Annotated in this window: 47 protein-coding genes; 22 read left to right on the top strand and 25 right to left on the bottom strand. The window is 45.4% G+C overall.

The features are described from left to right. Nucleotides 1-129: 129 nt before the first annotated feature. The 3 genes from QUA71_RS09110 to QUA71_RS09100 all read right to left on the bottom strand — a co-directional run bounded on the left by QUA71_RS09110 (nt 130) and on the right by QUA71_RS09100 (nt 4,309). Nucleotides 130-1,500, bottom strand: a complete 1,371-nt coding sequence (locus QUA71_RS09110) for an O-antigen ligase domain-containing protein (protein ID WP_333284222.1) — start codon at nt 1,498-1,500, stop codon at nt 130-132. A 105-nt stretch (nt 1,501-1,605) separates the two neighbouring features. Further along, the gene (locus QUA71_RS09105; protein WP_333284220.1) at nt 1,606-2,730 is read right to left on the bottom strand and encodes a glycosyltransferase family 4 protein; all 1,125 of its coding nucleotides are present in this window, start codon (nt 2,728-2,730) and stop codon (nt 1,606-1,608) included. 439 nt (nt 2,731-3,169) lie between these two features. Beyond that, the gene (locus QUA71_RS09100) at nt 3,170-4,309 is read right to left on the bottom strand and encodes a glycosyltransferase family 4 protein (RefSeq protein WP_333284218.1); all 1,140 of its coding nucleotides are present in this window, start codon (nt 4,307-4,309) and stop codon (nt 3,170-3,172) included. Nucleotides 4,310-5,606: 1,297 nt separating this feature from the next. Here QUA71_RS09100 and QUA71_RS09095 point away from each other — a divergent pair. From QUA71_RS09095 to QUA71_RS09080, 4 genes are all read left to right on the top strand, one after another. After that, a complete protein-coding gene (locus tag QUA71_RS09095; protein WP_333284216.1) occupies nt 5,607-6,380 on the top strand; it encodes a peptidoglycan-binding protein in 774 nt (257 codons plus the stop codon). A gap of 95 nt (nt 6,381-6,475) precedes the next feature. Further along, nucleotides 6,476-6,922: a HAMP domain-containing protein gene (locus QUA71_RS09090; RefSeq protein ID WP_333284214.1), complete on the top strand. Its 447-nt coding sequence runs from the start codon at nt 6,476-6,478 to the stop codon at nt 6,920-6,922. 144 nt (nt 6,923-7,066) lie between these two features. After that, on the top strand, nt 7,067-7,285 hold the full coding sequence (locus tag QUA71_RS09085; RefSeq protein ID WP_333284212.1) for a hypothetical protein: 219 nt from the start codon (nt 7,067-7,069) through the stop codon (nt 7,283-7,285). A gap of 12 nt (nt 7,286-7,297) precedes the next feature. Next, on the top strand, nt 7,298-7,654 hold the full coding sequence (locus QUA71_RS09080) for an ATP-binding protein (RefSeq protein WP_333284307.1): 357 nt from the start codon (nt 7,298-7,300) through the stop codon (nt 7,652-7,654). Here QUA71_RS09080 and QUA71_RS09075 read toward each other — a convergent pair. Further along, nucleotides 7,647-8,336, bottom strand: coding sequence for a CPBP family intramembrane glutamic endopeptidase (locus QUA71_RS09075; RefSeq protein ID WP_333284210.1), 690 nt, complete (start codon nt 8,334-8,336; stop codon nt 7,647-7,649). The two genes, QUA71_RS09080 and QUA71_RS09075, sit on opposite strands and share 8 nt — an antisense overlap. 364 nt (nt 8,337-8,700) lie before the next feature. Between QUA71_RS09075 and QUA71_RS09070 the strand changes: the two genes are divergently transcribed. From QUA71_RS09070 to QUA71_RS09055, 4 genes are all read left to right on the top strand, one after another. Further along, a complete protein-coding gene (locus QUA71_RS09070; RefSeq protein ID WP_333284208.1) occupies nt 8,701-10,290 on the top strand; it encodes an Hsp70 family protein in 1,590 nt (529 codons plus the stop codon). A 411-nt stretch (nt 10,291-10,701) separates the two neighbouring features. Then, a complete protein-coding gene (locus QUA71_RS09065) occupies nt 10,702-11,358 on the top strand; it encodes an ester cyclase (protein WP_190733234.1) in 657 nt (218 codons plus the stop codon). A gap of 118 nt (nt 11,359-11,476) precedes the next feature. Further along, nucleotides 11,477-11,620, top strand: a complete 144-nt coding sequence (locus tag QUA71_RS09060; protein ID WP_190663755.1) for a hypothetical protein — start codon at nt 11,477-11,479, stop codon at nt 11,618-11,620. 73 nt (nt 11,621-11,693) lie between these two features. Next, nucleotides 11,694-12,521: a DUF1963 domain-containing protein gene (locus QUA71_RS09055; RefSeq protein WP_333284206.1), complete on the top strand. Its 828-nt coding sequence runs from the start codon at nt 11,694-11,696 to the stop codon at nt 12,519-12,521. 124 nt (nt 12,522-12,645) lie between these two features. Here the strand turns inward: QUA71_RS09055 and QUA71_RS09050 are convergent, their stop codons facing one another. Further along, the gene (locus QUA71_RS09050) at nt 12,646-13,167 is read right to left on the bottom strand and encodes a L,D-transpeptidase (protein ID WP_333284204.1); all 522 of its coding nucleotides are present in this window, start codon (nt 13,165-13,167) and stop codon (nt 12,646-12,648) included. A gap of 101 nt (nt 13,168-13,268) precedes the next feature. Beyond that, nucleotides 13,269-13,907, bottom strand: a complete 639-nt coding sequence (locus QUA71_RS09045) for a bifunctional 4-hydroxy-2-oxoglutarate aldolase/2-dehydro-3-deoxy-phosphogluconate aldolase (protein WP_190663758.1) — start codon at nt 13,905-13,907, stop codon at nt 13,269-13,271. Between the two features lie 193 nt (nt 13,908-14,100). On the opposite strand from QUA71_RS09045, the gene QUA71_RS09040 reads away from it, so the two are divergent. Both QUA71_RS09040 and QUA71_RS09035 read left to right on the top strand, forming a co-directional pair. Then, entirely contained in the window at nt 14,101-14,265 is a 165-nt protein-coding gene (locus QUA71_RS09040; RefSeq protein WP_333284202.1) for a hypothetical protein, read from the top strand. Between the two features lie 9 nt (nt 14,266-14,274). Continuing rightward, nucleotides 14,275-14,418: a hypothetical protein gene (locus QUA71_RS09035; protein WP_333284201.1), complete on the top strand. Its 144-nt coding sequence runs from the start codon at nt 14,275-14,277 to the stop codon at nt 14,416-14,418. A gap of 13 nt (nt 14,419-14,431) precedes the next feature. On the opposite strand, the gene QUA71_RS09030 is transcribed toward QUA71_RS09035, so the two are convergent. The 3 genes from QUA71_RS09030 to ftsH3 all read right to left on the bottom strand — a co-directional run bounded on the left by QUA71_RS09030 (nt 14,432) and on the right by ftsH3 (nt 17,594). Next, nucleotides 14,432-14,953, bottom strand: a complete 522-nt coding sequence (locus tag QUA71_RS09030) for an IS630 family transposase (protein ID WP_333284199.1) — start codon at nt 14,951-14,953, stop codon at nt 14,432-14,434. A gap of 50 nt (nt 14,954-15,003) precedes the next feature. Further along, a complete protein-coding gene (locus tag QUA71_RS09025; RefSeq protein ID WP_333284197.1) occupies nt 15,004-15,501 on the bottom strand; it encodes a helix-turn-helix domain-containing protein in 498 nt (165 codons plus the stop codon). A gap of 254 nt (nt 15,502-15,755) precedes the next feature. Then, the gene (gene ftsH3, locus QUA71_RS09020) at nt 15,756-17,594 is read right to left on the bottom strand and encodes an ATP-dependent zinc metalloprotease FtsH3 (protein ID WP_006633639.1); all 1,839 of its coding nucleotides are present in this window, start codon (nt 17,592-17,594) and stop codon (nt 15,756-15,758) included. Nucleotides 17,595-18,087: 493 nt separating this feature from the next. On the opposite strand from ftsH3, the gene QUA71_RS09015 reads away from it, so the two are divergent. Beyond that, complete coding sequence (locus QUA71_RS09015) at nt 18,088-24,834, top strand: glycosyltransferase (protein ID WP_333284195.1); 6,747 nt, start codon at nt 18,088-18,090, stop codon at nt 24,832-24,834. Between the two features lie 49 nt (nt 24,835-24,883). Here the strand turns inward: QUA71_RS09015 and QUA71_RS09010 are convergent, their stop codons facing one another. From QUA71_RS09010 to QUA71_RS08995, 4 genes are all read right to left on the bottom strand, one after another. Next, entirely contained in the window at nt 24,884-25,504 is a 621-nt protein-coding gene (locus QUA71_RS09010; protein ID WP_333284193.1) for a hypothetical protein, read from the bottom strand. Nucleotides 25,505-25,658: 154 nt separating this feature from the next. Further along, complete coding sequence (locus tag QUA71_RS09005; RefSeq protein ID WP_333284191.1) at nt 25,659-25,856, bottom strand: hypothetical protein; 198 nt, start codon at nt 25,854-25,856, stop codon at nt 25,659-25,661. A gap of 118 nt (nt 25,857-25,974) precedes the next feature. Next, on the bottom strand, nt 25,975-26,868 hold the full coding sequence (locus tag QUA71_RS09000; RefSeq protein ID WP_333284189.1) for a CNNM domain-containing protein: 894 nt from the start codon (nt 26,866-26,868) through the stop codon (nt 25,975-25,977). 367 nt (nt 26,869-27,235) lie between these two features. After that, a complete protein-coding gene (locus QUA71_RS08995; RefSeq protein WP_333284187.1) occupies nt 27,236-28,321 on the bottom strand; it encodes a hypothetical protein in 1,086 nt (361 codons plus the stop codon). A gap of 111 nt (nt 28,322-28,432) precedes the next feature. Here QUA71_RS08995 and QUA71_RS08990 point away from each other — a divergent pair, with 111 nt between their 5' ends. From QUA71_RS08990 to QUA71_RS08980, 3 genes are all read left to right on the top strand, one after another. Beyond that, nucleotides 28,433-29,350 (top strand): YihY/virulence factor BrkB family protein, encoded by a 918-nt coding sequence (locus QUA71_RS08990; RefSeq protein WP_333284185.1) that lies wholly within the window; start codon nt 28,433-28,435, stop codon nt 29,348-29,350. Nucleotides 29,351-29,905: 555 nt separating this feature from the next. Then, nucleotides 29,906-31,171: a glycosyltransferase family 1 protein gene (locus tag QUA71_RS08985; RefSeq protein ID WP_333284183.1), complete on the top strand. Its 1,266-nt coding sequence runs from the start codon at nt 29,906-29,908 to the stop codon at nt 31,169-31,171. A gap of 103 nt (nt 31,172-31,274) precedes the next feature. Beyond that, nucleotides 31,275-32,333 carry a glycoside hydrolase family 104 protein gene (locus tag QUA71_RS08980; protein WP_333284181.1) on the top strand — a complete coding sequence of 353 codons (1,059 nt, stop codon included), beginning with the start codon at nt 31,275-31,277 and terminating at the stop codon, nt 32,331-32,333. A gap of 116 nt (nt 32,334-32,449) precedes the next feature. On the opposite strand, the gene QUA71_RS08975 is transcribed toward QUA71_RS08980, so the two are convergent. The 3 genes from QUA71_RS08975 to QUA71_RS08965 all read right to left on the bottom strand — a co-directional run bounded on the left by QUA71_RS08975 (nt 32,450) and on the right by QUA71_RS08965 (nt 36,271). After that, a complete protein-coding gene (locus QUA71_RS08975) occupies nt 32,450-33,166 on the bottom strand; it encodes a DevA family ABC transporter ATP-binding protein (RefSeq protein WP_333284179.1) in 717 nt (238 codons plus the stop codon). Nucleotides 33,167-33,385: 219 nt separating this feature from the next. Then, the gene (devC, locus tag QUA71_RS08970; protein ID WP_333284177.1) at nt 33,386-34,570 is read right to left on the bottom strand and encodes an ABC transporter permease DevC; all 1,185 of its coding nucleotides are present in this window, start codon (nt 34,568-34,570) and stop codon (nt 33,386-33,388) included. 273 nt (nt 34,571-34,843) lie between these two features. After that, nucleotides 34,844-36,271 carry an HlyD family efflux transporter periplasmic adaptor subunit gene (locus tag QUA71_RS08965; RefSeq protein ID WP_333284175.1) on the bottom strand — a complete coding sequence of 476 codons (1,428 nt, stop codon included), beginning with the start codon at nt 36,269-36,271 and terminating at the stop codon, nt 34,844-34,846. A 113-nt stretch (nt 36,272-36,384) separates the two neighbouring features. Between QUA71_RS08965 and QUA71_RS08960 the strand changes: the two genes are divergently transcribed. Beyond that, nucleotides 36,385-36,996 (top strand): TetR/AcrR family transcriptional regulator, encoded by a 612-nt coding sequence (locus QUA71_RS08960; protein WP_333284173.1) that lies wholly within the window; start codon nt 36,385-36,387, stop codon nt 36,994-36,996. Between the two features lie 86 nt (nt 36,997-37,082). On the opposite strand, the gene QUA71_RS08955 is transcribed toward QUA71_RS08960, so the two are convergent. Continuing rightward, entirely contained in the window at nt 37,083-38,219 is a 1,137-nt protein-coding gene (locus QUA71_RS08955; protein ID WP_333284172.1) for a flagellar assembly protein H, read from the bottom strand. A gap of 10 nt (nt 38,220-38,229) precedes the next feature. Continuing rightward, nucleotides 38,230-39,585, bottom strand: coding sequence for a mechanosensitive ion channel domain-containing protein (locus QUA71_RS08950; protein WP_333284170.1), 1,356 nt, complete (start codon nt 39,583-39,585; stop codon nt 38,230-38,232). A gap of 1,153 nt (nt 39,586-40,738) precedes the next feature. On the opposite strand from QUA71_RS08950, the gene QUA71_RS08945 reads away from it, so the two are divergent. Then, nucleotides 40,739-47,089: a PAS domain S-box protein gene (locus QUA71_RS08945; protein WP_333284168.1), complete on the top strand. Its 6,351-nt coding sequence runs from the start codon at nt 40,739-40,741 to the stop codon at nt 47,087-47,089. A 5-nt stretch (nt 47,090-47,094) separates the two neighbouring features. After that, complete coding sequence (locus QUA71_RS08940) at nt 47,095-48,423, top strand: response regulator (protein WP_333284166.1); 1,329 nt, start codon at nt 47,095-47,097, stop codon at nt 48,421-48,423. A 19-nt stretch (nt 48,424-48,442) separates the two neighbouring features. Here the strand turns inward: QUA71_RS08940 and hpsU are convergent, their stop codons facing one another. After that, nucleotides 48,443-49,120, bottom strand: coding sequence for a hormogonium polysaccharide biosynthesis acetyltransferase HpsU (gene hpsU / locus QUA71_RS08935; protein ID WP_333284164.1), 678 nt, complete (start codon nt 49,118-49,120; stop codon nt 48,443-48,445). Nucleotides 49,121-49,175: 55 nt separating this feature from the next. Between hpsU and QUA71_RS08930 the strand changes: the two genes are divergently transcribed. Next, a complete protein-coding gene (locus QUA71_RS08930) occupies nt 49,176-49,973 on the top strand; it encodes a cation diffusion facilitator family transporter (protein ID WP_333284162.1) in 798 nt (265 codons plus the stop codon). Between the two features lie 33 nt (nt 49,974-50,006). Here the strand turns inward: QUA71_RS08930 and QUA71_RS08925 are convergent, their stop codons facing one another. Together QUA71_RS08925 and QUA71_RS08920 are read right to left on the bottom strand one after the other, a co-directional pair. Next, nucleotides 50,007-50,963 (bottom strand): glycosyltransferase family 2 protein, encoded by a 957-nt coding sequence (locus tag QUA71_RS08925; protein ID WP_333284160.1) that lies wholly within the window; start codon nt 50,961-50,963, stop codon nt 50,007-50,009. A 101-nt stretch (nt 50,964-51,064) separates the two neighbouring features. Continuing rightward, entirely contained in the window at nt 51,065-52,036 is a 972-nt protein-coding gene (locus QUA71_RS08920) for a glycosyltransferase (RefSeq protein ID WP_333284158.1), read from the bottom strand. Nucleotides 52,037-52,243: 207 nt separating this feature from the next. On the opposite strand from QUA71_RS08920, the gene cobU reads away from it, so the two are divergent. From cobU to QUA71_RS08905, 3 genes are all read left to right on the top strand, one after another. Next, entirely contained in the window at nt 52,244-52,819 is a 576-nt protein-coding gene (gene cobU / locus QUA71_RS08915) for a bifunctional adenosylcobinamide kinase/adenosylcobinamide-phosphate guanylyltransferase (RefSeq protein ID WP_333284156.1), read from the top strand. A 277-nt stretch (nt 52,820-53,096) separates the two neighbouring features. Beyond that, nucleotides 53,097-53,519 carry a hypothetical protein gene (locus tag QUA71_RS08910; RefSeq protein ID WP_333284154.1) on the top strand — a complete coding sequence of 141 codons (423 nt, stop codon included), beginning with the start codon at nt 53,097-53,099 and terminating at the stop codon, nt 53,517-53,519. A 77-nt stretch (nt 53,520-53,596) separates the two neighbouring features. Further along, complete coding sequence (locus QUA71_RS08905) at nt 53,597-55,666, top strand: AarF/ABC1/UbiB kinase family protein (protein WP_333284153.1); 2,070 nt, start codon at nt 53,597-53,599, stop codon at nt 55,664-55,666. Nucleotides 55,667-55,749: 83 nt separating this feature from the next. On the opposite strand, the gene QUA71_RS08900 is transcribed toward QUA71_RS08905, so the two are convergent. From QUA71_RS08900 to QUA71_RS08885, 4 genes are all read right to left on the bottom strand, one after another. Then, a complete protein-coding gene (locus tag QUA71_RS08900) occupies nt 55,750-56,145 on the bottom strand; it encodes a hypothetical protein (protein WP_333284151.1) in 396 nt (131 codons plus the stop codon). Next, complete coding sequence (locus tag QUA71_RS08895; protein WP_190663068.1) at nt 56,142-56,348, bottom strand: hypothetical protein; 207 nt, start codon at nt 56,346-56,348, stop codon at nt 56,142-56,144. The genes QUA71_RS08900 and QUA71_RS08895 overlap by 4 nt, the downstream gene beginning before the upstream one ends. 22 nt (nt 56,349-56,370) lie before the next feature. After that, nucleotides 56,371-56,571, bottom strand: coding sequence for a hypothetical protein (locus QUA71_RS08890; RefSeq protein WP_190663069.1), 201 nt, complete (start codon nt 56,569-56,571; stop codon nt 56,371-56,373). A 252-nt stretch (nt 56,572-56,823) separates the two neighbouring features. After that, nucleotides 56,824-57,090 carry a hypothetical protein gene (locus QUA71_RS08885; protein WP_333284149.1) on the bottom strand — a complete coding sequence of 89 codons (267 nt, stop codon included), beginning with the start codon at nt 57,088-57,090 and terminating at the stop codon, nt 56,824-56,826. Between QUA71_RS08885 and QUA71_RS08880 the strand changes: the two genes are divergently transcribed. Beyond that, nucleotides 57,012-57,617, top strand: coding sequence for a DEAD/DEAH box helicase family protein (locus tag QUA71_RS08880; RefSeq protein ID WP_445243766.1), 606 nt, complete (start codon nt 57,012-57,014; stop codon nt 57,615-57,617). The two genes, QUA71_RS08885 and QUA71_RS08880, sit on opposite strands and share 79 nt — an antisense overlap. The last annotated feature ends 54 nt before the right edge of the window (nt 57,618-57,671 follow it).

The raw sequence follows: 57,671 nt of genomic DNA, 5'->3' as shown, positions 1-57,671 counted from the left end.
CTAGTGAAAAAGAGCTCGGCACTTCCGAAATTGATTTTATGCAAAAATGGTAGATTTTGTAGTTTTTGTCTCCAGGGAAGGCAAGATAGTTCCAAGCTTGAAGTGAAGCAGCGATCGCATTGCCGAAAATCATCCTGATTTTTGGTGAACCAGCGACTGTCTTCTTGGTGGCGAACTCGTTTTCTTTGCCTTAAGACTTTCTGGAGCTTTTAAGACCAAACCCGATATTCCTCCAGCAATCAGCGCAAAAATCGGGTTAGTCATAGCGTTCAAAACACAGTCAAACACGTACATAGTTAAGGCTACTCCTAGGACGGCAGCGGGCGCTACTTTGGGATTAGACCAGGTTCTGGCGGGATACTTAAACACGCAAAAGACGATAACAGGCAGTAACAATGAAGAAAATAAACTAACTAAACCGACTGCACCGTTGACTCCAAATGCAATAATCCACAAGCTGTCGGTGACCGAGATATCTTTACCCTGCTGGTTGTACACGCGGTTTCCGCCGGAATCGCCCCAGCCAAAAAGAAATCTTTGTCGCGCTTTTTCCCCCAAAATCTCTTCCATGTCAAATCTAAACTTCAGAGAGGCGGATCGTTCTTCGCCAAATATTGGAGTGATGAAGTCCATCACCTCTTTGCTCGAAAATTGACCCGCTGCAGCGACGTACAGATAAAACACTATATATCCAATTATGAATAGCAGGGGCAAAGAGGTGCGAAACCACTTGGCACAGAATAATACGAGCAACGCCATTCCAAATAAACTGTAGGCGCCAGTAGAACGGCAGAGGAAAAAAGCGATAGTTAATATAATTGCTAAAGTCTTGATGTTACGGCCCATAAACTTTTTGAGGGTGCCAGTTTGCCACAGCCAAACACCAATTAAGGCGGCTGTCATCATCCACAGACCCACCATCAAACCGTGCTGCATAAATACTACTGGTCTCCACCCCCCCAAACGCCTTGCTTGACCCCAGTCCTCAAAGGCATTGACGCCGTAAATCATTAGATGCAGAATTGGGCCCTTAACCCCTTCAATTAAAGTAAAAGGAATGTAGGCTAACCCACCTGCAAAAATCCCGATCGCCAATTGTCGCAGCCCCTCTAAACTACCCACATACAAGCGTCCTAAAAAATAAGGCAGACCCCAAGTAACGATTTGGTTGACAGTCGGAGAAATCGGGCTGCCGCCATTACTAACTTGTGAAACAATTGGACACAAACAGCAAATTACCATTGGCACGTCCAGCCAACCCGGCTTAAAAGTGGTGAGGCGCGCAGTATCGTAGATAAGAGTCCCCAGCAAAATGGCGTAGCAAGCTGCGGAGATTTTGGTATACGGTGGCAATGAGGGGATGGGATAAGAAGCTTGCGGCAAAAACAGCCACGCTGCAACAAAACTTATAATTACCGCCCGTAGAGGCGGAAACCTCACAAACAGGTAAAAAACGACTGGAATAAAGCCGAACATAGCAAGTGGGATTAATGCAACCATAGGTCTTTTTTGGCAGTAAAACTATAGAAAGACAACTCAAATTGCCGGATAAAAATTCTCGATTAAACGAGCGCCCAACCCCAATCTTTTAAATTAGCCTCACTTTTACGTCTTGTTCGTTAATTGTGCCTGACGTTCCACAGCCGTGTAGAATGCCGCCTCCAAGAGATTAGTTGCATCCTCCCAAGTATAATTTCTCACCGTCTCCAATGCAGTCTCGGACATTGCGCGCCATTCGGCATCAGACAACTGACAAATCTGCTCGATCGCTTTTGCCATATCCTCTGGGTCTTCTGGCTTGACAAGTATGCCACCCCCGCCAGCAAGTAGTTCCGGAGCCGCACCCGCAGGAGTGCCGATGACTGGAGTGCCACAAGCCATAGCTTCTAAAATTGGCAAGCCGAAGCCTTCGGATCTGCTGGAAAACAGCCAAGCATCGCATTTGCTGTAAAATTCTTTTAGTTGGTCTTGAGTAGGTTCCTTATTATACTCAGTACCCTCAGGCAGCAAATCGGCAAGAGGACCATCGTGGCCGCAACCAAATGCAACTAAACGAAGATTAGGAATTTTTTTAGCAGCTATAGAGAAAGCTTTCAGGGCAATATCGCAGCCTTTCCAAGGAGTTGTAGTATAGTACATCCCGACTGTAGGAACTAATTGCTTGCCTCGCGGCTGCTGCGCTCGCGACTGGGGGTCGTAAAACTGTTTGGTGTCCACCGTAGGAGGGACGAGAGATACAGACAAATCCCCGTATTCATTCCGAGCTATGTCGGCCAGCCACTGGGCCACAGCGATTTTGTGCATCGGCAGCCGCCAAGTTGCCTCTACCCGACCTTTTGGTACGTAGTCAAAAGCCTCGTAGTGTTGGAGAAAATATACTTTCGCTCCTTTGCTGGGAGAGAGTTTTGCCACCCACTCCGCAGTTTCCCACCAAGTAGCCATGACAATATCGGCATCAGGTACGTCAAGATCGGTAATTGGACGGTTGGTTTCGATAACTCGGCTTTCGACATCCACCTTGTCAAAGTGAGACTTTTGTGTTTTGGGAGCCGACAGCCAACCCCTACCCCTCAGCAGCGATCGCAATTGTTGGATTAAAGTCGGTTCCGGCAGGGGCAGAGAAACGATAAATATTTTGTGCCCTCGTTTTTGGAGAAGTTCTGTGTATATAGCTAACACCCTCATGCCACCTGTAAGACCAAGGGTAGGCAGGACAAAAGTAATTTTCATAAATAGATGCTGAAGATGGATACTGGTTAAAACTCCTCCTTAAAGCAAGTTGGCACTTACCAGCCTCTGGTTGGCTTTTCTGTGGGGTGCGGATCTGTGCTGGAGGCGATCGTAACTCGATAGTCGAGCCGATCTTACTTGGTCGCCCGGGACTTTTCCCAATTACCAATCGGGATATGTTTGAGGACAAGACAAGTTTAACCTGTAACGGAGCCAGCCTTAAAACCTGCGTTGCATTCTGGTTCAGATTTTTGCCGATCGCTTTACAACCAGCATTCGCTCGTCGGTGCGATCAGAATTCGTGTCGAGACTGCTGGGTAAAAAACAGGACAGATGCGATTTTAGTTGGGGCACAAGCACCCCACCAAATGATATTCAGTTTCTGCCCAGAAATCCGGCGCCGAAAACGCCCGTAGCGCCGAATTTCCAATTGCAGCAGTTAGCAAACCGGAATTTTTCCATAGGGAGAAAACGAAACTATCTTAACGTCGCGCTGTTTAGATTTGTCTATAGCAACTTCCAATGCAGCTTCAAAATGATCCGTGGCATCTTTCCACGTATAATTGTTCACCTTGGCATAGGCGGCTTCAGACATGGCTTGCCACTTAGAATTTGGCAACTGACACATATACTCTATGGCTTTTGCCATTTCTTCTGGATCTTCTGGTCTTACAAGTATGCCTGTACCGCCGCTCAAAATTTCAGGAGCAGCACCTACTGGGGTACTGATGACGGGAGTGCGGCACGCCATCGCTTCGATAATTGGCAAGCCGAAGCCTTCTGACCGGCTCGCCAGCAACCAGGCATCGCATTTGCTGTAATAGTCTTTGATTTTGTCTTGATCGGGTTGAATTACATACTCGGCATTGGCCGGTAGGGGCAATTCCGAGGATAGGGCCGCTGCACTGAAGGCAACCAAACGCAGGTTCGGGATCTTTTCGGCCGCTAGGGAAAAAGCTTTGAGGGCGATGTCAGTTCCTTTCCAGTAGACTGTAGAGTACATTAGACCAACTGTAGGAACCGATTGTTTGTTGCGAGGAGAGGCGTAAAATTGCTTGGTGTCCACGGTAGGAGGAGCTAAGGAAACTTGGCGATCGCCATATTTAGCCCGAGCTAGCTCAACTAACCACTCAGAGATCGTAATTTTGTGCATGGGCAGCATCCAGGTTGCTTCTACTCTTCCTTGAGGTAGATAGTCAAAAATTTCGTGGTGCTGGATAAAATAAGCTTTTGCTCCTTTGCTAGGAGAGAGTTTGGCTACCCACTCGGCCGTTTCCCACCAGGTGGCAACTACTACGTCAGCGTCAGGTACATCTTTGTCTTCTACGGGGCGGTAGCGATCGATAATTTTGTGTTCTACACCTAAGTTATCGAAAAATGAGGGTTCGTTTTCAGGTGGGGAAATCCAACCCCTTCCCCGCAGCAGCGACTTGACTTGCTGGCGCATACTCGGCTGGGGATGGGGTAAAGAGATGACGAACACGGAGTGTCCTCGCTTTCTCAAAAGTTCTGCGAAAATAGATATTACTCGTATTCCACCAGTCAGAGACAGAGTAGGAAGAACAAAGGTGATTTTCATTTTTAAGTCCCGCTGAAGACTTTGACTCTCATTCGGCACTGTTACCAGCGCTGATGTTAGAGCGCAAAAGGAAAGAGGGGCGGGTGAATATTAATTACCGCTTTCCTGGTGTTTACATAGAATCCAACCGACCGACTGTTCGCAACACCCCAGTATCTATCTGTCAAAACTTCACTGTCGTTGCATTGATAGTAACGATTGATGTGAGCGCCAAACAGTTCCCATAGGGATAATTTGCAGGTAATCGAAATTTCATCCTGAAGATAGATACCTCATAAAATAAAACCTTTTTTCGCTACAAACACCAAGCTAGACAACACCATCTGTTCAACATAACATCCTTTACTAACCCAGAGATAGGCATATACGGTAAACCGTATATCATCCAAGTTTGAATGGGGAGATAAAGGTAGCATTAGCAACAATATTCAGTAGAGTGACATAGCCTTTTGCAAAAAAATATACTCATTAAAGCAGGTAATTCTTACCTTAAAAATGTAGATTGCCCCTCCCTATAACAGACCTAAACATCGATCGGTGGCTTGGATTTTTTGATAACTGTCCTGTCGGTATGGCGGGACACAATATCTTATTTTGTCAAGATTATGAGATGGTGGTTTTCTCAGATACCTGCTGGGGCGCGATCGCGCGAATCAGTGTCGTGGACGTGCGAATGAGCAGAGAAAGCCGATTTTTTAAGCGATATCCCTTGCCATCAGTTGTCGTATGTTCCTAAAAAAAACCTGGTTGATGCGTCCACTATGTGAAAAAATAGGTTTCCCAATCGTGCTACAGAACATAGAGTTTCACCGATATAAATTTAATTAGCTGCGTGAGTTTTAAATTTGTTAATAAAAAGCGCTCGCATGAAAAAGTTCCCAAAAGAGACTGCCACTGCGGGGCAGAGTATATGTAGCGTTCCGCTCCAATTCCTGTCTAAGTAATTACCGTAACACAACTTCAGCAGCAAATTATCAAATGACCCTATAAAGATCAAAGGAATACTCAAGATTGAGCGGTCTATATCGTGCAAACCTTGACTCCTAAGCAGTAGCAGCAACTTCGTGGTATGTATCAAACGATTTCGCGTACAAAAAATTTCATGTTATGAAACCATTATTTTTCCTAACTTGGCAATTCCGGATGACAGTCTGTGTGCTCTTGGGGGTTGTGCCGCCGATGCTTGCAGCGATATTTTGGCCAGTTTTCATGCAGCTAAAATTATGCGATCGCAAGCAAAATAAAACCTAGAATTAAAGTCAGATGCCTGACAGAAAGCATCTGCCGGTAGGAAGATATGAACGTTCGATTATTGCACAGCATCAGTCAAGAACCCCGTACAATCAGCAGGAATGCCAGCAAACACTTGTGGCTGCTAGTTGGCATCAACCGCAGCTACAGCCACATATACCTTGCCGAAGCTGACAATTTAGAAAGGTACGTTGTCGCCCGCGGCAGCGGCACGCCGGCCGATCGCATCAACCGCAGCGATCGGTATTGCTTTAAAAGTACAGTTGCTGGCTGGGAAATTACCCGCGAAGCTTTGACATATCGCTTAACTGGAAAACCCGCAGTTATTTTCTCAGCACCCATTCGGGAATTTGCTATTTTAAGTTTGGGCGATCGAGGAAATTCAGTCCGCCAATTGCAGCCACACCTCAAACAACTCGGGTATTACAAAAACGAAATTACGGGAACTTACGGAAACCCCACCGCCGACGCCGTGGATCAATTTCCAAAAAAATATTTAGGCTTGCCGGTTGGTGGCAGCGTCGATTTTACAACCAAGCACCTTCTCGAACTAGCAACTAATTTTAAACAACAATTTTCTCACACACATCAATTAAATTCAACTGATAAATCTGCCGACCAAGTGAGAAAAATTCAAGGAGTAGCTATTATAGGTATATTATTAAGCGCCGTCCCTCGGTCGGAACAGTCCGCATCTGGAAAATTAGCTTCGCTTTTGGGGGAGAAAAAATGTCAATTAATCCGTCATCCCGCTCCCAACTTATTTGCTGGAAAGCAACTAATAAACCTCAGCAACTATCCGCAGTCAAAACTCTATTAGCAGGCAAAAGCGGTGCCTTTTTATTCGGCGATGAACGGGTAGTGAAATGGCTTCCATGTCTGAATTAATTAGACAGTCGCTGGGGCGTAATTATCTTGCATGAAGAAGCCGAGGCTTTAGAAAAAGAACAGTTGTTTTGGCAGTTTGCAATTATTATTACCGCCCTTGTCGTCTTGGGAGCCGGCGGTTTCAGGTGGATATTAACCAGCCGTTTGGTTCGGCCGATCGCGGACTTGACAGTTGCCGCTGCACTGCTTTGGGGCGGCGACTGGAATCAGAGAGTAAATATCTATCGCCCAGATGAATTGGGAACGTTAGCCAAAGCTTTCAATCGAATGGCTTTGCCATTGCAAAAGTTATTTCCTAGCTGGGAAGCCAAAAATCAGGAAGCAGAAAAAGTTCGCAACGAAGCGGAAAAAGCTAGCAATGCAAAAAGCTTCTTTCTGGCCAATATGAGCCACGAACTCCGCACACCTCTGAATGCGATTATCGGCTCCTGTGAAATGTTAGAAGAGGAAGCCTTCGACCTGAATTGTGAATAATTAATTCTGAGTTAACAAAAAATTAATAATGCAAGCCAACATTTGCTATCTGTCATTAATAAGATTTTTTAGATTTATAAAGTTGAAGAGGGAATAATAAACTTCTACTTATAAAGCTGGGAAACTTCGACGGAAATCCACCTGGTGGCTACGATTAAACCTTTGATTGACAAAAATGGCAATGTTTTAACACTCAAGTATCCGCCAGATATCTACCCGGTTTATACTAAAGTTACTAAGATTTATCAGTGTGTTTTAAACCTGCTGCTCAATGCCACCCAATTTACCGAATCTGGGAAAATTACTTTAAAAGTAAGCCGCTTTAGACGGAAGAAGGAAGAGGAAAGGGGGAAGTCAGAATAAAAATTTAGTTCTCTGGGAGAGGAACACGTAGAATCGGATGTTTTAGGTTTAGAAGCGAAGCGAGAAGGAGAAAAAAGGAAGAAAGAATCAGAATCGGATATTTCGGCTGGTGAAGAAGGGATTAGTTTCAAAGTCAGCGATACTGGAATTGGGATGAAGGCAGAGCAAATTGAGAGAGTATTTCAAGCTTTTACGCAAGCGGACGAGTCTACTACTCGCAGGTACGGCGGTACGGGTTTGGGCCTCGCAATCGCCCAGAAATTCTGCCAGATGATGGGGGGAGATATTAGTCAGGAGAGCGAGTTGGGAAAAGGGTCAATTTTTACTGTAGAATTGCCGGCGATAGTCGCTGAAACAGCAGCTAGTTAAAGAGGATTTGCCAACCAATAGTTGCTAGGGCTAAATCTGCGATCGCGTGGCTGATATAACTCGACCCAAGCGAACCGTAAGTCAGATAAGAGTGCGACCAAATTATCCCGGCGGCGAAGACAGCTAAGGCCCCTAAGATCACAGCCTGCCAGTCGCTGTAAGCGGCTATTACAAAAATGTGGTGGAGCGTGAAAAATAGCGAACTCAGAAATATTGCTTTTGTTCCCGGTATGAGAATCTGGCACTTGTTGCAGACAAACCACCGCCAAGTAAATTCTTCGATCAATGAGTTAACTAGCACAAAATATGCTTCAACAATCAAGTAAATATTAGCGCTGCTAACACCTAATTGGTACGATTTTTCTTTAGCAACTACAGGATCGAGCCAGTGCTGGCCAAAAAGGCTATAGATACCCATAATTACCGCAAACATGAATATTCCCCAAGTAGCTCCAGCCAGCAATTCTTGGCGCTTGGGCAGGGATAAACTGAGCTTTTTGCGATCGACAAAAACAGACCACGCGATCGGAAAAACCAGCAACCAAAGTTGACAAAAGACTGAGAGTATTTGTCCCCAGCGTCCCGGGGCAATATACAAGGCTGCTATGATACCAATACTAGCCGCAGGGACAAGCAGTGTTAGAGCCAATAGTGCTGATTTGCGATCGCCCATATCCAGCATTTTTCACGCTTCCTTTGAAAATAGGATTGATATCAAAGGTAAAAGCTTGGCGGCGGCGGACAGGTGAGAGCACTTTAAAAAAAAATGCAACTGTAGACCCGTACTCCAAACCCTTATGCAGTCACTTATTCCAAAGCTTTTAAGCTAAAATCTAAAATGGTATGAGTGTTGTGACTATTATAAAAGTGGCGCTTATTTGTTGCAACGAAAAATATGCAGTTGCACAAAATGGAAGACTCCGCTACTAAAGCAGTTTTGGTTGCAATAAAGTATTTATCCAAGCAGAATTTGATCATCTATTTGCATTTGGGCCTCCAAATACCATAATATGATTTAATCCCTCGTAGCTGTGTATTTTGGCTGAATGGCGATCGCAATTGATTTTGGAACTAGCAACACCGTCGTCGCTCGCTGGAATCAAGTCCTCCAGCAGCCCGAAACTTTGAAATTACCGGGATTGTCGGCAATCTCGACTCAAAACCCGCCCATAATTCCCAGTTTACTCTACGTTGAGGACGCTGTGGCCAATAAAGTAATACTCGGTCAGCAAGTCCGCGACAGAGGCCTTGATTTGAGTGGAGATTCTCGGTTTTTCCGCAATTTTAAGCGGGGAATTGGCACTTCTGTTCAGGGTTTTGTGCCGGAACTGGACGGGCAACTTATTACTTTTGAACAAGTAGGTGAGTGGTATTTGAGCCAAATTGTGAACTCAATTCGCGAACTGCCTTTGCCGATCGATTCTTTGATTTTTACTGTACCGGTAGATAGTTTTGAAGCTTACCGCCATTGGTTGGGCAAAGTGTCACAATATCTGCAAGTAGAACAGGTGCGGATGTTGGACGAACCTACGGCGGCTGCTTTGGGTTACGGTTTGGCCGATCGCGAAAATCTGTTAGTCATTGATTTCGGCGGCGGAACTCTAGACCTTTCTTTGGTGCGTTTGGACGCTTCCTCCGACAAAAAGCCCCTCGGTTTTATTCTGAAGTGGGGCGAAAAGCTATTAGCTGAATCTTCAGCGCAAAAAACAAAAGTTGCCCGGGTTTTGGCTAAAGCCGGACAAAATTTAGGCGGTTCTGATATTGATAATTGGCTGGTTGACTATTTTGTTCAAACAAAAGGGCTGGCCAAATCTCCGATTACAACGAGATTGGCAGAACGGTTAAAGATTCAGTTGTCTTTAGTGAATCAGGCAGTTGAGGTTTATTTTGATGACGAAAATTTTGAGAGTTACGAATTAGAATTAGGCCGAACTCGTTTTGAATCTATCCTCGCTGAACATAAGTTTTTTGACAAACTCGACGAGTGCATGAATCAAGTATTGCAGCAAGCGCGGCGTCAAGGCTTAGAAATTGGGGATATCGATGCAGTTTTGCTAGTTGGCGGTACTGTACAAATTCCCGCTGTCGGGCGTTGGGTGCAGCAATATTTCGATCCCGCAAAAATTCGCTGCGACAAACCCTTTGAGGCGATCGCCCAAGGTGCTCTGCAACTGAGTCAAGGGCTAGAAATCAAAGATTTTCTCTATCACAGTTACGGAATTCGCTACTGGAACCGCCGCGACAATTGCCACAGTTGGCACAGTTTAATTAAATCCGGCCAGCCCTATCCGATGAGCGAACCGGTAGAATTAGTCTTGGGAGCTTCTTTAGAAAATCAGCCGAGTATAGAATTAATTATCGGCGAATTGGGAGCGGAAACTGGCGGCACGGAGATATATTTTGACGGCGACAGGCTAATTACTCGCCAACTCGCGGGTCAAACATCGGTACAGCCCTTAAATGATAAAGAAGGAGCACGCAGCATCGCTCAATTGACGCCGCCTGGGTATCCGGGAAGCGATCGCATAAAAGTTTTGTTCCGCGTTGACGAACAGCGCTTTTTGCGAATTACCGTGGAAGATTTGCTGACAAATCAAACATTGTTAGAGGATAAACCCGTGGTGCAGTTAAGTTAAGGATAGACTTTAGATAATTTGGTAGATAATTCGGCTCTTGAAATCCCTGCATAGAGTCAAACTTTCCTCCGAGCAGAGGGGGACTAAGAAATTACTGGTTCCCAGGCTCTTCCTAGGAACCAGTTAGTTTTTGGACATATCTATTGGAGACCACAACCTATGCAGATATAGCAATCCTTGCAGGAGTCGTAAATTTTTGACCCCACCCCAACCCTCCCCTTATCAAGGGGAGGGAGTAAGAAATTCACAAATGATTTAGGATGCCTATAGTTAAGTTTATGTCTGCGGAGGCTTGACATGGCGACAATTTTCGTGTATATTATTTTTTGAAATTCACCCGCCTCAAAACCGCCAGTCTTTCATTGTAGTATCAAGATTTTTATTAACCCAAATCCTAGGAGATTAACAGGTATGAGTACAACTCCCGGCTTACCCCTCTGGGTGCAAGATAGAGAAGAAGTTCTGAAACAGGATGAGGGAGTAGAATGGCGGGACGGGAATCGTCCCAACTATTCTCGCACTAATGCTTTCTTGGAAAAGGAAAAGAAACACAATCATGCCGAAGGGTCTTTGAATGCGATCGCCTATAATTTGGTGAGAACATTTGAAATGGAAGCATCCTTCAAAACCAATCCCCAACAATGGCTCTCTGTAGTTACGGATAAATTCCGTATGAGCACTAATGGAGGAAAAGAATACACAGCCCAAGAAGTTGTAGATCAGGGAACCTATAATCTCTTTCTAGAAAACTCAGAGCACTACCGCGCCTCTGATGAAACATTTCAATCCTCCTACAACCTCTTTCACACAGCTTTTCCCGATGGCTTTCTCTGGGAATTAGTCGAAGTCGTTGCAGGGCCTCCTAACGTTGTGTTTAAGTGGAGACACTGGGGTACTTTTAGAGGATCTTACAAAGATCATCAAGGGACAGGAGAAACTATTGAAATTATTGGTCTTAGCATTGCTAAAGTCACAGAGGATTTAAAGATTGAGTCTGTAGAACATTTCTTTGACACCAATAATTTCTTAACAGGGTTAACGACCGGAGGATGTCCCGTAAGTCATTAATCAAAGGAAGAGGTCATATCGTTGCCGCTGGCATCGAATCATACATAACTGTTCGAGTTGCAGTGCAAGCGTCTCCCTCGCTATAAGTAGCGAAAGCGAGGGAGACGCTCGCTTTCGCTTGACGCCGCCTGGGTATCCGGGGAGCGATCGCATCAAAATTTTCTTCCGCGTTGACGAACAGCGCTTTTTGCGAATTACCGTGGAAGATTTGCTGACAAATCAAACATTGTTAGAGGATAAACCCGTGGTGCAGCTAAGTTAAGGATAGACTTTACAGGTAAGGTGCGCTTCGGCGCATCCTACGGATTGCCTTCAAAACAAATTGTTAAAAGCAGATGAAGTACAAACTAGAATTTCCACTCTCTCCCGAATTAGAAAAGTATCGCGACAGAATCGAAGCTACCATTAAACCTTACATCGAAATTCAAACCCAGAATAATGATGACGTTAATTGGTGGCAGAGTAAATTTGGGGGATTACCTTATTTACCTAAAGGCTTTGAATATCCCAAAACTTGTGACGGTAAATATTTATTTTTGCTAGCGCAACTCAACTTTGATGAAATACCGCCTTTAGATGGTTTTCCCGATCGCGGAATTTTGCAGTTTTATATAGCCGACGATGACCTATATGGTTTAGATTTAGGCACTTCCGCCGATTTATATAATCCCACAGCCGAAGACAGATTCAAAATAATCTATTTTCCTCCGCCAGACTTCCAAGTTGAAAACATCATTACCAATTATGATTTTTTGCCGGAACTAGAAAATTTTCCTGTTCATGGCTGTTGCAGCTTGCAATTTACTAAAAAATATGCGCCGATTAGTACCAATGACTACCAATTTATTGAACTATTAGGAGAAGAAATTAACGAGTTATTTATGAACCATGAAATTGAGGATGAGTACCGAGAAATATCGAATTCCTTTGGTCATAAAATAGGTGGTTATCCTGATTTTACACAAGACGACGTAAGAAAATATAGTAGTAACTCCGATCAAAAACAAAAGCCAGACATTCTTCTATTACAAATGGATACCGATTCCAATGAGACAGTAGATATCATGTGGGGAGACAGTGGTGTAGGTAACTTTTTTATTGATGAATCAGCACTCAGAGAATTAGATTTTAGTAAAGTTTTATACAATTGGGATTGTTGTTAAAAGCAGCAGTTAAGTAAGCACACCTAAAAAAACATAATACCCAGAACCCCGACTTCTTTAAGAAGTAGGGGTTCTAACAGATTGAATAGTGTTTGACTATGCCCAATGCCCAATGCCCAATGCCCTAAACCTGAGATTTGTGCACCACCACCGGCGTCCCCACCGAGGCCCATTCAAATAGCCATTTAGCGTGATTGACAGCTACATTTGTGCAGCCATGAGTAACGGGATTGCCAAACAAATTGTGCCAGTAAGCGCCGTGAATTGCCATGCCTCCGTCGTAATACATTGTATAGGGAACATCCGGCACATCGTAGTCATCCCCAGTCATTCTAGTAACGCGGTGTTTGGTTTGAACGGCAAAGGTTCCCGTGCGGGTGGGAGTCGATGATTTGCCGCTGGAAATAATCACCGCGTAAACGGGTGTATTTCCTTCCCAAGCTATTAACCTTTGTCTTGACAAATCTATTTCAATCCAGCGTTCGCTGGATTGCTGCAACAACATAATTCTATTGGCAATTATGTTGTGCTGTTCGCTGGCAAATGCGGTCATTGAACCGCCGCAGAATGTAGCAAAAGTGAGGGCGCAGGCGGCACAGAAAGTTCCAGCGGGGCGGAAGTAAGTTGAGTTGATAATGCTGTTCATTTCTCACACCTCGTACTATTTTAGATTTTAGATTTTAGATTTTAGATTGGCTTGTCCTATTTTAGATTGTAGATTTGAAATGTTGAATTGGGAAACAGGGCTTAACAAGTTGTTAAGTTTTGGGTAAGATCTCGTGCAATTTGGACGATCGCGCGCCAATCGCGATTTTCCACTAAGTGTTTAGGAAATAAGTCTCCGGCTAAACCAACCGCGATCGCCCCGGCGTCAATAAATACTTTCGCATTTTCCAGCGTCACCCCGCCAGTGGGAATTAAAGGAATGTTTCCCAGGGGGCCTTGCAGGCTTTTCAGGTAGGCGGCGCCTCCCAAAGCCGATATCGGAAACACTTTAACGCAGGTAGCGCCTGCTTGCCACGCGGTCACAATTTCCGTGGGAGAAAAAGCACCGGGGACGATCGGCACTGCGGCATCAACTGCTGTTTTAATCATAGTTAAATCAGTGTGGGGAGTAAACAGAAACTGAGCGCCGCAGTCTATTGCTTGTTGCAACTGTTCTAAGTTTAATAAAGTGCCAGTGCCAATACTAAAACTAGGGAATTCCGAGCGGAGTTCGGCAATTAATTCAGCGGCTTTGTGGGTATTCCAAGTAATTTCAATAAACTGAATTCCTCCGGCTGCTACCGATGATGCCATGTGCCGAGCGAGTTCTTTTTCGGAGGAGCGGATAACTGCGATCGCGCGGTGTTTTTTGAGTTGTGTCAACCAAGATTGATGATTCATACAATTTTAGATTTTAGGTTTTAGATTTTAGATTCTAGAATTGGGAACGCTCCCTGATTGGGAACTTGTATTATTGATTCATACAATTGAAAATTTTAGATTTTAGATTTTAGATTTGGGAAGGCTCCCGAATTGGGAACTCGTCTCATTCTGACTCGCATATAATTTTAATACAGGTTACTAACTTCGATATATGCCAAATTACAATATGCTCCACGTTCACTTTTTAACTAAAAGTCTAGGCAACAAAACGGCTGCAATTGTTGACCTCAAAGAACACAGCGAATTTTTGGCTGAGGTTCTGGCTGAATGCGGCGAACCGACAGACTTTCAGTTTTTAGTTGATTCTCAATGCTAAAAACTCGCGGTGCTGCTTGACTTCCAGTACCCAGACGAACTCTGGGAGGATGCTGAGGACTGTCGGATTATTCAATATAGAAAAGATGAAAGAAGATTTCCCTGGGAAGAAGTTAAGTCCCAGCTTCAGGAAAAAGGTAGGTTGAATGTCTGATTATACCAATTTCCTAAAGTCCTGCTACAGATATAGCTGCCAAAATAAATTCCCATCCCGTCAAAGAAGCAATGACTTCTTTAGTCAAATTTTTTAACTCTTTTTGCACCACTGCTCTCAACTCTTCTATTCGCTCGAATCTCAACCATTTCAATTGTTCTTTTACATATCCCCACAGTCTTTCTATGGGATTTACTTCCGGACTGTAGGCGGGTTGAAATAGTAAAATAATGTTCTCTGGTATACTGAGATTTAAAGAGTTATGAAACCCCCCATTATCTACTTGGATTAGATGTAAATCCTCCGGGTACTCACTAGCAAATAGCTCTAAAAATTTCTCAAAGCACACTGTATCTAAATGAGTAAACTCATAAAAAAAGCTGGCTCCTGTTAGAGGTTCTACTGCACCATACAACCACAAATAAGTAAAGTCCCCTTGTACTTTTCCTTGTGGTTTTATGCCGTAACCTGTTAGCTTTCTTCTTTGAATTGTATGCAACCCCATCCGACTTTCATCTTGACTCCAATACCGCACTTTTTTCCATTGTTTTAAAAAACTATCACTTTGACTCAGACTGGCTTTAATTAAAATTGGCAGTTTTTTTTAAACTCTTCGACTGCTCCTGGTTTCTGCTTTTCACTCACAGGACGTGGAACTTTTAATTTGCCTTTAAGGCGATATCTTGCCCATTGATGCACTGTCCGATATGCCACGGGAATGTCACAACAGCTTGTCAACCATTGATGTACTTCTTTGTAGCTACTGAACCCTTCTACTTGGTTTAAATCTTCTGATAATTTCTCTACAATTTCTGGCGTCATTATTCTGGGCCGACCCGCACGAGGTTTCTGGCATAATAATTCTTCTATTCCCCCAGTTCGGTAGCTAGACAACCATCTTTGTATTGTGGTACGATGCTTACCTAAACGCACCGCAGCAGACAATACACTATCCACTGTTTTGGTTTTGAGCCAATACAGAAGAAGCAGTTTTTCGTGGCGCACAGCATCTTTCTCTCGGCACAGCAAAGTTTTCAGTTCTGCTGCGGTTTCTCGAATTACAATCTTGACAACTCCTGACATTGTTTTCACCTCTATTTGGCTACTAAATTGCAAAAGGCACTTCTACTAACTGTAGCACTACTTTAGGAAATTGGTATTACTTGGTCATTCTTGAGATTAAAGCTAAAATGCCTAATTGAAAATCTAAAATCGATCGATCGCACTCATAAAAAAATTGGGGCGATTCCAGACATTCCCAGAATCACCCCAATTATTGATTTCAAACTTAGATTTCCTCGAAAATCCAATATCCAAAATCCAAAATCCCAAATTGATTAGGCGATGGTCGCCATTTTCACATCGCTATTAGCTAACAAATTTTGCAATTCATCCGCATCCACAGTTTCCTTTTCCACTAGCATATCTGCCAAAGCATTAAGGACGTGGCGGTTGCCAACGAGTACATCTTTAGCGCGGCGGTAAGCTTGCTCTACCAACAAACGCACTTCATCGTCGATCGTCGCTGCGGTTTCTTCCGAGAAATCCCGTTCAGCCATGATATCGCGACCCATGAACATATTGCCTTGTTGGCGACCGAGAGCTACAGGGCCTAGCCGATCGCTCATTCCGAAGCGAGTCACCATTTGGCGCGCTACTCTTGCCACTTGCTGCAAGTCGTTCGACGCACCGGTTGTTACTTCTTCTTCGCCGAAGACAATTTCTTCAGCAATGCGGCCGCCCAAAGCTACCGCCATTTGATTTTGCAAGTAAGACCGAGAATACAAGCCAGAATCCATCCGATCTTCGCTTGGTGTGAACCAAGTCAAACCGCCAGCGCGGCCGCGGGGGATAATGCTAATTTTCTGCACGGGGTCATAGTCGGGCATCAGCGCGCCGACTAAAGCGTGACCGGCTTCGTGGTAAGCTACCAAAGTTTTGCGCTTTTCGCTCATCACGCGGTCTTTCTTTTCCGGGCCTGCGAGCACGCGGTCGATCGCATCGTTGACTTCATCCATGGAGACTTCGGTCAAGTTGCGGCGCGCGGCTAAAATTGCTGCTTCGTTGAGTAGGTTGGACAAATCCGCACCGGTGAAACCGGGTGTCCGGCGGGCGATTTTTTCCAAGTCCACGTCTTTCGACAAAGTTTTGCCGCGGGCGTGAACGTTGAGAATTTCTAGGCGGCCTCCGAAGTCGGGGCGATCCACTACAACTTGGCGATCGAAGCGACCCGGACGCAGCAGCGCTGCATCAAGCACGTCGGGGCGGTTCGTGGCAGCAATCAAAATGATGCCAGTATTGCCCTCAAAGCCGTCCATTTCGGTCAGCAACTGGTTCAGGGTTTGTTCCCGTTCGTCGTTACCACCGCCCAAACCAGCGCCCCGCTGGCGGCCTACGGCGTCAATTTCATCGATAAATACGATACAAGGAGCGTTCGATTTAGCTTGTTCAAACAAGTCGCGGACGCGGGAAGCACCGACACCCACGAACATTTCCACAAATTCTGAACCGGAAATCGAGAAGAAGGGAACGCCTGCTTCTCCCGCCACTGCTTTTGCCAGCAGGGTTTTGCCTGTTCCGGGAGGGCCGACCAGCAGCACGCCTTTGGGGATTTTTGCTCCGACTGCCGTGAAGCGGTCTGCATTTTTCAGGAAGTCCACGACTTCTGCGAGCTCTAGCTTGGCTTGTTCGATGCCGGCCACGTCGCCGAAAGTCACCTGAGTTTGCGGCTCCATTTGGACTCTAGCTTTGGATTTGCCGAAGTTCATGGCTTGGTTGCCGGGCCCGTTTTGGGCGCGCCGCACCAGGAAAAACAGTCCGACCAAAAGCAGAATCGGGAAGAACAGGCTGCTGAGGGCTTTTACCCAGAAGCCTTCGTCGCTTTGGGGCAGAACTGAAATATCTACGTTATTTTTGGTCAGGATGTTGATCAGTTCGGGGTCGTTCGGCAGGTTAACGAGTACCTTGTTGCCGTCCTGGGCTGTGACCAGGGCTTTGCTGCGATCTGAACTGATATTTATTTTGTCTACTCTCTTGCCTTCGACTTCCTGAATGAATTGACTGTACTTCCAAACTTCGCGGCTTGGGGGCTGTTTGTCAAAAAAAGCCGTTGCTAAGGCAATGACTACAATAGCCAGCAGTGCGTACAGGCCAGCGTTTCTCCAGCGTTTATTCACCGAGGTCGATCCTCCTAATTTTTAGTCCCTGTGATTTGGGAATTTTTATTTATGTTCATCAATCTTAACGTAATTGTAACTTGTTTTTGTGTGGTGAGGAATCCCGGCCATGCTGTGGCGGTCTGAGGTCGCGGGAACGGAACAGCCCTGGGCTGCGTCAGAAGATTCGGGTGCTGTACTCAACAGTTACATATACTAGAAATAAAAAATTGTCAAGCCTTTAGTCACAGTAATCTTGAGGGGGCTGACTCCCGATCGGATATCTGAGTCTGGGCTGCATTGGTGTAGGATGTTTCTGTTGATTGACCAGTTGTATACATAACGGTAAACCCTTGAGGAACCGTCCGAAGAGTTCAATCGTCAGCATAAAAACAGTCTAGCCGATCGCACTGTAATCACTTAGGACTATTAGAAAATTAGTTAAGTCTCAGAAATATTCGGCATTCCAATACAGGCAGTTAGTTGAATAATTTTGTAAGTTTAAATAATCAAAATGAAGTGCAATATTTGTGATTTTCCAACAAACACCTTTGCTGTGGCTAGGCTCCTAAAAAAATATAACGTCGAGTATTTTCAATGCTCAAATTGCGGCTTTGTTCAAACTGAAGAACCCTACTGGCTTGATGAGGCTTATTCAGAAGCCATAGCTAGCAGCGACGTGGGAATGTTATCGAGAAGCACGATGTTCTCAAACGCCGCCAATAATATTATTTTTAATTTGTTCAATCACAGCGCTAAATTTTTAGACTACGGGGGCGGATACGGTGTATTTGTTCGGATGATGAGAGATTTTGGATGGGATTTTTTTTGGCACGATAAATATTGTAAGAATATATTTGCTCAAGGATTTGAGGCAGACGAAAACAGCAGCTACAGCTACGAATTAGTGACAGCTTTTGAAGTATTTGAGCATTTTGTTAATCCGCTGGAGGATATCCAAAAAATCTTCAAATTTTCCCGCAATATTTTATTCAGTACCAAACTGCTGCCAGCCAACAACCCCAAGCCCAACGACTGGTGGTACTATGCCCTAGATGAAGGTCAGCACATTTCTATTTATACCAGCAAAGCCCTCTCGATAATTGCCGACAAATTTAATTTAAACTTTTACTCTAACGGCGATTCATTGCATATTTTTTCAGACAAGGAAATTCAGCCTCAACTTTTTCAAAGCTTATCATCTTACAAAGAGCCGGAATTGAAAAAACCTTCATTACTCCAACAGGATTACGAGGAAGCCCTGAGAAAAATTGAAAACAGAGAGAACCGCAAATCAATGACAACTCCCGCTGTCATACCTCCTGAAAAAAGTAGAAAAATTGTAATAGACGGCGTATTTTATCAGCTCAACAGCACCGGCATTGGTCGCGTCTGGAAATCGCTGCTAGAAAACTGGGCAGAAAATGGTTTTGCCAAAAACATTATAGTTCTTGACAGAGCAGGGAGCGCCCCCAAAGTTCCCGGCATTCAGTACCGGAATGTAGCCCGCTACGACTACAGCAAAACCGATGCCGACCGCCAAATGCTCCAACAAATCTGCAATGAAGAAAAAGCCGATTTATTTATTTCTACTTATTATACAACGCCTTTGTCAACGCCATCGGTATTCATGGCCTATGACATGATTCCAGAGTTGAGGGGACAAAATATTGGTCATCCCGAGTGGAGAGAAAAGCATTGCGGTATCCGCCACGCCTCTGCTTACATCACCATTTCGGAAAATACAGCCCGCGATTTAATTAAGGTTTTTCCGCAGATTTCTTCAAATTCTATCGCTGTAGCGCACTGTGGCATTGATGCCAATTTTTCGCCAGCCGATAGAGAAGAAGTTTCAGGCTTTAAGTCAAAATACAGCATTACCAAGCCCTATTTTCTTTTGGTAGGCGAAAGGGTAGGCTGGCATGGTTACAAGAACGGGATATTATTCTTCAAAGCCTTTTCTCAACTTGCCAACAAGTTTGACTTTGATATAGTCTGTGCAGGTGGCAAACCTGTATTAGAACCAGAGTTGAAATTGTACTGTTCTGGGAATACTGTCCACACGCTGCAACTAAGCGACAGCGAACTGAGAGCTGCTTATTCTGGTGCTTCAGTGTTAGTTTATCCGTCGAAATATGAAGGCTTTGGGTTGCCAGTCCTTGAGGCAATGGCTTGCGGTTGTCCAGTCATCACCTGTCCAAACGGTTCGATTCCAGAAGTAGCAGGACAAGCAGCGGTTTATGTAAACGGGGATGATGTTATTGGGCTTGTCAATGCTTTGCAGGAAATACAGCAGCCCGCTGTCCGCAACTCATTAATTGCGGCGGGGTTAGAGCAAGCTAAGAAGTTTTCTTGGTCGAAAATGGCTGCAACTGTTAGCTCACTTTTGCTTCAAGTAGCTGAGCGCGCACATTCGGAGAATCCTTCCGTTCAACAGCCAACTGATGCAGGCTTGCAGGGGGAATTAGGGAATGGTGAGAACTCCCAGCCTGTCCCGTCGGCTTTTAAAGTATCTGCGATCGTTTCTACTTACAATTCCGAAAAATTTATCCGCGGCTGCTTGCAGGACTTGGTAGAGCAAACGCTGTACAAACAAGGCAAACTGGAAATCATAGTGATTGACAGCGGTTCCCAAGAAAATGAACAGTCTGTTGTGCGGGAATTTCAAGCGAAATATCCGAATATTGTGTACGATCGCACTTTGGACCGCGAGACATTATATGCAGCCTGGAATCGAGGCATTAAGATGTCGCGCGGAGCTTACATGACTAATGCTAATACCGATGACAGACACCGCCCCGATGCCCTAGAAATCATGGCGAAATACTTGGATAAAAATGCCCCAGTAAGTCTGGTTTATGCTGACCAATTAATCACCAGCACAGCTAACGATACTTTTGCAAAAACCCAAGCAGAAAAGTGCTGGAATTGGCCAGCCTTTGACTACAGCGAACTGGAACGGCGCTGCATTATTGGTCCCCAGCCGATGTGGAGAAAATCGCTGCACGAAAAATACGGCTATTTCCGAACCGAATTTAGGGCGGCTGGCGATTACGAATTTTGGCTGCGGATTGGCAAAACCGAAAATATTGTGCACTTGCCAGAAATTCTCGGCTTGTACTGCGAAAATCAACAAGGTTTGGAACATTCATCGCCAATATCGCAGCAAGAAACTCGGCAAATATGGGATGAATATGGGCTCACCCGCCGAGGTGTAAAACCAGCCACTACATTACCTGTTTCAATCTCTCCATCACAGCTAAATGCCATGCCCTACCGCACCTCCGCAGAAACACTCGTTAGCGTAATCATTCCCTGCTACAACCACGCAACTTTACTCAGAGAAGCTGTGGAAAGTGTTGTCCGTCAAACTTATCCAAACTGGGAGTGCATAATTGTCAATGATGGCAGCACTGATGATACCAGCAACTTCGCCAATTATTTAATTAAACTGTATCCTCAAAAATCGCTTCGCCTCATAGATAAACCCAACACGGGACCCGCAGATTCGAGAAATGTTGGCGTTCAGCAGTCGTCAGGAAAGTTTATTTTATTCCTAGATGCTGATGATAAACTTCATCCCAAATTTATCGAGGAGTGCGTGGAAATTTTATTAGCAAAACCGAATGTGGGTTTTGTCTATACAGATGTGCAGCACTTCGGAGCAAATTGCGATTTAGTTGTTCACGGTGACTTTGATGTCAATCGGTTTTTAAGAGACAATCAAGCCCCCGCTACTTCCCTCTTTAGAAGGGAGATTTACGAGCAAGTAGGCGGCTTGAAAAAAGTGATGAAGCTGGGATGCGAAGATTGGGAATTTTGGGTTTCTGCCTATGAAAAAGGCTGGTTAGGCGATCGATTACCTAAGCCTTACCTCTATTACAGGCAGCACGGCGACGGATCTAGCAGAACCCAAAAAATGGCTAGCGATCGCCCAAAATTAGACTTAATGAGAGCCACAATTATTCACCTCCACTCTCAACTTTACCAACCCGAAGAAGTGCGTTGGTCACAGCAAATTTTGCAGCAACACGGCAATTTAATAGCTAATGAATTAGTTGAATTTAACAAACCTGAAGAATTTTTAACTTTGCTGTCCCAATATGTGGGAGAGTATCAAAAAGACCAAGCTAATGAAGTAAACCTCGCTAACATCCGCCAATCCCGGCAGCAACTTGCCAATTATTGGCTGAATCTGCCTGCTGAACAACTGGCAAATGCCTATGGCGGTGATGCTGGTAAGGCGCATCAGCTATTGCTCAACAGTAACATCAAAGATGAAGCGCTGACAGATGCCGAAAAGACTGTTATCGATCGACTAGCATCGCATCTCTCCCAGGGAATTAAAAATCCCAAAGATATTAACTACCTACTAGCAGCCGCCCTCTACCGTCGTGCAGATCAGTTACTGCTGAACTATGAAAATGCAGTTATACCTAATTGGTTTGTCAACGACTACCTCAAATTTATGTTTGCTGCGCCTACTCTCTTTCAAGAAATAGGAGAGGCTGACAATTATTGCCGGTATGTGCAGGGATGGGTCAGTTATTTGCATAGCAATATCTTCAAGAACCAAAACTCACAAGTCTGGCAGGAAATCGCCTGGTTCTTTACCAAAAGCGCTAACTTTATCCCTCTGTACTTCAATAGTGAAAATCTCAAGGATATATACACAAAGCGGGCAGATATTATTGAATATGCCATGAAAAATCGTGGCGCTGCGCTTGATTGCATTTTTCCGGCTAGACCTGCGAACAGACCGAAAATTCGCCTTGGTGTCCTGACTAAACATTTCGGGGCGATGACGGAAACTTTCGCTACCTTGCCAGCTTTTGAATATCTGAATCGAGAGCAATTTGAAATTATTTTATACGCTCTCAATCTCGACGGGAATAAACTAGAACAGTATTGTCAGAGTCGCGCTGACAGACTGGTTAAACTGTCTAATGACTTGCCAAGTCAAGTTCAGACAATCCGCGCTGATGATTTAGATATTCTGCTGATTGCTACCAATATTACTGCGGTTACTCATCCGATTAGTTTACTGGCGCTGCATCGATTGGCGCGGGTACAAACTACCTGTTTTAATTCTCCCATTACCACGGGAATGCGACACATTGACTATTACATTGCTGGTAAGTTGATGGAACCTGCACCTGAAGGACAGGAGCATTATCGCGAGGAATTAGCCACTATTGACGGGCCTGGTTGCTGTTTTAGCTATACCCTCGAACCTTATACTCCTAACATTAATTTCACCAGAAATAGTATCGGCATTTCCGAGGAATCGGTTGTGTTTATTTCGAGCGCTAATTTGTATAAGCTAGTGCCGGAGTTAAGGGAAACATGGGCAAAAATTATGGCGGCTGTTCCTAATTCGGTGCTGTTTTTAATGCCCTTCGGTCCTAGCTGGACTAATCATTATCCTGGAGGGGCTTTTGTGAATAATATGAAAGCCGTTTTTGCTAAGTATGGCATTGAGAGTAATCGTTTGCGGGTGTTGAAGAGTTTTCCTAACCGTGCGGATGTTAAAGAAGTTTTGAAGTTGGGGGATGTTTATTTGGATTCCTATCCCTATGCGGGGACTACTTCCCTTGTAGATCCGTTAGAGGTGGGACTTCCAACGGTGGTTAGGGATGGCGATACTTTGCGATCGAGAATGGGGGCGGCGGTGGTACGATCGCTCTCTATGCCAGATTTAATTGCCAATAGTGAAGCATCTTACATTCAGCTAGCAGTTACTCTCGGCACTAATCCTGAACTTCGGCAACGCTATCGCCAGGAAATTCAGCAAAAAATGCAAGCTAATCCGGCTTGTTTTGACAGTGTTGCATACTCTGGGGCGATCGGCAAATTATTCCAAGAACTCTTTGGCAAATGGCAAACCAGCCACCTGGAAGCATCGCGCAACTTACAGGATAGCATTCCCAAGCAGCCAGATTTGGGCGAGATGCTCTCGAATGCCCTCAAGCTTTACCAAAGAAACTCATCAAACATCTCAGCAATATCCGAACTGCGTCAAATCCGCAAACAAATCGCTGATTTTTGGCTCAACCTTCCCGCCGAAAACCTCGAAACTGCCTACAGGAGCGCTTCAGGTAACAGCTATCAAATCCTGCTAAAGAGCGGTTTTCAACGTCAACCGATGATCGAAAGCGAACAAATATTTTTGCAGCAATTAACCCAGATTAGCAAAGGATTAGTGCATCCCAAAGCTGTCAACGCCTTGCTTGCCGCAATGCTGTATTTCCCGCCGGAAACCATGCGAATTCCCGACGCTCGCAACCGTTTGCCACACTGGTTAATTGAGGATTACGAACAAGTTTTTGAGAGTGAAGCCGCTGTCAAGTCTGATTCAACTTCTGACTTGTTAGCTCAATACATTCACTCCCCCCAATTTGCGAATCAACTGTTAGGATGCGTCAATCTTTACCGCATCGATCCGTCTGACGAATCGGTAGTTTTGGAACTCCGCCAAATTAGAAAACAAATGGCTGATTTTTGGCTGACTGTTCCTTCAGAGAAACTCGAAAGTTTTTACCGAGGAGAAGTTCGCAAGGGATATCAAGCAATACTTAGCTGCGGCTTGCAAGCAGAATCGATGACTGAAGCCGAACAGCAGTTTTTGCAGAAATTGACTGAAATTAGCCAAGGGTTGGTGCAGCCTCAAGCTATCAATGCTCTGCTGGGTGCGATGCTGTATTTTGTTCCGGGAAAAATGCGGGTTCCCGATGCTCGCACCCGCTTGCCGCAGTGGTTGCTTGAAGATTACGAAAAGGTGTTTGAAAGCGTATTCGCGACAACAGAACCAACACTTGTCAAACAAGATTATCTGCCCCAGTTTCTCAATCAATTAACTGCTGCCGTCAATCTCTATGAAATAGACCCGACGGCTGAATTGGCAATAGCAGATCTGCGGCATATTCGCAAGCAAATGGCTGATTTGTGGCTGAGCGTTTCCGGAGAACAACTGGAACTTTTGTACCGGAGCGATTTTGGCAAGGGTTACAAAGCAATGCTGGGCAGCGGGTTTATTAACGAGCCACTGCATGAGAGCGATCGCGAGTTTTTTAACTCGTTGGTTGTTGAGTTGAGTAAAGGGTTTGGAGCGCCTAAAGCTGTAAATAATTTGTTGGCGGCGATGCTGTATTGTCGCCGTGGACAGTTGCGGGTTCAGGATGCGAATACTTGTTTGCCTCCGTGGTTGTTGGCGGATTACGAGCAGTTTGTTGGGGGTGCGATCGAGCTTGCTGTGAAGTAAACGGATCTCGCGTAGGGCGGGCAGCGGCTCGCCCAGCGCGATCGATTAGTTAGGGAATTGAATCTTGATTTGGATTAGAAAAGGCATTAGCAAGAGCTACGTATTCTTTAACAAGCTCTGCTAACTCTGTAAACGACATTGTGACTCCGCTTGCACAAATACCATTGTTGGAAATCCAAACATGGTGTAAATTGCCTTCAGGTATAGTTGACGCTTCAAGATGCTTGCTAATATTGTAAAGTCTATTAAGCTTTTCATGAGAGCTACCGTCTCCTGTTTTAAACAAATTCGTTTCCTTTGACTCTATTTTTTTTCCGAGTTTTCTCCAAAATTCGTAAGCCTGATATAATTGTGTAACTGCTATTTCAAAATGAGAAAGCGCTTGAAAATATAAAGATATGTTCTTTTTGCTCTCATTTAAATATAAAAGCAGTAGAGTACGACCATTTTGATACTCAACTAAAGCCATTTGTACGCGACGGATGATTCCAAAAATATAAGGTTTGTACTCGGTTTTAAGAGGAAATGTGAATATAGAATTAAAAATAAAGTTATCCATTAAAGGTTCTACCTCAGCTAAATGCTCTCCTAGATCGGGAGCATTACACTCAGACAATGCTGAAATTTCCTGAGCGAAGTAGTTATCTAAGGCATAGTGTGTAAAAGGCATAATTTGTTACTTAATGACCACTTCTCAAGTCTAACGTCTGCTAAAAAGCTCAGCTTATGGACAACCGAACCCATCGGATAGTATTTACTACACTACTCTTACCTTAGAACTAGACAAGTCTGAAAAGGGATATCTAACCAAAATTAGGTCATTTTTAGAGGAGCTGGGCATAAACATCATCCTCAGTATTGTCCCAAACTCTATCTAGTGGTGTTTGACTGGCTTGAAGCCAAAACTCACCTTCTTCATCAGGTAAAACTGTTACTAATACTTTTGCCCCTTCGGGTAATTCTGATAACTCCAGCAGTTCAATTTTCCCTTGTCGAACAGTAGCCCAAAGCGTTTTCAGCATATCCACCTCATAAACTGTGCTTTATGCAATTTGCAGATTTCTGGTAGGTTGTCGCACTGAGCGACTAATTACAACCTCACACACATAAAGCGAGGAAGTATTTAAGCCTGATTTAGGATCAATTTAACACAAGTTCTGGTTGATGAGTCTCAAACAAAGGACGAGTTACTTGGCGCAGCAGCACTGTTTCTAAACTGCCTTCTACTACATTTTCTGCTTCTATTTCTAACTCGCCCCACAATAGCCGATCGCCTTGATTTGGCATTTTACCTAAATTGTGGATCACGAATCCGGCGATTGTTTGGTAAGCTTGGTCAGTCGGCAGGTGTAACCCGAGTTTTTCGTTAACTGCTTTCACTTCCCATAGGCCTGAAATTAGTGCCGAATGAGCATCTTTTTGAACGAAAGTTGCTTGGGAAGGTGACAGCAGCGGTTGAGACTCTTTACTGGTAATCCAACCTGTCAGCAGCCGCACGGTACCGTTGAGAATTGCTAGCAGCGGCCACAGTAATCTCGAGCAGAGTTCGAGGGTCGGCATCAACAGCAAAGCGGTGCGTTCTGGGGCGTGGGTTGCTAATACTTTGGGAATGAGTTCTCCTAAGACTATTTCTACGTAAGTTACTAAGATAAAAGCTGCGGGAACTGCGATCGAATGAGCAGTCAGCACGGCCGGCAAATGACCGATCGGCAATTTGTCGATCCACGGTTCGATCCAGTGTACAGTCGCTCCCTCACCCAACCAACCCAACAGCAAACTCCCTGCTGTTGTGCCAGTTTGAGTCACAGACAGGTAATGCGGTATGTTGTTCTGAGCTTGGTGGACGAGTTCGGCGGTTTTAGCGGTTGGGCGATCGTCCAAGTGGGCGAGTTGGCGGATTTGATGGCGATCGGCTGATACTAATGCTAGTTCTGATGCCACAAAAAAGGCGATTAAAAGTGTTAAGCCCAGCAACATTGCTAATCTCAGCATTGTTTGAGCGACTTCTATTTCCAGGCAAGTAAGGTTGTTCAAGATAGATATCTAATATGATAGATGTTTTAGGTTAATTCTTTTATTTTAGCTTGGAATTCAGATAGGTTTATTCCCAGAGATTTCGGATATCCCCACTACCCTTATTGGTAGGTGCACCTCGGCGCACCTTACCCGTATAACTTGTGAACTCTTTCTCTTCTCTTCCTTCGCGCCCTTGGCGTCTTCGCGGTTCGTTTTAACTGAGATATTGCACCATTCTCAATTACTTGTTTAGGAACAGGCTTTCCGGCCTGTTCCACAAGAGATGAATTTTATTGTGGAACAGGCCGGAAAGCCTGTTCTTAACAATGATGCAAGATGTGAGTAAAAAAAAATCTAATTCACAACACCGGAACTCATTGCTGTATCAACTCTCCCTTACTCCCCGGAGCGAGTTAATTTCCGTAAAAGTCTGCACCGGATCGGACTTCAACCCGCCTTGAATGTAATTCAACTTCACTTCTTCTAACAAATCCGACACCAGCGACTGCAATTCCCCGAGAGTTTTCTCATCTTGCAATTCCCGCCGCAAACTTTGATTAAATTCTTGGCTGAAATTATCTAGAATTTTTCTACCTTTATCGTCTTCATAAGTATTAGCTACCACATCCACAGCAGTTTGAGCCAAATAATTCGCTACCTGTTCCGTCATCTCCGTCGGCAAAATGTTAATCGGAGAGAAATTTTGCAGGATTTGATAAAAATCCGACTGTTTGATGGTTGTTTCCAAATTGTGGTGCAGCAATTCTTCCAAATCCGGTTGCACCTGCGGCAAAACTTTGTAAATTGTCAGATCCAAAATCCGCTTGGTAATTTGTTCGATCGTATTTTCCTGATTGACATGAAGGTAGGGCTGCTGCGCCAGCAACATCTGCGCCGCGTCGCCCTGTTTGATCGAATTTTTAGCTTGATTGATAAACCGCACCATCATGTATTCCGAGATCGTATTGGCTAAATAAGCCACCGGTTCGTAGGTAACTTGAGCAACTGCGCGATCGAGATTCACCAAACCCGACTTGTGAAGGCGCACCAATACTGGCAGAATCCGCCACCCCTGCCAAATCGGTATCACCAGAAACACCTCGTACCAGCGCCTGAGCACAAAATCAAACCAAGTTACCCCCGGTTTACGGCGGGTGTGGAACAGACTTTTAATCAAAAATTCCGCCCCAAAAAAACCGATAAAAAACGTATCAATTCGCCAAAACTGGTCAGCGCTTTTCAAATATTCGGGATTAGCTAAACTCGAATCAATGCCTTTTATCGGGTCATAAATTTTAACTAAACCCGGAAAATAGCTCTGATAAACAGGGCGCAACTGAAGGTAATTGAAATGGAAAAGCACCAGCAAGAAATTGACTACCGCTACTAATGCGCTCAGTTTTGCCCAAGAAATTGTTTTTTTGGACGATTTTACATCGGTCTTGTTAACAGTTGTGTGGGAATCTGACATAAAAGTAATCTTCCGAATTTGCTAATTGATAAATCTATCTTGTGGCCGAGGCTAAAAAACTCTTAACCTATTAGAATCCCTGGGACGATAAGTATAAGGAAACCAAAGACCGTGAACTTAAAAACAGTCATATCGCTGCTCAAACAAACTTTTACTGAATGGCAAGAAGATAAAGCGCCAACCTTAGCCGCCGCCCTAGCCTATTACACAGTCTTCTCCCTGGCCCCGCTGCTAATTATCGTAATTGCGATCGTCGGTGTAGTCTTTGGTCCAGAGGCAGCCCAAGGTCAAATCGTCGCCCAACTCCAAAGTTTAATCGGCAAAGATGGCGCCCAAACTGTCCAAGAACTCATCCTCAAAGCCTCCGAACCAAAGTCAGGAATGATTGCTACTTTAGTCGGCATCGCTACACTTTTGTGGGGCGCTTCCAACGTGTTTACTAATCTCAAAGAAGCCCTCAATACTATTTGGAATGTTTCACCGCCTCCCGGACAAGGCATCTGGGGATTCCTGAAAGACCGCGTATTGTCTTTTGCAATGATTTTAGGCATAGGCTTTTTACTGCTAGTATCTTTAGTAATTAGCGCCGTTTTAGCCGCCGTCAGCTATTGGTTGAACAACTGGCTGCAATTACCAGTCGGCATTTGGCAGATTGTGGACTTTGCTATCTCCTTTGGCGTAGTTACGCTGCTTTTTGCCTTAATTTACAAACTTTTGCCCGATGTCCATCTTGCCTGGAATGATGTTTGGATCGGCGCCGCCATCACCTCAGTGCTGTTTACGATCGGCAAATCCCTAATTGGAGTTTACCTCGGAGGTAGCGGTATCGCCTCTACCTACGGTGCTGCGGGCTCGTTCGTGATTATCCTGCTTTGGATTAATTATTCCGCTCAAATTCTGTTCTTAGGTGCCGAGTTTACCCAAGTTTGGGCTAACAGATACGGTTCCCGAATGCAAGGTTCGCGAAACAATATCCTCAACAGCGAAAACGGAGAATCCTCCGCACGCAAACACCGGAAGAAATCTTAACATTACACAAACGGGAAATTTGAGGTTAAACAAGAATTCCTAGTTTGAGATAAGAAGTAAGAAGCAGAACGCAGAAGGAAGAGGGAAAAAGGCAGAAGGCGGAAGGCGGAAAGAAAGAAAAATTTTCTAGGCAATAATTTTGCTTTTTTTTTCTCTGACCCTGTAACATTCTGTCTTCGGGGCCACCTACTTCTGCTTTCTCCAAATCCCTACCAATTTATCCAGAGAAGTAAAAATTATACCTTCGACTGACCTCGCATCTCGAACACCAAGCTGAAAGCAGGTTCGAGTTTTACACCGACCAGAATCCGGCAAATTCCCTTCACCCTCATTAATTTCTATTTAGATTATCTAGAGTTTGAGCTGCTGCACGTCTCTGTCAGCAGAAGGAAGTCGTATGTCAATTTTTCTCTGCAACTTATCCCTTCAGGATGATTTCTCGATCCCGCATTTTGACTTTAATACAAATTAGCTAGAAGATTCCAGTCCCGGCGCAGCAGCCAAAATTGAACTTCAATCTTCTCCTGAAATATTTTTAATTTTTGGTAAACAATCATGATTTCATTAAGTAAAAAACGTATCGCTCTTATATCGGTACACGGCGATCCCTCTGTGGAAATTGGCAAACAAGAAGCGGGCGGGCAAAATGTTTACGTGCGTCAAGTAGGGGAATCTCTGGCGAAACAGGGGTGGCAAGTTGATATGTTCACCCGCTCATCCGATCGCCAACAAGCAAGAATTGTACAGCACAGTCCGAATTGCCGGACAATTCGGCTAGTAGCAGGGCCACAAGAATTTATTCCCCGCGATGAACTCTACGGATATTTACCAATCTTTGTTCAAGAATTTCAGAAGTTTCAGTTAGAGTCAGGCTTTCAATATCCGTTAGTTCACACAAATTACTGGCTGTCTTCTTGGGTGGGAATGGAGTTGAAAAAATCGCAACCTCTGCTGCAAGTTCACACTTACCATTCTTTGGCAGCAATTAAATACAAGTCGGTTTCGACAATTCCGATGATTGCCAAAACCAGGCTGCAAGTAGAAAAAACACTTTTGGAAACAGCCGATCGCGTAGTGGCTACCAGTCCCCAAGAAAAAGAACACATGAGGTCTCTGGTTTCCTCAAAAGGCAATATTGACATCATTTCCTGCGGTACCGACACTGAACGGTTCGGCTCGATCGCCCGAGCGACCGCCCGCCGCCACTTGGGAATAGCCCCCGAAACCAAAGTCGTGTTGTATGTCGGCCGTTTCGACCGCCGCAAGGGCATCGAAACCTTAGTCCGCGCCGTCAGTCGGTCGGCGGTGCCCAAAGCCGATTTAAAACTCATAATTGGTGGCGGGTGGCGTGCGGGGGAAAGCGATGGCAAAGAGCGCGATCGTATCGGCAGCATCGTTGAAGAACTCGGGCTGAGCGACATTACCAGTTTTCCCGGCGCCTTGAGCCGAGACATTCTCCCCGGCTACTACGCCGCCGCCGATGTGTGCGTCGTTCCCAGCCACTACGAACCCTTCGGTTTAGTGGCCATTGAAGCGATGGCCTGCGGCACGCCCGTAATCGCCTCCGACGTGGGAGGGCTCAAATATACTGTAGTGCCGCAAGAAACAGGTTTGCTCGCGCCGCCGAAAAATGAAGCAGCCTTTGCCGAGGCGCTCGATCGCTTGTTAGCTGACTCAGTATGGCGCCAGCAACTCGGACACACAGGCCGCAAGCGCGTCGAAACCTATTTCAGTTGGAACGGTATCGGCTCCCAACTGGGTCAACTTTACACTCAACTGCTCGAACAATCGGCCCTTGAGCTTGACCCGGTGAGCGCTTAGTAGTATCACTTAGTATAGTTGAAGCGAGTTTCCCTTGAGCCCCTGTTTCACTCATCCGTTCTAACTGGGAACCTTCAACTAGAAGTGATATCAGGAGGTACTCTTGTACGCACCAGAACATCTGGGAAGCCATCTACAACCCATTTCAGACATCGAGCTAATTCGCCTGTGGGTGGAGGGCCAATCCCCCCGCAGCAAGCGCTTTAGCTGGCAGGCGACCAACCGTTTTCGGCTGTTTGTAGAAAAACCGCTGGCAGAAGTGACTCTGACAGATGTCGAGACTTTCGCCGCAGCAATGAGAGCTCGGAAACTTGCACCCGGTTTCTACAACCAAACCTTGCTAGCGCTGAAATCGCTGTTCGCCTTCGGCCAGCAAACGGGAATATTGCCCGCAGCCCTCCCTCTGCACGGGTGGCCGGTGCGGCAGCGCAGGCAACTGTCCAAACGCCTTCGTTTTCAACTCTCTTGGGGTTTCTTAATCTGTTTGTGCTTTTTCTTAGGTCGAATGACGCCGAGGCTGCTGTGGGCACAATCGGTCTCGGTAGAAAGCTCGCCCACCCCGAAACGCCTGCTGGAAGTTGCGGTCCTCGATTCACCAGACAAAGGAGAGAATAACATCGAGCTCGATCGAGAACCCGAAACTGCAACCCTCAATTCACCAGAGTCCATACAGGATAACAGACTCGATAGCATCGGCCCGGAACGTCGAGTGAAAGCCTTTCTCGACACAATTGCCGCCGCCGAAGGAACCGCTAGCGCCGACGGCTACCGCACCCAGTACACCGGCACGAAATTTGTCAGCTTTCAAGATCATCCCAGGGAAATGAGGTGCGGCCGCCGCTACGGCAAAAAACTCTGTTCCGACGCAGCGGGGCGATATCAGTTTCTCAGCACAACCTGGGACAGATTTGCCAAAAAATTTGGCGTCCGCGATTTCAGCCCCCAAAATCAAGATTTGATGGCTATAGAGTTAATCCGAGAAAAAGGTGCCTTAGAAGATATAGAAGCGGGGCGATTGGAGTCAGCAGTCAGAAAACTCGCTTACATCTGGCCTTCTTTTCGGCGTTATGGCGGTTCTGTGGAATCGTCGATGCCCAAACTCGAAGCAATGTACCTGCAAAATTTGGGGATTGACCGCCCAGGATTGGTTGTTAGTAATTAGTGAATAGTCCCCGGACGAGTTTAGATTGGGGTTTGGCAATTTTGGATTAAATTTTGACATCCAAAATTGAAAATGGGGGAGTTATGGGTGATTTCTATTCTTCGGAAATTTAAAAATTAGGCTAATTTTCCATCTTCCATGTGAACAATGCGATCGGCAATATCCAAAATTCGGTTATCGTGGGTTACTAACAAAATAGTACAACCCTGTTCTTTGGCTAGTTGCTGCATCAAATTCACCACTTCGCGACCGGATTTGCTGTCCAGGGCGGCTGTTGGTTCGTCAGCTAAAACAATTTGCGGTTGACTGACCAAAGCGCGGGCGATCGCAACTCTTTGTTTCTGTCCTCCCGACAAATCATCTGGATAATAGTTAATCCGCTGTTCCAGTCCTACTAACTCTAGCATTTTTGCAGAGCGATCGCGCATTTGGGAACGCGACAAATTCCCGTGAACTTCCAAACCCATCTGCACGTTTTGCAGCGCCGTCAAACTGCGGTGTAAGTTGTGCGCCTGAAAAATGTACCCTATTTTGCGCCGCGCCTTTACCAATTGGTCTGCACTCGCTTTGCACATTTCTTGACCGAGAATTTTGAGACTTCCCGATTGACCGGATCTCAGTCCGCCAATCAAAGTTAAAAGCGTAGTTTTTCCCGAACCAGACGGCCCCGTCATCAGCACGATTTCACCTGCATTAATTTCGAGATTAATGTCAAAAAGTACCTGTTTTCGCAGTTGACCTTGACCGAAGTAGTGGTCGAGTTGGTGCGCGGAAATTACTGGTGCAGGAATCTGTAATGCGTTGGTTGTTGGGTAGAGAGTAGTAGAATTCATAACTTATTAATTTGAGGTTTGAGATTTAAGAATAAACCCCTTTGGTCGCCGAGAACGCAGATGGAAAACAAGAGAATGATTACAAAAAATATGTGTGCAGTCAGGACTTTATACCAAATCAGGCTTCAATACCCCTTTATTCTTTAGTCCGCGAAGGCGGACTTCGTTTGTGTAGTAGCGCTTGAAACCGCCGAATCTTATAAACTGATTCATTTTCCCTTAAAACATATCTGCTGGATCGGCTGCTTGCAGTTTGCGAGTGGCAATAGCTCCTGAAATAGTGCACATAATCACGTTCAAAAGTAATACTATAAATGCTCTAAGCAGCGTCATATAAAGGGGTAAATTTGTAGCTTTGCGAGTTAAAGAGTAGAGTCCGAGAGAGACTCCTACTCCCGGCAAAAAACCGAGGACGGAAAGAATTAGAGCTTCTTCAAAAACGATACCGAGTAAATAAACATTGCGGTAGCCCATGGCTTTGAAAGTAGCGTATTCTCCCATGTGGTCGCTGACATCGGTTGAGAGAACTTGATAAACGATAATTACTCCTACCACAAAACCCATCGCGACGCCTAAATTAAACACAAAGCCGATCGCAGTATTCTTAGCCCAATAGTTTTTCTCAAAATCGATAAATTCTTGTTTTGTTAGTACCTTGACATCCGGCGGTAAGTATGCTTTCAAAACTTGTTGAACTTCCACGGGGTCAGCACCCGGTTGCAGTTGAATTAACCCGGCATTAACACTCGCGGCGTTTTGTCTCGCAAACAGGCGCAAATAATTTTGATCGCTAGTCATCAAAATACCGTCGGCGGCAAAAGATGCCCCAACTGTGAATAAACCGCTGACGTTAATCGTGCGTCGCTCGACCTCAGCTTTAACGGCTTTTCCTCGATCGATTTGCGCGATCGTCCCTTGGTAGTCTCCCCTAGAAGCTCGATCGAACAACACGGTATCCGGCAATTTAATCGCGCTCAAATTTTGGTTAACTTCTGGAAGCGCAAACGCAGGGCGATCGGGATTGAAACCCACCACCATCAGCGACGTTTCGCGCCGAGTTTCGGGATTTTTCCAGTTAGCAATTTTCACGTAAAGCGGCTCGGCTGATTTGACGCCCGGTACGTTCATTGCTTGATACAATCTGCGCCTGGAGAAGGAAGACAAATTAATCAAATTTCGCGCTTGAGGGTGAATCAAAACTAAGTCTGTTTGCAAGGCTTGATGCAGCCGCGTATTGCTGGTGTAAAGCGCATTTTGAAAGCCTAACTGCATGAACATCAAAACGTCAGCAAAGGCAATTCCTGCTACTGCAACGGCCATTCGCCCTTTGTCGTGACTCAGTTGCAGCCATCCGAGGGGAGTTCTGCGTCTTAATTTTTGTAAGGGTTGGATGAGTCCAAGCATAGGATTTTAGATTGGGGATTTCGGATTTGGGATTGAAGAGATAGGAGTGATGGTTTACTCTCTTCGTACAGAAAGAATATGTAATTATTGAACCGCGAAGACGCGAAGGACACGAAGGAAGAGAAAAGAAGAAGTAGATAGTTTTCTACCGGGAAGGGAGTAACATTTTTTAAGCTGAGGCTCATCTAAATTTGACAATCAAATTCGAGCAAATTCTTGTGGGGTGGGCGTCCCGCCCGCCCAAAAATACAATTTAGATGCGTAGCAGCTTACTTAATCTTTAATTTCGCCGATCGCCACTTTGACCTGCAAATTGGTTAATCCCGCTACTTTCTGGCTGGAAGCTGCATCCAAACGCACTTTTACTTCCACAATTCGACTATCAATATTCGCAGAAGGATCGGTGTTAACAATGTTTTGCCGCTGCACTTGCAAACCAATATATTCGACAGTTCCGCGCAATTCGCCGGTCAAAGCATCGCTAGTAATTTTGGCGGTTTGTCCGAGTCGTACTTTGTCCACATCGCTTTCGTAGATTTCCGCAACAGCCAGCATCTCGCGAGTTTGTCCGAGTTCGACAATGCCGTCGTTTCCCACCCTTTCCCCCGGATGCGTGTGAATTTTCAGGACTTGGGCGTCTCTGGGAGCACGGATGTAAGCTAGATCCAGATTGGCTTTGGCGCCTTTGGCTGCAGAAGCGGCGGAACTGACTTCGGCGGCGGCTGCTGCTATGTCAACGGGACGCACTTCGGCGATGCGATCGAGATTTGCCACGGCTTCATTAATCTGCTGTTGTCGAGATTCCTGAATTTGGCTGAGTTTGGCTTGGGCTTCGTTAATCTGTTGTTGGCGCGATTGTTGAATTTGGTTGAGTTTGGCTTGGGCTTCGTTAATTTGTTGTTGGCGCGATTGCTGAATTTGATTTAGTTTTGCCTTTCCTTCGTTGAGTTGCTGTTGAGTTGTTTCGGCTGCGAGGCTTTTGCTGTCGCTAGTTGAGGCGGAAATTGCTCCCTGTTCATAGAGTTGGGAGTACCGCCGATCCTCGCTTTGGGCGTTGCGGAGTTCGGCTTGTAGGCGGGCAATTGCGGCTTTTTGAGTTTGAATTTCCCCTTGCTGTTCGGCCCTGATGCGAGCAATTGTGGCTTCTTGCGCTGCGATTTCGGTGCTGCGATCGACTTCTAGGCGCGCAACGATCGCCTGTTGCGCTGCGATCTCGTTGTTGCGATCGGCTGATAAACGGCTAATAGTCGCTTTTTGGGCTTGGATTTCGCCGTTTTTGGCTCCAGCTTTCACTTTTGCTAGATTTGCCTCGGCGACGCGCACTTGTTCTTGAGCTTGGTCGAGGGCGGCTTGCAGGCGATCGCGACTGTCCAAAATTGCGATCGCTTGACCTGTTTTCACTGTGTCTCCCTCTTTCACCAAAAGTCGATCGATCCGGTTTCCTTCCGCGGCACCGGAGGCGGAGACTTTAATTACTTCTCCTCTGGGTTCGAGTCGTCCCAAGGCTGTAACTGTTGTTAATTGGGATGCTGCGACGGCTGCTGCTGCTGCTACTGCGTTGGGATCGGGTATGCGCGATCGCCAGATCGTGTAGCCTGTGGTTCCCCCTGCAGCCAGGGTTGCTACTGCTGCCACAACTAGGAGTTGTTTAACTAGGGATGGAGTTGAGGATAAGCCGTCGGCTGTTGGTTGGTGTACCATGACACACCTCATCATTTAGGTTGATAAAACTAAACCGTTTAGTTCTAAATTAAATACTAAACCGTTCAGTATAATGATGTCAAGACCCGAAGCAAGAATTACAAAGACAAGCGATGGCCAGGACAAAACCCAGCGAACCAGACAGCGCCGCAGCAAGTGACAAAACCGAGCAAATCCTGCAAGGTGCGATGCAAGAATTTTTAACCCACGGCTACGCGGGCACGAGTATGGACAAGGTAGCGAAGACGGGGGGAGTTTCCAAAGCCACGGTTTACAGCTATTTTGCAGATAAAGAAGGATTATTCGTGGCCTTGGTACAGCGGCTGGCGCGAGAAAAAGTCCATTTTACAGTTCTGGATGAAGAACCGGCCGTAGCGCTGCGATTCGTTGCCACCACTCTATTAGAGCAGGTGACGCAGGAACCTGAATTCCTCAATTTTGTGAGGTTAGTGATTGCGGAATCAGGGCGTTTTCCCCAGCTAGCGCAGACTTTTGTGAAAAACTTAGCTAAACCGGGTATCGAGCGGCTGACTCAATATTTCGCATCGCATCCAGAGTTAAAATTGCCAGATCCGGAGGCAACGGCGCGGATTTTTATTGGATCGCTGGTATATTTCCAGTTAACGCAGCATATGATGCACGGCAAAGATATTATTCCAATGGAGCGCGATCGACTGATCGACGGTCTGCTGCACTTGATTTTATCCGCGCAGTCGAATTCCTAAGTGCGATCGACAAAATTTAGGAATTTTATTTGAGAACGATCGCAGCCATAAAGAGCGAGATCCCTTTATGGCTGCGATCGCAGGTTTTAGTCAGGTGTTTTTCCTAACCTGTCCCTCAATTCCTGAGCCGATAACTGTGGCAGTTGTTCTACAAACAAGGTCAATTCTGCCACAGGCAATGCCAATAAATTAGTAACGGCTGTAGGCAGAAGATCGCCCAATTCAGGCGATCGCATTTCCAACGCACTTTCAGCTAACAATTTAACCGCTGCTTCCCGCCCAGCTTCATCAACGGTCAGCATCGAGATTGCCAGCAACAGCACTGTAAATTCCGCCGCCGCCAACTTGGATATTGGAGATAGAAAAACAGTCATTTTGGGGCTTAATTCTCCAAATCTAACTCGCAGAAAGTTTTCTAAAATTAAGCGTTGTTGTTCTTGTCTGCCTCGTTCTAGTCCTTGTTCTAGCCCTTTTTCTAGCCCTTGTTCTAGCCCTTCTTCTCTAGCTTGTTGCTGTGCTGCTTGTATTTGTTGTTGAAAAAGTGGTGCAATGGCCATAATTAACTCCCGCTCTTCTGGCTCTAATTCTTGTGGCGCATCGGTTACTAAATTTGACTGTAACCGATACAGCAATTCTAGCGCGATAATCCGCAACGGATCGTCGGCAGCTAAAGCGCTTAATTGGGAAATAGCCCTTTGCTGCACTCCCCCTTTGCCCAAAATCCTCAACCACAGAGTTTCTGGAGTTTCTGGCAACTGGTGAATCGCCACAATTGCAGTTCGCAAAGATTCACCCAAAAAATAGATTCCCTGCATCCAATTCTCTGTGTCTGGTATCGCATTAAAGCTATCTACCAATGCTTTCGATGCTGTGGGCATCAAAATCCACAGTTTGGGTAACTGAGCGTCATCATAGCGAGTATTTTCTCTCCTAAATTTTCGCTCTAACTCACCTCGCACGTCCAATAACTTGCCCAGACAGCTACAAATTTCGCTGACGTTGGCAGGATTGCGAAACGGTTCAAAAATTGCAGTTGTGTTTGCCATTTTTCCCAACAAGCCCAGGGTTTCTGAGTATTCGGGAATTGCGGTTCTGGGAGTAAAATAAACATCTATTTCTCGGACTTCGGAAGTCACATCGCGGCCGATATTAACCGTTCCGAGCGGCGACAGCAATTCCTCCAGGTATTCTTTCGCAAAGAGATCGTGAATAAATCGCGTCATAGAAATTATTTCAAACGCTAAATAGATTTTTTAACCGTTTTCTCACCCATTCTACAGGATTTTCCTCCTCTTCTGCTGCATCTACTAATTCCATTTCTCGCAATAATTCCTGTCTTTCGCTTAGTTCTTCTTTGTGTTTGACTATTTCTTTAATAATCTGTTCCGATAAATCAGGTCGTTCAGTTAAAACTTTTTGGAAACCTTCTTTATTGATAGCAAACAAAATTGTTTCTTCCAAAGCTCTCACTGAAGCAGTTCTGGGGATTCCCAACATCAAAGAAAGTTCCCCAAAAAACTGACCCGTACCCAGGTTATTCAGGTGTTTGTCAATAGCTTCTACAAAAACTTCTACTGAACCTGAAAGAATCATGTAAAAAGCATCTCCCGGGTCGTTTTCATGAAACAAATATTCTTGCGGTCGCAGCCGTTTGCGGTATCCAACTTCAATCAATTGCCGCAATTCAAGATCCGTCAGATTTTCAAAGTATTCTACCTCTCGCAGCAAACAGCTAAGGGACGATAGCTTTTTCATTTCGTCTCCAAAAATAGGCATCTTTTGCTTTTTTTCAGAGGAAGTGTTCCTGATGTCAATTGCAGTTTCTTTTTGGTTGAACATTGACAACAGAACTTCGGGATTTTTCAAATAAATTTCTCTATTATTGAAGGGGAAGTCGATTTTATGCTGGCGGAAATTGTATTCAATGGCAAAATTCAAAGAACTTTTAATTACTTCTCTTTCAATCGGCCTATCCGTCCAAACTAAAAGTTCAAATTTAAAACTATCATCACCAAACTCGACAAACAATACTTTCGGATTCGGTTCGTATAAAACTCCCGCTTCCGCGTAAGCAATATTTAACAGAGTTTCTGTCACTAACAGCGGGTTACTATTCTCCGCTACTTCTACGGGAACTCGCAGACAGAGTAGCGAGTTTTCGTAACTCCAGTTAACAATTTTGTTGCTAATCATGTTGCTGTTGGGAACTATGACGCTGGAGTCCTCGGTGGTTTGGAGGATGGTCGATCGAATCGAGATTTTTTTGACGATTCCCATTAATCCTTCTAATTCCACAAAGTCTCCGACTTTCACGGGTCTGTCTAAAAGCAGCGTTAAGCCGCTGACAAAATTAGTTGTTAAATCTTGGATGCCAAAGCCAATTCCGACTCCCAGCCCCCCCGCAACTACTGCAAAAGAAGCGAGGTTAAAGCCGATGCTTTGGATGGCGACTATCACCCCCAAAGCTACTATTAAATACCCAATAATAACTGCGATAGCTTCCCGGTTCCCCTCGTCAATTCCCAGTTTGACAAGCAAGTTTTCCTTAAGAAAGTTCGTAAAAGAGCGTGCTATGACAAGGATAGCCATGAACAATACAATCAGTTCCCCAAGTGACTGCAGCGATACAGGGTTTTCACCTATTTTAAATAGGGTCGCTGTAAAAACTTGGGTAATTTTAAGCAATATTTCTTCAGGTATTGTATTCAAGTTAAATTCAAAAAGTAATGTTTTTTTAAGTTGTTAAGCAGATGGGAGTAAGGAATAAAATTTTTACTTCTTCGTCTAAAAAATCATGCAGAAAGTCGTTATTACGAAAAATTAGTATTTTTTTACTATCGTAAAAAACTTAATTTCTTACATAAATATGTCGTTATTCAGACTAAGCCGTTATCCGTATTGCCAATTTCTCGGATATTCGGATATATTGTCTTCCCCTGCCTGCGGTTAGTGTGCCACTTTTTGGGACTAGCGGAATCATCTATTATTCAGGCGAACCCTCTACTAACTTTAGTCAACGTTAACACTCTGGGATTTTATCATACTTTCCGCTGATTTGTTGTTGAGGTTCCGTTATAAACTTAAGCAGCAATTATTCAATGACTATTTAAGTGGACAACTCAAATATCCTAGTATTACAATGAGTTTAACTGGTAGGAGAGATATTGCTATCACTGTGCCAGTTTCGTCTCTATTCTGTATATCTAAGAATATCTAAGTGAAAATTTAACGGATCTAGCTAAAATAGAGAACGTTCCCATAATACTTGGCATTCTAGCGACATTGCAGACAAATTAAAACTTAATTGCATTTGTCAATCAGTAAAATTACTGAAAATACTGCTTGTTGAGGAGTGGAAAACTTAGATTTAGGGGTGACTGGGCATAAATAGGGCGATCGCCATGATTCCTCGATCGCCCTAATCTAAGTTCTCCACCCAAAACCTGAGTAAATGCTGAGCATAATTGCTGATTGACAAACGCTTCCCTAGCTTAGGTTGTCACCAATGTTCTACCAATAGGATTGATTAGGAATAGAATTGATGAGCAATAGAACTGCTTGGCGATACATCCGAAGAATTAACGGAAATATTGTCGCAAGGGATACATATATCGCAGATTGAAAACCGAATGGTCGCCCTACTGAACGTTTTATTAAGTGCCCAAATAGGAGAAAACGAAAACCTTGCGATCGCGCAATTGGAAAGAAGTTCTAGAATTATAGCTGAAATGCACGATTTAACATGAGCAAATTCCCACCAGATAAAAACCCGCCACAGCAAGAGAGCACAACAGCACAGGCACTGCGACAGGCTCACTTCGACGCTTTTTTTGCAGGTGCTAACGCCGGACTGATGATTTTAGACAGCCAACTCCGGTACGTGCAAATTAACCAAGCTATGGCAGAGCTCAATGGCATTTGTGTGGCCGACCATATTGGTAGGTCGCTGTGTGAAGTTCTGCCAGAATTGGCTGCGACTCTGGAACCAATTCTGCAAGGCATTCTGGCTACGGGCCAGCCCATTCTCGACTATGAAGTAGCGGGTGAAACGCCAAAAGAACCGGGCATCGTGCGCTACTGGGAAGCATCTTACTATCCTTTGCGGGATGAAAATGGCAGGGTTTTTGGTCTGGGTGGGATTGTGATTGAAGTTAGCGATCGCAAGCGGGCAGAACAAAAGCAGGCACGACTGACGGCAATTTTGGAAGCAACTTCCGACTTAGTAGGAGTTGTGGATGTGACTGGGCATAGTGTCTATCTCAACAAAGCCGGACAGGAAATGCTGGGGATGTCACCAGAGGAAGCACGATCGCCATTTACTATAGATTCTGTATTAGCTCCCTCAGCAAAAGCAAAGTTCCACAATGAAATAATTCCCACCGCCTTGCGAGATGGTAGCTGGGCTGGTGAAATCCTATTTTTGTCACGGGATGGGGAAGAAGTTCCAGTCTCCCAGGTTTTGATCGTTCACAAAACCGAAGCGGGTGAAGTCGAGTTTATTTCCACTATTGCGCGGGATATTCGCGATCGCAAAAAAGCAGAGGAAGAACGGCAATTGCTCGCTACAACGATCGAGAACAGCCGTGACTTTATTAGCGTTGCCTCAATGGATGGTCGCCCTATACTCGTGAATCAGGCTGGTCTGGATTTGGTCGGAGTCAGTAGTTTGGAGGAAGCCAGAACCAAACACATTACCGACTTCTTCATGGCAGAAGATTTGGACTTTGTACAGCAGTCTATTATGCCTGCAATAATGCAAGAGGGAAGTTGGCGGAGTGATTTCCGCTTCAGACATTTCGTGACAGGTCAACCCATCGCCGTAGATTACACCCTATTTCTGGTCAACCATCCAGAGACTAATGAACCCGTAGGGATTGCCACTATTACGCGGGATATTCGCGATCGCAAAACCGCAGAAGATGTCCTCAAACAAAGCGAAGAGCGATTTCGTTCTCTGGTTGAAGCTAGCGCTCAAATTGTTTGGAACACGAGTGCTGAAGGCGAATTCATTACCCCGCAACCCGGTTGGAGTGCATTTACAGGACAGACATTTGATGAATACAAGGGTTGGGGCTGGCTAGACAAAATGCACTCAGACGATCGCTCGTATATTGCCACTGCGTGGTCAACTGCTGTTGCTAATCGATCGCTCTATGAAGTTGAATTCCGTATGCGCCGCTATGACGGGGAATATCGCTACATGAGTTGTCGTGGTGTACCAATTCTGAACGCGGATGGTTCAATTCGGGAATGGATTGGAGCTAATACAGATATTACCGATCGCAAGCAAGCTGAAGAAGCTCTGCGCGAACAGCAAGCTGCGCTGCGCGATCGTAACGTCTTGCTGAGCTCTATTTTGGAAAGTACGCCAGACATAATTGTTGTTAAAGATCGGGAAGGCCGATATGTTGCCCTTAATTCCGACGTGGCAAAATCCTTTTACGGTAAAACCATTGAGGAGATCCTGGGTAAAGATGATTCGGAACTCCTTCCCCCGGAGGCCGCCGTTGCAATAATGGCAAAAGACCGCGAGATCATGGAAGCAGGCACTACTGAAAGCTACGAAGAAGATGTTTCTAATGGTAAGGAGAGCATTTCTTTTTTAACCACAAAAGCCCCTTGGCGGGACGCTCAGGGCAATATTATCGGCCTTATCGCCATAGCACGAAACATTGCCGATCGCAAACAAATGGAAGCAGAGTTGCGCGATCGCAACGCACTGCTAAACTCTATTTTGGAAAATACACCCGACTTCATTCTCGTTAAAGACCGGGAAGGGCGTTATGTTGCCCTTAACTCCAATTTGGCAAACTTCTTTGGCAAGCCAATTAAAGAAGTTATCGGCAAAAATGATTTGGAAATACTGCCGCCTGACATTGGCCGTGAAGTTATGGCAAAAGATCGCCAAATCATGGCAGCCGGAATCATTGATACTTACGAGGAAGATATCTTTTCTCATTCTGAAACCACTAGAACCTTTTTCACTACCAAGGCTCCTTGGCGGGATAATCAGGGCAATATTTTAGGCATCATCGGCATAACACGAGATATTAGCGATCGTAAAAAAGTCGAGCAAACACTCCGTCAAACCCTAGAAATACTCGACTTAGCCAGCGATAGTATCATTATTCGGGACATGGATGACCGCATCATCTATTGGAACCAAGGTGCAGAAAAGCTCTATGGTTGGACAAAAGCGGAAGTAGTCGGGCAGTACATTCACACATTCTTGGAAACCGTCTTCCCTCAACCATTAGAAACCATATTGGCAGAGTTTTTCCAGCAGGGGAGTTGGGAAGGAGAACTGCACCACACTACCCGCGATGGTCGGCATATTATTGTGGCAAGTCGCTGGACATTACAGCGCGACGGCGAAGGAAAGCCTTGTGCCCAACTCGAAATTAATAATGACATTAGCGATCGCAAACAAGCCGAAGATGCTATCAAACAAAGCGAAGGACGCTATCGTTCGCTAATCGCTGCTACGTCCCAACTTGTCTGGACTGCGGATGCTGAAGGAAGATGCGTGGATCAACCGGGTTGGAGAGCTTACACCGGCCAAACCCAAGCTGAGATGGCTGATGGTTTTGGCTGGTTAGATGCAATTCACCCGGACGATCGCGAACGAACGACTCACGTGTGGATGGAAGCAGTACACACGAAAACCCTGTATGACGTACAATATCGAATCCGGGGAGCGGATGGGAACTATCGTTATTTTCAACTTAGAGGGGTACCAATTCTAGATGAAGATGGCAGCCTCCTGGAGTGGATTGGCACTTGTAGCGATATCCACGATCGCAAACAAGCGGAAGATGCTTTAAAACAAAGCGAAGAACGCTATCGTTCGCTAATCCTTGCCACATCCCAAATTGCCTGGACAGCGGATGCTGAAGGAAGATCCCCGGATCTACCGAGTTGGAGAGCTTACACGGGACAAACCGAAGCTGAGGTAATTGGTTTGGGCTGGTTAGATGCAATTCACCCGGACGATCGGGAACGAGCGTATCAGGTCTGGATGGAAGCAGCGCAAACGAACAGCCTGTATGACATAGAATATCGAATCCGGGGAGCGGATGGAAACTATCGTTATTTTCAAGCTAGAGGGGTGCCAATTCTAAATGAAGATGGCAGCCTCCGGGAGTGGGTTGGCACTTGCAGCGATATCCACGATCGCAAACAAGCGGAAGATGCGATCAAACAAAGCGAAGAACGCTATCGTTCGCTAATCGCTGCTACATCCCAAATTGTCTGGGTATCGGATGCTGAAGGAAGATGCCCGGATCTACCGAGTATGAGAGCTTACACCGGACAAACCGAAGCTGAGGTGGTTGGTTTTGGCTGGTTAGATGTCATTCACCCAGACGATCGCGAACGAACGAGTCAGGTTTGGATGGAAGCAGCGCAAACGAGAAGCCTGTATGAAATACAGTATCGAATGCGCGCAGCGGATGGAAACTATCGTTATTTTCAAGTTAGAGGGGTACCCATTCTGAATGAAGATGGCAGCGTCCGGGAGTGGGTTGGCACTTGTACCGATATCCACGATCGCAAACAAGCCGAAGATGCTATCAAACAAAGTGAAGAACGCTATCGATCGCTAATAGTTGCCACATCCCAAATTGTCTGGACAGCGGATGCTGAGGGGCAATGCCCCGATCTACCAACTATGAGAGCTTACACCGGACAAAGCGTAGCTGAGGTAATTGGTTTGGGCTGGTTAGATACAATTCACCCGGACGATCGCGAACGAACGAATCAGGTGTGGATGGAAGCAGTGCAAACGAAAACCCTGTATGACATAGAATATCGAATCCGAGGGGCGGATGGAAACTATCGCTATTTCCAAGGTAGAGGGGTGCCAATTCTGAATGAAGATGGCAGCATCCGGGAGTGGGTTGGCACTTGCAGCGATATCCACGATCGCAAACAAGCCGAAGATGCGATCAAACAAAGCGAAGAACGCTATCGTTCGCTAATAGTTGCCACATCCCAAATTGCCTGGACTGCGGATGCTGAAGGAAGATCCCCAGATCTACCGAGTTGGAGAGCTTACACCGGACAAACTGTAGACGAAGTGGTTGGTTTGGGCTGGTTGGATGCAATTCACCCGGACGATCGCGAACGAACGAATCAGGTGTGGATGGAAGCAGTGCAAACGACAACCCTGTATGACATAGAATATCGAATCCGGGGGGCGGATGGAAACTATCGTTATTTTCAAGTTAGAGGGGTACCAATTCTGGATGAAGAGGGCAGCGTCCGGGAGTGGGTTGGCACTTGCAGCGATATCCACGATCGCAAACAAGCGGAAGATACTATAAAACAAAGCGAAGAACGCTATCGTTCGCTAATCCTTGCCATTTCCCAAATTGTCTGGACAACGGATGCTGAAGGAAGATGCCAGGATACACCTAGTATGAGAGCTTACACTGGACAAACGGAAGCAGAGGTGGTTGGTTTTGGCTGGTTAGATACAATCCACTCGGACGATCGCGAACGAACAGTTCAGGTGTGGATGGAAGCAGTGGAAACGAAAAGCCTGTTTGAGATGGAATATCGAATGCGCGGATCGGATGGAAACTATCGTTATTTCCAAGCTAGAGCGGTGCCAATTCTGAATGAAGATGGCAGCATCCGGGAGTGGGTTGGCACTTGCATCGATATCCACGATCGCAAACAAGCAGAATTCGTAATGGCAAAAGCCAAGGAAGCCGCAGAAGCAGCTAGTCGGGCTAAAAGTGAATTTCTTGCCAACATGAGCCATGAATTGCGGACTCCGCTTAATGGCATTATGGGCTACGCGCAGATTCTTCAGCGTTCCAAAGTCTTGAATCAAGAAGAGCGATCGCGCATTGATGTTATTTATCAGTGCGGTTCCCATTTACTGACCTTAATCAATGATATTCTCGATTTGTCGAAGATTGAAGCACAGAAAGTGGAACTAATGCCCACCGATTTTCATTTCCCGGCGTTCCTGCAAGGTGTAGCAGAAATGTGTCGCATCCGAGCTGAAATTAAGGGAATTCAGTTTCATTTTCCATCAAGCACCGAACTCCCGATCGGTATTCGTGCGGATGAAAAACGCTTGCGACAAGTGTTATTTAATCTTTTGAGCAACGCTATTAAATTTACGGATCAGGGCAGTGTTACTTTTATAGTCAGTTTTGCAACAGAAGGAAAAATTCGCTTTGAAGTACGCGATACAGGTACCGGCATTGCCCAAGAGCAACTCCAAGCTATCTTTCAGCCCTTCGAGCAGGTTGGAGATCGCAAACGGCAGACTGAGGGCACCGGGCTAGGATTGGCAATTAGCCAAAGGATTGTAGAACTAATGGGCAGTACCATTCAGGTTCAAAGTGAGATGAATGTTGGCAGTATTTTCTGGTTTGATGTTAGTCTGCCTCAAGCCGATGAATGGGTGAAAACGTCTCAAATCGACCATCACGGGCAGATTATCGGCATCAAAGACCGCCAACCTAAGATTGTGGTTATTGATGACAAATGGGCTAACCGTTCGGTAATTAACAATTTGCTCAGTCCGATCGGCTTTGAGGTGTTTGAAGCGAACGATGGGCTTGAAGGCTGGGAAAAAATTATAGAGGTGCAGCCAGATTTAATTGTTACCGACCTATTAATGCCAGAACTAGATGGCTTCGAGGTGATTAAGCGGGTTCGAGAATCGGAAAATTTCAAAGACACCGTTATTATTGTCTCTTCTGCCAGCGTATTTGAAACCGATCAATACAGAAGTTTAGAAGCAGGAGGCAACACTTTTATTCCCAAACCTATTCAGGCAACAGAGCTCCTGCAAAAATTGCAACAGTATCTTGATTTGGAATGGATTTACGAAGCCAATGAAGCTCCACTGGCGATCGCCCCAGACACCAACGAGCTAATTGCCCCGCCTGCTACAGAAATGGAAATTCTATATGAGCTGGCTATGAAAGGAAATTTCCTAGAAATAGTTAAGCAGGCGGTATTACTGGAAGAAATAGATCCCAAATACATTCCTTTTGCTAACAGATTAAATCAGATGGCAAAGGACTTTCAAGACGAAGAGATTTTAACGTTTATTCAGTCCTACAAGTAAGGTTTATGAATTTAGACATTCAACCAAATGGTACGATTCTTATAGTTGATGACAACTCAGCTAACTTAGGTGTCTTATCTGATGCCTTAAGCCAAGAAGGATTTGAGGTTCGGGTTGCGAAATCTGGAAAAATGGCACTAGAGCGAGTTAAATATGCTCTACCAGATCTAATCTTACTAGATGTCATGATGCCAGAGATTGATGGATTTGAAACCTGCCGTCGATTACAAGCTAATCCAGAAACTAAACAGATCCCGATTATATTTATGACTGCGCTCTCGGATACGGCTAATAAAGTTGAGGGGTTTAAGCTTGGGGCTGTAGATTATATTACCAAACCCTTCCAACAAGAGGAAGTATTAGCTCGCGTCAAGCTGCATTTAAAGCTTCATGTTCTCGCAGAGAAATTAGAGGAGAAAAATACCTTATTGGAGCAAAAAGTTATAGAAGTCAGCCAAGCCTATGATGATTTACAACAAATGCAACTTAAGTTAATTCAAAGTGAGAAAATGTCCGGATTAGGGCAAATGGCTGCTGGGATTGCTCATGAAATAAACAACCCTATAAATTTCATCTCTGGCAATCTGGGTTATGCCCAAGAGTACGCTCATAACTTACTAAAAATTATACACCTCTATCAAGAAGATTATGTAAATCCCACCCCTCGGATTCAAGCAGCAATGGATGAAATAGAACTGGAATTTGTGGAGGAAGATTTTATAAAAGTTCTTAACTCAATCAACTTAGGAACGCAGCGCATCCAGGAAATTGTCAAGTCTATGCGAATATTTTCTCGCCTAGATGAGGCAGAGGTGAAAGCTGTAAATATTCATGAAGGAATTGATAGTACACTCACCATCCTGCATCATCGTTTAAAAGCAAAACCCGAGCATCCTGAGATTGAAATAATAAAAAAGTACGGTCAGCTTCCCCCAGTAGAATGCCATGCCGGACAATTAAATCAAGTGTTCATGAATATTATTTCTAATGCCATTGATGCTTTAGATGAATCTAATCAGCAGCGTTCCTTTGCAGAAATCAAACAACACCCGAACCGCATTCAAATTTCTACAAAGGTAATTGACGATAATTGGGTGGCTATTCATATTAGTGACAACGGTCGAGGAGTTGGTGAAACTTTACAACCGAAAATATTTGACCCTTTTTTTACCACCAAACCGATCGGTAAAGGAACTGGGTTGGGGTTATCTATCAGTTACCAAATTATCGTTGAAAAGCATGGGGGCCGATTATACTGCCAGCCGGGATTAGGAAAGGGAATAGAATTCGTCATTGAAATTCCTATTCGCCAGCAAGCTTGTAAAGCTGCTTAGTTTCCCGGTGCAATATCTCTTACGAACTTTGGTTAATTTCTCGCTGACAGCGGGGACGACAAGGTGTTCCTGTGCAAATAAAGCCTGCAGGCATATTTTTAAAGACGCTGCTGCGAGATCCGATTAAAGCGTTTGCACCGATTTCTACACCAGGGCCAATGAAGCAGTCGGCGGCAATCCAAACACCGTTATTAATGATCACAGGTGCTGTTATTAAGCTAAAGGCTGGGTCTTGAGGGTCATGAGTGCCCGTGCAGAGGTAGCTTTTTTGAGAAATGACGCAGTGTTTGCCGATCGCAATTTGAGCGAGACTGTACAATACAACATCATCTCCGATCCAACTATAGTCTCCGATGGCAATTTTCCAAGGATAGGTAAAACGAGCCGTGGGGCGAATGATCACACCCCGACCTATTTTTGCTCCAAATAACCGCAGCAACCCCCTTCTGATGCGATTAAAAGGGTGTGGAGTGAGAGGAAATGCGATCGCCTGGACGAACCACCAAACCAAAATTAGCCAACTAGGCTTTCCTCGATCGAACTTTGATTGATCGTAGCGGCGCAAATCGACTAAAGATTCGCCTGTCAAAGTATTTGCGTGATTGTCGCTAATTGGACGATCGTTTATTTGAGAATTTGGGGAATTTGCGATCGAATTTTCCGGATCTTGGTTCGGATTTGGTATATAATCGGTCATTGATAGTTAATTTAATGTTTAATTTAAAATCGAGTTTAACCTTAAGGACTGCTGCATGACATTTCTAGTTAGGGACAATTTTGACTCGGAAAACGCCAAGGATATCGCACAATGCGAGAATATAAATCCCAGAATTGGCAAAGTGCGACTTTTACAAACAGCATTGGTACTGCTTAGCAGCTTTTTTGTAGCAGAGTTAATCGCCGCACTTAATTCTCATAGTTTGTCCCTATTAGCAGATGCGGGTCACGTCTTTTCAGATGTAGCAGCTTTAGCAATAACTTTGACAGCGACTTGGTACTCCTCAATCAAACGCAAAAGTAAATCCGTAGATTGTACGATCGCACAATCGTCAATCCCTGAACGAGGAGAAATCATTGCTGCTTTAATTAATAGTATCAGTTTAGTGGCGATCGCCCTTTGGATTGCCGCAGAGTCGATCGCCCGTTTGCAGGCCCCAACTCCCGAAGTAGAAGGGCTCCCGATGTTAATTACCGCCATAGTGGGTTTAAGCATCAACTCGATTAATGCTTGTTGCTTGCATTCCTGCTGTCACGGCGACTTGAATCTCAAAAGCGCGTTTCTGCACGCCGTCGCCGACATATTTTCATCGGTTGGAGTAATTTTAGCGGCGATCGCCGTAGCGTGGCTACACTGGAATTGGGCTGACGGCTTGATTAGCTTGCTGGTGTCAGCATCAATTATTTTATTAACTCTACCATTGCTAATCGAAAGCATCCAATTGCTGCTGGGAAAAGTATCAGCAATATCCGCAAGTCAACAGCCTTGCGACTGCGAAAAAGTGAGCGCAGAAAAATTGCTTTTTCCATCGCTAGAAGAACTCATCAAATAACATCTCTTCATCGGTTCTCAACCACAGATACTCTTATGGCAATTTAACTTCTGTCTCCTGACTGATAACTACTGGTGGCGACAGAGTAGGCTGAGATTCTGCCACATTCAACTGACCGCCACAACAACGCAACTCGTAAAGTTTTGCATTAATTTGATACTCATATTGACTCAATAACCTTGCATAAATATAGCCAGCTTTTCCATCCAAAAAGCCTAGCTGAATGAAGTAAAATAAAATAAATCTGAGCATGGGTTTAAAAGGCAGCCACACCCAAACTTTTTTGAGAAATCTTTTCCGCTGTACGGCATCTCCAAATAGGTGAGCGCCAATAGTGCCGCTGTCGTCGCGCCCTTCAATAATATTGTAATAAACGCGAGCTTCCCAATTTGAATAGCGGTTGTGCCGTTCTATCCAGTGAAATAAATCGCGGTAATCCTCGTGGATCATGTCATTTTTTAAGTAGCCGACTTGACCAGCTAAAATGACGTGCTCGTGAACTTCGTTGTCGCCAGTATTGGGGACGGATTCAGTGCCGAGATTTTCGTAACGTCCTTTTTGATGCTTGAACAAACGCAAATTCCAGTCTGGATATCTCCCACCGTAACGCAGCCACTGGCCTAAAAAGAAGACTTTGCGGTTGAGGTAGTAGCCGTCAAAATTGGGGTCTTCGATCGCCTGGGCGATTTCGTCCCAAAGTTCTGGGGGAATGCGCTCGTCGCAATCGACAATTAATACCCATTCGTTGCGAAAGGGCAGATTGTCCAAAGACCAATTTTTCTTTTTCGGCCAGCGGTTGTCGAAGTAGAATTGCACTACTTTTGCGCCGGTGCTGATGGCAATTTCCACCGTGCGATCGCTACTTTGGGAATCAACCATGAAAACTTCATCCGCCCTGGCAATGCTGGCCAGACACGCAGGTAGATTAAGTTCTTCGTCTTTTGCCGGAATGATAACTGAAACCGGAATCTTGGATGAACTAGATGTCATAATCGAGTGCTTGAACCTGAATGCGGTCGAGTTTTGGTAGATGAAGTGCGATCGGCACAGCCGCGCCGACGACTTGAGCAGCGAGGTATATTGCCTATAGCCTAATGCCTGCTGGTCGATTTCGGTGCAAAAATCTGGCCGTGGATGGCTGCGCTCAAATAACCGATTTGACCCCAGGCAAAAACGAAATTTTCAAAGCGCAGCCCTGGATCTCTAATATATTTAAAAGACTTCCAGACACCCCTCAATATTCTTTCACCCCCCCGCCCAAGCTGAGCAATACCGGCTCGATCGGACAATTGTTCCCGATAACACTCGCTGATGCCTTGCCACCACCCGCGCTCTAGAAACCAAGCTTTGTTGAGCCTTTCTGCTGCGACATGGTGAAGCACCAGGGCCTCCGGTAGATAAACTACTTGCCAACCTAACTCTAAAGCTAATTCTGTGGTTCGCAACTCTTCATTCGACAGCAACTTTTTGCCGACTCTACCGAGTTTGACATCGAAGCCGCCAATTTGTTCGAGAAAAGCGCGCCGGATTGAGTAGTTGACTCCCCTGGGAGTCAAACCGGCAGCAGTGACGTACAGGCAAGTATCGCCTAAATCATATGCCCCCAAGTTCTGGGCTAATCCCGGTGACAGCCATTCGGGCGGGCTGACTCCAGAAGGCCAGAGCAAATTGACTTTGCCACCAGCTACGGCGAGTTTTTGATTGCTTTGATAAGCCGCGTGCAGCACCCTGAGCCAATTAGGCTCAGCAATAGCGTCGTCGTCGAGATAAGCTAATATTTCACTGCGAGCTTGCTTAGCGCCGGTGTTCCGGGCTAGTGACAGACCGATTTCGGGTTCCCAGACGTACTTGAGGCGCCGATCGCCCTGTCTTGCTTCTACCACCTCGCGGGTGCGCGAAGTGGAACTTTCGGGGCTTGCATAATCGCTAGAAGCGTTATCCACTACTACTACTTCAAAGTTGTCGGGAAAATCCTGTACCAGCAAGCTGTCGATCGCCCCACCTAAATAGGCGGCGCGATTGTGGGTGCAAATAATCGCTGATATCTGAGGATGATCTGGCATAAATAACAGCTTGGGAAATACGGGGGTTCTCGATCGACTTACTCTGATATTGTCTCATCAATGCTATTATCGCTTAAAAAGCATTTGGTAGTTGGTCGTTTAAATCATAATGGGTAATGGGTAATGGGTAATTGGTAATTGGTAATGGATAATTGTGTTTAATCCTTTGTATGTGACTGCTGACTAATGACTGCTGACTAATGACTAATGAGTAACTCAGAACCCACCACATCGAGACAATTAATCTTAGTAACTGGGCCGGCCCGAAGCGGCAAAAGTGAATGGGCCGAAACTCTGGCGGCGGGTTCGGGAAAACAAATAATCTATGTGGCTACCGGTCGCGTTGATGAAACGGATTTGGAGTGGCTTCGTCGCCTCGATAGGCACCGAAATCGCCGTCCAGTTGATTGGACAACTCTAGAAGTGCCGATCGAATTACCGGCAGTTGTGCGGGCCAGCCAGCCTTCAGATTGCTTGTTGATTGATTCCCTGGGAACTTGGACGGCAAATCTTTTGGAACAAGAAGCTGCTGTTTGGGCGACTACGCAGCAAGATTTGCTAGCCTGTTTGAAGTCGGCGGCGGCTGATGTAATTTTGGTAGGGGAAGAAACCGGATGGGGCGTTGTGCCTGCTTATCCGGCGGGGCGGCTGTTTCGCGATCGCCTCGGCACTCTCGTGCGCCACATCGGGGCGATCGCCGATAATGTTTATCTCGCCACCGGAGGTTACGCCTTGGATCTAAGGGCTCTGGGTACCCCGCTGCCGCCCGTAGCGAAAAATTAACAGCCGGAGTCGCGATCGACAAGTGAGAAAACATCTCGGTTTCCCGACGGACAATTTTAACTGAAAATCAGGTAGACTTTTAACTAAGATTGAAAACTCAAGACTCACATAAATTAGTCAAAAAACCTACTCCCTAGGGAGAACAGCCCAACAATTTGACATGAGGAATAGCCAAAGTTTGAAAGTATGTAAAAGAAAAAATGTCTCTTAAGAAAGAGTGCTAATTTCCCATTAAAAGTCTAAAATAATCAATTAGTTGAAGGGTTGACTAAAAGTTATGGCATCAGATTGTGAAGTAAGAAAATATATTGCTTACTGGTTTCAGTTAGGCAAAAAAGTATTAATTTACAACGGTTCCGAAGCGCTGCTGCCCAAATCGGTAAATGCGGGCGATCGCTACAGCCAGGAATTTGAAGAGTGCTGGCAAAAAATCATCTCCCGCGACAGCGGAGACTGTTACCTCGAAGGCACAAACGAAACAATTGCCCAACTGCTGACACCAGCTTGGGAAATCAGTGGCTGCGCGCGCTGCGCTATGCCCGTAGTTTTCAAACCAACCGGAATGCCCCCGGAGTTCTGTCCCTGTCACGACTTACCGAACTGGCCCGATACCGAAATGCCCCAACCCCGATCGCCCGTCAGCAGCCAATCGCAATTGTCAGGCATTCGCGATCGACTCAAAAGATCCAGCGGCGAGTAAGTATACAAGAAGGAAGAAGGGTCTTCTTCCTTAAATTGTTACAATATATTTACAATGCTTCACACTAGGTCTGATTTATGAATGTCAAGACAGTATCGCCAGCCTCCCCGCAAACTTATGTAAATTCAGGGACTCAGGCTGTACTCGGCAATCTCAAAGATGCAAATACAATTCCCCTGCAAGCAGTACCAGTATCACTAGAGACCGAGGTCGCAACGGACGATCGGCTCAAATCAGCCAGAGACATAGCTTTCGAGTTGGCCGGAGATGCTGTTCGGTACGATCCAGTGGCGATCGCAGCGCTGTACCGAAATCGACCTCTACAAGTCTGGGGAAGGCTGTCGAGCGTTGTTTGGACATTTTTTAGCTTTGCCTTCAGTGTGTGGTTCGACAGCAAAACAGGTCGTACCGCCACCAACCAAAAGCGTCGCGCCGTCCGACTGCGAGAAATTCTGGCCCAACTCGGCCCAGCTTTCATCAAAATCGGACAAGCACTCTCAACACGGCCCGACTTAGTACCGCCAGTATATTTAGAAGAACTAACAACGCTGCAAGACCAATTGCCAGCATTTCCGAACGAAGTAGCATATCAATTCATCCAAGAAGAATTGGGCGCCCACCCCAAAGACATATACGCAGAAATCAGCCCCGATCCGATCGCAGCAGCATCTCTCGGACAAGTCTACAAAGGCAAACTCAAAACCGGAGAAACAGTCGCAATCAAAGTCCAGCGACCGGGTTTAGCCGAAAACATCGGGTTAGATATCTACATCCTGCGGCGTCTTGCAGTTTGGGCACAAAAAAACTTCAAAATAATTCGCAGTGACCTCGCAAGCATTATGGACGAGTTGGGCGAGCGCATTTACGAAGAAATGGACTACACCCACGAAGGACAAAATGCCGAACGGTTTGCCAAACTCTACGGCCACATCAAAGACATTTATGTTCCCAGCATCTACTGGGAATATACCCGCCGCCGAGTCTTAACAATGGAGTGGATCACCGGCGTCAAACTCACTAATTTAGAAGCAGTCAAGGCTCAAGGAATTGACGCTCCTTACTTAATTGAAGTGGGGGTGCAGTGTTCTCTCCGACAACTGCTAGAACACGGTTTCTTTCACGCAGACCCGCACCCCGGCAATCTTTTGGCGACTCTTGACGGTCAGTTGGCTTATCTCGATTTCGGGATGATGAGCGAAGTTAAACCTTATCAGCGATACGGCTTGTTGGAAGCTGTGGTGCATTTGGTGAACCGCGACTTTGAAGGTTTAGCAAAAGATTACGTGAAGTTGGAGTTTTTAACGCCTGACACCGATTTAACGCCAATTATCCCAGCTTTGGCGGGCGTATTTAACAATGCTTTGGGTGCTAGCGTTGCCGAACTCAATTTCAAAAGCATTACTGACGAACTTTCGGCGGTAATGTACGAATATCCTTTCCGGGTTCCAGCTTACTATGCTTTGATTATTCGATCGCTCGTCACCTTAGAAGGCATTGCCATCAACGTTGACCCCGAATTCAAAGTGTTGAGCAAAGCTTATCCTTACGTTGCAAAACGGCTGTTGAGCGACCCCGCACCGGAATTGAGAGCATCCCTGCAAGATTTGCTGTTCAAACAAGGCGAATTCCGCTGGAACCGCTTAGAAAACTTGCTCAATAATGCCCGCGAGAGCGAGGATTACGATATCAGCAAAATCTTGAACCAAGCTTTAGAATATTTATTTTCCGAAAGGGGAGATTTCATTCGCGATCGTATTGTCCTGGAATTAGTCAAGAGTCTCGACACACTTTCCAGCAACGCCTTTGCTAACGCCAAATCTGTAGTCGGCGAATGGTTTGGAGTCAAGGCAAATCAACCTGTGGTTTCACAAACAGAAAAAAACAATCTAGAACACATCAAACGGATTTGGGATATTTTGCAATCAACTCGGGGTTTTGACGGCATGAAAGTATTGCAGCTACTTCCGCAGTTGTTGGTGAAACCAGAAGTGCAGAACATGGGCCAGAAAGTAGTCGGCGGTTTAGCTCAAAGAGCAGTTGCTAGACTAATTCGCGAATTTTTGCTTTCCTCCGAACCCGCTGCGATTCCTGAGAATGGAAGCTATTCTAAAACTTCGCCTCAGTTGTCTTTACCTGCTGCAAAGTAGTTTGATTGGGCGTTTTTTTGACCGCAGATATTAGCAGATAAACACAGATGAACGCAGATGAAATTTCGTCTGCGTTCTTTTAATTAAGCTAATGCTGTAGCTGCTGGTAAAGGTTCAATTTCTTCGGGCTTTGCGTGACGGCGGGGGTCATCAAAACCCCAAGCAAACAGCCAATCGGGGTCAGCGTTACCGCACCCGATCGAATATATTTGGCTGTGTTTGAAATGCTTGAAAAACTCCTGACACTTTTCATCGGTCATTAGCGATTCTTCTAGCGGTAAGTCGTGAATTAGGGCGTATAAATCAAATTCGTTTCGCTCTGGATTCCATTGATAACGCAATTCAGGACTGTAACCAAGTTCTAGCAGTTTTGTCAATGCTTCATCAGGGTTTTTATAGTTGTCTAAGTGAACACGGTTCAGGGAAACAACTACTTGTACGTGGTGGTATTTGGCGGGTGTTAATTGATATTCGGTCATCGGTTTTTCCTTTTTTTCTCATCACAGGTGTAATAGGTTCTTCCGGTTGCGTCGGGGTGTCTTGTTGCTTCGCGGTTCTGCTGTTCGCATCGCTTAGCAGCTTCTGCATCACTCCGAGCATAAAAAGGTCTGTCCGGGTGTTCAGCGAGTTCGGCTTCCAAGTCTTCCCAAGATTTTTCTGGGTTGTCTGCGTCTCTCAACATTTGTCCCTCGCTTAATGTCTCCTCAGTCTTGAACGTTTTGCCCCGCTTGAGTTTTAGGCTCTGGCGGGGTTTCTGCTGTCTCTAGCCATTGCTTCATCAGTAAACCGATGACTTCGCTCATTGGCTTTTCTTGAGCTGTGCAAGCTAGTTTGAATCGTAGCTTTAGCCTTTTATCTACGTAAACGCTTAGTTCAGCCATTTCAGGTGGAATTTTTTTAGCCATGTCTCTCATACGCGCATACCTGTATTCTCGCATCTGGCGAGGGAGCGGTTTACTACGTGGTGACACAACTACGTATTGCGCGGTTGCGCGATATACGTTATGATACTCGCACAGACAAAAAACGGCAACCCCACCGCCTTAAGAAATGTCGCTGCCGGAACAGCCGAACAAGTCATCGCTACGGGATTGTTCCAGTAATATGCCGCTGCCTGCTTCGTGGCCATCCTCTTGACAAAAGTAGAGACAGCTAGCTCATAAAATCTTTATGTTGACTAAAACTTCAAAAGTAGATAAAATTTCTATAGTAGATGTTTTTACTTGCTGCGTAAGCCTTATAGCTTTTTCAGATGCAGGATCAGAGTCGCTTCCTTCGATCAAAACGGCTACGTGCTGCCCTTTGGTATGCCGCCAACGGCAAGTGCCAGCATTGCAGATGCGATTTGCCTTCAGACTGGCACGCAGACCACATTGAGCGATGGGCAGAAACTCACAGAACCAATGTCCACGAAATGCAGGCATTATGTCCCAAATGTCATCATCAAAAAACTGCTGAGGAGAACAGAAACATGACAGATGCAATCCAATTAGACCTTTTTTCTTTACAATCTCCTAAAGAACCTCTTAATTTAAGAAGACATCAAGATGAATTTTTACAAATCTGTAAACGCATAAAGGCAGGCGAACAAATAAAAAAAATTCTGATGCTTGTTACGCCTGGAGGCGGTAAGAGTCTTATCCCAGTAATTGCTGCTGCAAACTTAATTCCCAATCCTAATTCGGGCAACAGCTTTCATGGAACCATAGCTGATGCAATCTGTTGGGTTGTTCCCCGACTCAATCTCCAAAAGCAAGCAGAAGAGAATTTTGAAGATGGGTATTTCAAAAATATGCTAGGGCATCAGCATAGAATTATGGCAAATAACAATGAGCCTAATCCATGCAAGGGGATGAATGGCTATGTAGCTACATACCAGGCTATTATAGCAAGTCCCGATCTTCATGCTCATGAACTTCGACGCAAGCCAGGGCTATTTCATTCTATTTGAGTAGTGGATATAGTAGTAAAGTATCGTACTCATGCCCGGGAGCTGCTATGTCTC

The organism is Microcoleus sp. MON1_C5, from assembly GCF_036701875.1.
Taxonomy (GTDB): Bacteria; Cyanobacteriota; Cyanobacteriia; order Cyanobacteriales; family Microcoleaceae; genus Microcoleus.
The sequence above is the reverse complement of the archived record's forward strand: the minus strand, read 5'-3'. Positions and strand labels throughout refer to the sequence as shown.

Bases quoted from the DNA above. Each gene is read 5' to 3' on its own strand.
- QUA71_RS09110 (WP_333284222.1), bottom strand. From the start codon at position 1,500: ATGGTTGCATTAATCCCACTTGCTATGTTCGGCTTTATTCCAGTCGTT.
- QUA71_RS09105 (WP_333284220.1), bottom strand. From the start codon at position 2,730: ATGAAAATTACTTTTGTCCTGCCTACCCTTGGTCTTACAGGTGGCATG.
- QUA71_RS09100 (WP_333284218.1), bottom strand. From the start codon at position 4,309: ATGAAAATCACCTTTGTTCTTCCTACTCTGTCTCTGACTGGTGGAATA.
- QUA71_RS09095 (WP_333284216.1), top strand. From the start codon at position 5,607: ATGAACGTTCGATTATTGCACAGCATCAGTCAAGAACCCCGTACAATC.
- QUA71_RS09075 (WP_333284210.1), bottom strand. From the start codon at position 8,336: ATGCTGGATATGGGCGATCGCAAATCAGCACTATTGGCTCTAACACTG.
- QUA71_RS09070 (WP_333284208.1), top strand. From the start codon at position 8,701: ATGGCGATCGCAATTGATTTTGGAACTAGCAACACCGTCGTCGCTCGC.
- QUA71_RS09065 (WP_190733234.1), top strand. From the start codon at position 10,702: ATGAGTACAACTCCCGGCTTACCCCTCTGGGTGCAAGATAGAGAAGAA.
- QUA71_RS09055 (WP_333284206.1), top strand. From the start codon at position 11,694: ATGAAGTACAAACTAGAATTTCCACTCTCTCCCGAATTAGAAAAGTAT.
- QUA71_RS09050 (WP_333284204.1), bottom strand. From the start codon at position 13,167: ATGAACAGCATTATCAACTCAACTTACTTCCGCCCCGCTGGAACTTTC.
- QUA71_RS09045 (WP_190663758.1), bottom strand. From the start codon at position 13,907: ATGAATCATCAATCTTGGTTGACACAACTCAAAAAACACCGCGCGATC.
- QUA71_RS09040 (WP_333284202.1), top strand. From the start codon at position 14,101: ATGCCAAATTACAATATGCTCCACGTTCACTTTTTAACTAAAAGTCTA.
- QUA71_RS09025 (WP_333284197.1), bottom strand. From the start codon at position 15,501: ATGTCAGGAGTTGTCAAGATTGTAATTCGAGAAACCGCAGCAGAACTG.
- QUA71_RS09015 (WP_333284195.1), top strand. From the start codon at position 18,088: ATGAAGTGCAATATTTGTGATTTTCCAACAAACACCTTTGCTGTGGCT.
- QUA71_RS09010 (WP_333284193.1), bottom strand. From the start codon at position 25,504: ATGCCTTTTACACACTATGCCTTAGATAACTACTTCGCTCAGGAAATT.
- QUA71_RS09005 (WP_333284191.1), bottom strand. From the start codon at position 25,856: ATGCTGAAAACGCTTTGGGCTACTGTTCGACAAGGGAAAATTGAACTG.
- QUA71_RS08995 (WP_333284187.1), bottom strand. From the start codon at position 28,321: ATGTCAGATTCCCACACAACTGTTAACAAGACCGATGTAAAATCGTCC.
- QUA71_RS08985 (WP_333284183.1), top strand. From the start codon at position 29,906: ATGATTTCATTAAGTAAAAAACGTATCGCTCTTATATCGGTACACGGC.
- QUA71_RS08975 (WP_333284179.1), bottom strand. From the start codon at position 33,166: ATGAATTCTACTACTCTCTACCCAACAACCAACGCATTACAGATTCCT.
- devC (WP_333284177.1), bottom strand. From the start codon at position 34,570: ATGCTTGGACTCATCCAACCCTTACAAAAATTAAGACGCAGAACTCCC.
- QUA71_RS08965 (WP_333284175.1), bottom strand. From the start codon at position 36,271: ATGGTACACCAACCAACAGCCGACGGCTTATCCTCAACTCCATCCCTA.
- QUA71_RS08960 (WP_333284173.1), top strand. From the start codon at position 36,385: ATGGCCAGGACAAAACCCAGCGAACCAGACAGCGCCGCAGCAAGTGAC.
- QUA71_RS08955 (WP_333284172.1), bottom strand. From the start codon at position 38,219: ATGACGCGATTTATTCACGATCTCTTTGCGAAAGAATACCTGGAGGAA.
- QUA71_RS08950 (WP_333284170.1), bottom strand. From the start codon at position 39,585: ATGGCTATCCTTGTCATAGCACGCTCTTTTACGAACTTTCTTAAGGAA.
- QUA71_RS08945 (WP_333284168.1), top strand. From the start codon at position 40,739: ATGAGCAAATTCCCACCAGATAAAAACCCGCCACAGCAAGAGAGCACA.
- QUA71_RS08940 (WP_333284166.1), top strand. From the start codon at position 47,095: ATGAATTTAGACATTCAACCAAATGGTACGATTCTTATAGTTGATGAC.
- hpsU (WP_333284164.1), bottom strand. From the start codon at position 49,120: ATGACCGATTATATACCAAATCCGAACCAAGATCCGGAAAATTCGATC.
- QUA71_RS08930 (WP_333284162.1), top strand. From the start codon at position 49,176: ATGACATTTCTAGTTAGGGACAATTTTGACTCGGAAAACGCCAAGGAT.
- QUA71_RS08925 (WP_333284160.1), bottom strand. From the start codon at position 50,963: ATGACATCTAGTTCATCCAAGATTCCGGTTTCAGTTATCATTCCGGCA.
- QUA71_RS08920 (WP_333284158.1), bottom strand. From the start codon at position 52,036: ATGCCAGATCATCCTCAGATATCAGCGATTATTTGCACCCACAATCGC.
- cobU (WP_333284156.1), top strand. From the start codon at position 52,244: ATGAGTAACTCAGAACCCACCACATCGAGACAATTAATCTTAGTAACT.
- QUA71_RS08910 (WP_333284154.1), top strand. From the start codon at position 53,097: ATGGCATCAGATTGTGAAGTAAGAAAATATATTGCTTACTGGTTTCAG.
- QUA71_RS08905 (WP_333284153.1), top strand. From the start codon at position 53,597: ATGAATGTCAAGACAGTATCGCCAGCCTCCCCGCAAACTTATGTAAAT.
- QUA71_RS08900 (WP_333284151.1), bottom strand. From the start codon at position 56,145: ATGACCGAATATCAATTAACACCCGCCAAATACCACCACGTACAAGTA.
- QUA71_RS08895 (WP_190663068.1), bottom strand. From the start codon at position 56,348: ATGTTGAGAGACGCAGACAACCCAGAAAAATCTTGGGAAGACTTGGAA.
- QUA71_RS08890 (WP_190663069.1), bottom strand. From the start codon at position 56,571: ATGGCTAAAAAAATTCCACCTGAAATGGCTGAACTAAGCGTTTACGTA.
- QUA71_RS08885 (WP_333284149.1), bottom strand. From the start codon at position 57,090: ATGCCTGCATTTCGTGGACATTGGTTCTGTGAGTTTCTGCCCATCGCT.